At 42.1% G+C, this 57671-nt stretch carries 48 protein-coding genes (1 of these 48 running past the window's edge); 30 read left to right on the plus strand and 18 right to left on the minus strand.

Annotated elements, in window-relative coordinates; translation table 11 throughout:
* Positions 1-446: 446 nt before the first annotated feature.
* The 3 genes from mreD to RRG12_RS01125 form a co-directional block, all read right to left on the minus strand.
* Positions 447-1073: a rod shape-determining protein MreD gene (gene mreD, locus RRG12_RS01115; protein WP_069071392.1), complete on the minus strand. Its 627-nt coding sequence runs from the start codon at positions 1071-1073 to the stop codon at positions 447-449.
* A 26-nt stretch (positions 1074-1099) separates the two neighbouring features.
* Positions 1100-1894: a rod shape-determining protein MreC gene (gene mreC, locus RRG12_RS01120; RefSeq protein WP_069071393.1), complete on the minus strand. Its 795-nt coding sequence runs from the start codon at positions 1892-1894 to the stop codon at positions 1100-1102.
* 101 nt (positions 1895-1995) lie between these two features.
* Positions 1996-3003: a rod shape-determining protein gene (locus tag RRG12_RS01125; RefSeq protein ID WP_069071394.1), complete on the minus strand. Its 1008-nt coding sequence runs from the start codon at positions 3001-3003 to the stop codon at positions 1996-1998.
* A 373-nt stretch (positions 3004-3376) separates the two neighbouring features.
* Here RRG12_RS01125 and RRG12_RS01130 point away from each other — a divergent pair, with 373 nt between their 5' ends.
* Entirely contained in the window at positions 3377-3739 is a 363-nt protein-coding gene (locus tag RRG12_RS01130) for a single-stranded DNA-binding protein (protein WP_069071395.1), read from the plus strand.
* A gap of 122 nt (positions 3740-3861) precedes the next feature.
* Here the strand turns inward: RRG12_RS01130 and RRG12_RS01135 are convergent, their stop codons facing one another.
* Entirely contained in the window at positions 3862-4602 is a 741-nt protein-coding gene (locus tag RRG12_RS01135; protein WP_420758047.1) for an SIMPL domain-containing protein, read from the minus strand.
* A gap of 29 nt (positions 4603-4631) precedes the next feature.
* Between RRG12_RS01135 and RRG12_RS01140 the strand changes: the two genes are divergently transcribed.
* The 7 genes from RRG12_RS01140 (at position 4632) to RRG12_RS01170 (ending at position 17014) form a co-directional block, all read left to right on the plus strand.
* Positions 4632-4847 (plus strand): hypothetical protein, encoded by a 216-nt coding sequence (locus tag RRG12_RS01140; protein ID WP_420758048.1) that lies wholly within the window; start codon positions 4632-4634, stop codon positions 4845-4847.
* Positions 4848-4985: 138 nt separating this feature from the next.
* Positions 4986-6464: a cation:proton antiporter gene (locus RRG12_RS01145; protein ID WP_069071397.1), complete on the plus strand. Its 1479-nt coding sequence runs from the start codon at positions 4986-4988 to the stop codon at positions 6462-6464.
* A 595-nt stretch (positions 6465-7059) separates the two neighbouring features.
* Positions 7060-8973: an N-acetylmuramoyl-L-alanine amidase gene (locus RRG12_RS01150; RefSeq protein ID WP_069071398.1), complete on the plus strand. Its 1914-nt coding sequence runs from the start codon at positions 7060-7062 to the stop codon at positions 8971-8973.
* Positions 8974-9372: 399 nt separating this feature from the next.
* The gene (locus RRG12_RS01155) at positions 9373-11271 is read left to right on the plus strand and encodes an N-acetylmuramoyl-L-alanine amidase (RefSeq protein ID WP_420758049.1); all 1899 of its coding nucleotides are present in this window, start codon (positions 9373-9375) and stop codon (positions 11269-11271) included.
* 129 nt (positions 11272-11400) lie between these two features.
* Positions 11401-12267: a glutamate racemase gene (gene murI, locus RRG12_RS01160; protein WP_420758050.1), complete on the plus strand. Its 867-nt coding sequence runs from the start codon at positions 11401-11403 to the stop codon at positions 12265-12267.
* Between the two features lie 1200 nt (positions 12268-13467).
* A complete protein-coding gene (gene sds / locus RRG12_RS01165; RefSeq protein WP_069071401.1) occupies positions 13468-14439 on the plus strand; it encodes a solanesyl diphosphate synthase in 972 nt (323 codons plus the stop codon).
* Positions 14440-15223: 784 nt separating this feature from the next.
* Entirely contained in the window at positions 15224-17014 is a 1791-nt protein-coding gene (locus tag RRG12_RS01170; RefSeq protein WP_420758051.1) for a S8 family serine peptidase, read from the plus strand.
* 210 nt (positions 17015-17224) lie between these two features.
* Here RRG12_RS01170 and RRG12_RS01175 read toward each other — a convergent pair whose 3' ends face one another.
* From RRG12_RS01175 to RRG12_RS01195, 5 genes are all read right to left on the minus strand, one after another.
* Positions 17225-18706, minus strand: a complete 1482-nt coding sequence (locus RRG12_RS01175) for an HlyD family efflux transporter periplasmic adaptor subunit (RefSeq protein WP_420758052.1) — start codon at positions 18704-18706, stop codon at positions 17225-17227.
* Positions 18707-18845: 139 nt separating this feature from the next.
* Positions 18846-19721, minus strand: coding sequence for an SDR family oxidoreductase (locus tag RRG12_RS01180; RefSeq protein WP_069071404.1), 876 nt, complete (start codon positions 19719-19721; stop codon positions 18846-18848).
* Between the two features lie 540 nt (positions 19722-20261).
* Entirely contained in the window at positions 20262-21350 is a 1089-nt protein-coding gene (locus tag RRG12_RS01185) for a fatty acid desaturase family protein (RefSeq protein WP_420758053.1), read from the minus strand.
* Between the two features lie 751 nt (positions 21351-22101).
* Complete coding sequence (locus tag RRG12_RS01190; protein WP_420758054.1) at positions 22102-23004, minus strand: S1 RNA-binding domain-containing protein; 903 nt, start codon at positions 23002-23004, stop codon at positions 22102-22104.
* Positions 23005-23146: 142 nt separating this feature from the next.
* Positions 23147-23887 (minus strand): dienelactone hydrolase family protein, encoded by a 741-nt coding sequence (locus RRG12_RS01195; RefSeq protein WP_420758055.1) that lies wholly within the window; start codon positions 23885-23887, stop codon positions 23147-23149.
* 300 nt (positions 23888-24187) lie between these two features.
* Here RRG12_RS01195 and RRG12_RS01200 point away from each other — a divergent pair, with 300 nt between their 5' ends.
* Both RRG12_RS01200 and RRG12_RS01205 read left to right on the plus strand, forming a co-directional pair.
* Positions 24188-25171, plus strand: a complete 984-nt coding sequence (locus tag RRG12_RS01200; RefSeq protein WP_069071408.1) for a GntR family transcriptional regulator — start codon at positions 24188-24190, stop codon at positions 25169-25171.
* 130 nt (positions 25172-25301) lie between these two features.
* Positions 25302-26498 (plus strand): FAD-dependent monooxygenase, encoded by a 1197-nt coding sequence (locus tag RRG12_RS01205; protein WP_420758056.1) that lies wholly within the window; start codon positions 25302-25304, stop codon positions 26496-26498.
* Positions 26499-26512: 14 nt separating this feature from the next.
* On the opposite strand, the gene RRG12_RS01210 is transcribed toward RRG12_RS01205, so the two are convergent.
* The 4 genes from RRG12_RS01210 to tig all read right to left on the minus strand — a co-directional run bounded on the left by RRG12_RS01210 (position 26513) and on the right by tig (position 31358).
* Entirely contained in the window at positions 26513-27433 is a 921-nt protein-coding gene (locus RRG12_RS01210) for an alpha/beta fold hydrolase (protein WP_420758057.1), read from the minus strand.
* Between the two features lie 104 nt (positions 27434-27537).
* Entirely contained in the window at positions 27538-28878 is a 1341-nt protein-coding gene (gene clpX, locus RRG12_RS01215) for an ATP-dependent protease ATP-binding subunit ClpX (protein ID WP_069071411.1), read from the minus strand.
* Between the two features lie 9 nt (positions 28879-28887).
* A complete protein-coding gene (gene clpP, locus RRG12_RS01220) occupies positions 28888-29586 on the minus strand; it encodes an ATP-dependent Clp endopeptidase proteolytic subunit ClpP (protein ID WP_069071412.1) in 699 nt (232 codons plus the stop codon).
* A gap of 332 nt (positions 29587-29918) precedes the next feature.
* The gene (tig, locus tag RRG12_RS01225) at positions 29919-31358 is read right to left on the minus strand and encodes a trigger factor (protein WP_420758058.1); all 1440 of its coding nucleotides are present in this window, start codon (positions 31356-31358) and stop codon (positions 29919-29921) included.
* 889 nt (positions 31359-32247) lie between these two features.
* Here tig and RRG12_RS01230 point away from each other — a divergent pair.
* The 6 genes from RRG12_RS01230 (at position 32248) to RRG12_RS01255 (ending at position 39282) form a co-directional block, all read left to right on the plus strand.
* A complete protein-coding gene (locus tag RRG12_RS01230; RefSeq protein WP_420758059.1) occupies positions 32248-33285 on the plus strand; it encodes an aspartate-semialdehyde dehydrogenase in 1038 nt (345 codons plus the stop codon).
* A 149-nt stretch (positions 33286-33434) separates the two neighbouring features.
* Positions 33435-34319, plus strand: a complete 885-nt coding sequence (gene dapA, locus RRG12_RS01235; RefSeq protein ID WP_069071414.1) for a 4-hydroxy-tetrahydrodipicolinate synthase — start codon at positions 33435-33437, stop codon at positions 34317-34319.
* 260 nt (positions 34320-34579) lie between these two features.
* Positions 34580-36352 carry a ribonuclease J gene (locus RRG12_RS01240; protein ID WP_420758060.1) on the plus strand — a complete coding sequence of 591 codons (1773 nt, stop codon included), beginning with the start codon at positions 34580-34582 and terminating at the stop codon, positions 36350-36352.
* Between the two features lie 597 nt (positions 36353-36949).
* The gene (locus RRG12_RS01245) at positions 36950-37402 is read left to right on the plus strand and encodes a TonB-dependent receptor plug domain-containing protein (protein WP_420758061.1); all 453 of its coding nucleotides are present in this window, start codon (positions 36950-36952) and stop codon (positions 37400-37402) included.
* Between the two features lie 28 nt (positions 37403-37430).
* The gene (locus tag RRG12_RS01250) at positions 37431-38321 is read left to right on the plus strand and encodes a TonB-dependent receptor plug domain-containing protein (RefSeq protein ID WP_420758062.1); all 891 of its coding nucleotides are present in this window, start codon (positions 37431-37433) and stop codon (positions 38319-38321) included.
* Positions 38322-38388: 67 nt separating this feature from the next.
* Positions 38389-39282 carry a hypothetical protein gene (locus RRG12_RS01255; RefSeq protein ID WP_420758063.1) on the plus strand — a complete coding sequence of 298 codons (894 nt, stop codon included), beginning with the start codon at positions 38389-38391 and terminating at the stop codon, positions 39280-39282.
* A gap of 326 nt (positions 39283-39608) precedes the next feature.
* On the opposite strand, the gene RRG12_RS01260 is transcribed toward RRG12_RS01255, so the two are convergent.
* Positions 39609-39770: a hypothetical protein gene (locus RRG12_RS01260; protein ID WP_420758064.1), complete on the minus strand. Its 162-nt coding sequence runs from the start codon at positions 39768-39770 to the stop codon at positions 39609-39611.
* A 50-nt stretch (positions 39771-39820) separates the two neighbouring features.
* Here RRG12_RS01260 and rppA point away from each other — a divergent pair, with 50 nt between their 5' ends.
* From rppA to RRG12_RS01300, 8 genes are all read left to right on the plus strand, one after another.
* A complete protein-coding gene (rppA, locus tag RRG12_RS01265; RefSeq protein WP_069071419.1) occupies positions 39821-40501 on the plus strand; it encodes a two-component system response regulator RppA in 681 nt (226 codons plus the stop codon).
* Between the two features lie 86 nt (positions 40502-40587).
* Complete coding sequence (locus tag RRG12_RS01270) at positions 40588-41436, plus strand: Rpn family recombination-promoting nuclease/putative transposase (RefSeq protein WP_069071420.1); 849 nt, start codon at positions 40588-40590, stop codon at positions 41434-41436.
* A 99-nt stretch (positions 41437-41535) separates the two neighbouring features.
* A complete protein-coding gene (locus tag RRG12_RS01275; protein WP_069071421.1) occupies positions 41536-41892 on the plus strand; it encodes a hypothetical protein in 357 nt (118 codons plus the stop codon).
* Positions 41893-41898: 6 nt separating this feature from the next.
* Positions 41899-42822: an FTR1 family iron permease gene (locus tag RRG12_RS01280; RefSeq protein ID WP_069071422.1), complete on the plus strand. Its 924-nt coding sequence runs from the start codon at positions 41899-41901 to the stop codon at positions 42820-42822.
* Positions 42823-43176: 354 nt separating this feature from the next.
* Positions 43177-43509: a hypothetical protein gene (locus RRG12_RS01285; protein WP_069071423.1), complete on the plus strand. Its 333-nt coding sequence runs from the start codon at positions 43177-43179 to the stop codon at positions 43507-43509.
* Positions 43510-43579: 70 nt separating this feature from the next.
* Entirely contained in the window at positions 43580-43849 is a 270-nt protein-coding gene (locus RRG12_RS01290) for a hypothetical protein (protein WP_069071424.1), read from the plus strand.
* Between the two features lie 89 nt (positions 43850-43938).
* Positions 43939-44229, plus strand: a complete 291-nt coding sequence (locus tag RRG12_RS01295) for a PepSY domain-containing protein (RefSeq protein WP_420758065.1) — start codon at positions 43939-43941, stop codon at positions 44227-44229.
* A gap of 40 nt (positions 44230-44269) precedes the next feature.
* Positions 44270-46090 (plus strand): ABC transporter ATP-binding protein, encoded by a 1821-nt coding sequence (locus RRG12_RS01300; protein ID WP_420758066.1) that lies wholly within the window; start codon positions 44270-44272, stop codon positions 46088-46090.
* Positions 46091-46330: 240 nt separating this feature from the next.
* Here the strand turns inward: RRG12_RS01300 and RRG12_RS01305 are convergent, their stop codons facing one another.
* On the minus strand, positions 46331-47527 hold the full coding sequence (locus RRG12_RS01305; protein ID WP_069071427.1) for an anion transporter: 1197 nt from the start codon (positions 47525-47527) through the stop codon (positions 46331-46333).
* 761 nt (positions 47528-48288) lie between these two features.
* Between RRG12_RS01305 and RRG12_RS01310 the strand changes: the two genes are divergently transcribed.
* Complete coding sequence (locus RRG12_RS01310; protein WP_069071428.1) at positions 48289-48666, plus strand: Mo-dependent nitrogenase C-terminal domain-containing protein; 378 nt, start codon at positions 48289-48291, stop codon at positions 48664-48666.
* A gap of 105 nt (positions 48667-48771) precedes the next feature.
* Here RRG12_RS01310 and RRG12_RS01315 read toward each other — a convergent pair whose 3' ends face one another.
* Positions 48772-50643: a caspase family protein gene (locus RRG12_RS01315; protein WP_420758067.1), complete on the minus strand. Its 1872-nt coding sequence runs from the start codon at positions 50641-50643 to the stop codon at positions 48772-48774.
* Between the two features lie 200 nt (positions 50644-50843).
* Between RRG12_RS01315 and RRG12_RS01320 the strand changes: the two genes are divergently transcribed.
* The 3 genes from RRG12_RS01320 (at position 50844) to RRG12_RS01330 (ending at position 52745) form a co-directional block, all read left to right on the plus strand.
* Entirely contained in the window at positions 50844-51335 is a 492-nt protein-coding gene (locus RRG12_RS01320) for a hypothetical protein (protein WP_420758068.1), read from the plus strand.
* A 146-nt stretch (positions 51336-51481) separates the two neighbouring features.
* Positions 51482-51655: a 50S ribosomal protein L32 gene (gene rpmF / locus RRG12_RS01325; RefSeq protein ID WP_012407602.1), complete on the plus strand. Its 174-nt coding sequence runs from the start codon at positions 51482-51484 to the stop codon at positions 51653-51655.
* A 484-nt stretch (positions 51656-52139) separates the two neighbouring features.
* Positions 52140-52745: a sulfite oxidase-like oxidoreductase gene (locus RRG12_RS01330; protein ID WP_069071431.1), complete on the plus strand. Its 606-nt coding sequence runs from the start codon at positions 52140-52142 to the stop codon at positions 52743-52745.
* A gap of 81 nt (positions 52746-52826) precedes the next feature.
* Here RRG12_RS01330 and RRG12_RS01335 read toward each other — a convergent pair whose 3' ends face one another.
* Together RRG12_RS01335 and RRG12_RS01340 are read right to left on the minus strand one after the other, a co-directional pair.
* Entirely contained in the window at positions 52827-54209 is a 1383-nt protein-coding gene (locus RRG12_RS01335; protein WP_420758069.1) for an aldehyde dehydrogenase, read from the minus strand.
* Positions 54210-54386: 177 nt separating this feature from the next.
* Positions 54387-55526: a hybrid sensor histidine kinase/response regulator gene (locus tag RRG12_RS01340; RefSeq protein ID WP_069071433.1), complete on the minus strand. Its 1140-nt coding sequence runs from the start codon at positions 55524-55526 to the stop codon at positions 54387-54389.
* A gap of 369 nt (positions 55527-55895) precedes the next feature.
* On the opposite strand from RRG12_RS01340, the gene RRG12_RS01345 reads away from it, so the two are divergent.
* Both RRG12_RS01345 and RRG12_RS01350 read left to right on the plus strand, forming a co-directional pair.
* On the plus strand, positions 55896-57518 hold the full coding sequence (locus RRG12_RS01345) for an AAA-like domain-containing protein (RefSeq protein ID WP_420758070.1): 1623 nt from the start codon (positions 55896-55898) through the stop codon (positions 57516-57518).
* 5 nt (positions 57519-57523) lie between these two features.
* Positions 57524-57671, plus strand: partial view of an ABC transporter substrate-binding protein gene (locus RRG12_RS01350; protein ID WP_420758071.1) — the beginning only. Its footprint extends 2501 nt past the window's final position; 148 of the gene's 2649 nt are visible here — the first part of the coding sequence; the start codon lies at positions 57524-57526; its stop codon lies beyond the right edge, outside the window.

The following is a 57671-nucleotide window of genomic DNA, read 5'->3' on the forward strand; positions in this document are numbered from 1 at the left end:
GACTCAATGAATGCATTCCCAGTTGGAGACTGGGAACGAGGAAATGCTTATCAAGCTAGGTTTTTAGGACTTGTGTGTACACCGTAGCGATGCCTTGGGGAGCGTTTGCTTTACTCAAATGCGGGGTGGGGTTATTTATTTTTGATTTATGAAAGAGGTCTCTTGAAAGTGTCGCAGCTGGGGTTGCGTTTAATTCGTTTCGTCTCGCCAGCTAATCGTTTTTGCGATGTCTACGATGGGCTACACCTCAATATGCTTGGGTTAAAGACGAATGACCTTAAGTTTTGGGTTGCTTGGAAAAGCAAGACGAAGCTGACTTGACTCAAGCATTTCCAAGTACCGAGTTACAACATCAACTAACATATAGGAATCATACTGAATAAGACTTTCACTCTCATCAGTCGTTCAAAATTTAAGTCGGATTCCTATAGATTTTTTTCAAGAATTCAAGACTGCTCCAATAATTTTATCCGTTGCCACCAACGGTTTAGGGGATAATAAATTACCGGTGCCCATAAACTACTAAGAATGGCAGAGGCAAGAGCGACACGCTGGTAATACGTCCAAATATCTGTCACCTTACGCTCATTGCCTATCAAAGTTAATTGCAACCCAAAGATAGTTTCTGCCAAAACCGCCATAATAAAGACAATTACAGCAATCGAAATAAAATCTTCTTCGATAAAACGCTGTTTCTGGAGCAGACTAGTTAAAATTCCCACTATACCTAAACTGAGGGCATGAGTAGGGTTAGGTGATGTCATTGAATCTTGAAGTAATCCTAGAACTATACCTGCCAATGCTCCGGCAAAAACCGTGCGCTTCACACTCCAAGCTACCACCCAAATTAACAGCCAGTTAGGGCCAATTCCTAATAATTCCATACCTGGGAACCGGGTTGGTAATAATAGTAAACATAACAGTACAGATCCAATCGTCACTATCCAACCCAACAGCTGACGTATGCTGGGATGCCAACGAGAAAGCGGCTGGATTTGGAATTTTGATTTTCGCTTTCGTTCTGACGATTTTGGCTTTTTCTGCCTGCTACCACCAAATGCAGGAATCTTCATTTTTCTATGGATTTTCAAGGAAGAATTTACTTAGACTTTTGTGGCACTTGAGTTGCCGACTCTTGGTTTTCTGGCTTTGGATAAACAGCTACCCAATCGAGAGAGCGGATTGGCGGAAAAAGTTCTATTTTTGCCACTGATGCTGGGAGTTTCTTTAAATCTAGTGACTTGATTCGTCCTACTGCCAAGCCGGATGGAAATTTCTGACTATAAGTAGATGTGGAAACTAAATCTCCCACTTTCACATTTGGGACTTTTTCATAAAATTCCAGCACAGCTTCCGCAGAAGAATCTCCTCGCAAAACGCCTTTAGCTGCCGTGCGGCTAATGGATACACCCACTTGACTCTTGAGATCACTGATTAACAACACGCGACTAGTATTGGGTGTTACATTTTCTACTAAACCCACTAAACCGCCATCAGCCTTGACTATGAAGCCTTCCTGAATCCCTGCATTCGCACCGCGATTCAGGGTAACTTGTTGCCACCACTGGTCAGCACTACGGCCTATCACCCGTGCTGGAATTGGCCGTGATGCTAGAGGCTCTTTTTCTACATAGCCTAATAAATCTTGTAGCTTTGTCTTTTGACTTTCCAAATCTACTATACGGGTTTGCAATTCTGATATCCGGGCATCTCTGAGACGTTCTTCTGGAGTTGGCCCTGACTGCAACATCTCTAACGGACGGGTAATTGCCTGGTATGTCTCAAGCACCAATTCACCTTGAGTCTGTCGCAATATCCAAGCACTACCAACTACTAGAGCTAACAACCCGATTTGCAATCCTTTACGATCCCACCAACGCCGTATTGTCATCATATATACCTTTGTATACTTATATAAATTAAGTTCTACTTGGATTCTATTTATATAAAACCCAAATAGAACTCAAATAGAACTCAAGTCTGATATTTTTTTTGTTACATATTCCGAGAGCTTTCGGTGACAACTCGTTCCAACTGTTTAAAGTTTTCTAACACACGACCTGTTCCCAGCACAACACAGCTTAAAGGATCAGCCGCAATGTGGGTTACAATCCCTGTTTCATGGCTAATGAGGGTATCTATGCCTTTGAGCAAAGCACCACCACCAGCTAACATAATACCTCTGTCAATGATGTCTGCTGCTAGTTCTGGAGGTGTACGTTCCAGTGTCCGCTTTACAGCTTCTATAATTACTGATAGCGGTTCCAACATACTTTCACGGATTTCTGGGGCTTTGATTGTTACAGTTCGCGGTAGACCAGAAAGCAGGTGTAAACCTCGGACTTCCATCATGGCGTCATTATCATCATTAGTCGGATATGCAGAACCAAGCCGAATTTTGATATCTTCGGCAGTACGTTCACCAATAACTAAGTTATGAACTTTCTTAATATACTGAATGATCGCATCAGTCAGTTCATCTCCAGCAATGCGTACTGATTCGCTAATCACCGTACCTTGAAGACTCAGCACTGCAACTTCTGTTGTGCCACCACCGATATCAATGATCATGTTGCCTGTCGCTTCGGCAACAGGTAGTCCTGCACCGATGGCCGCAGCTACAGGTTCATCGATTAAATAGACTTTTCTGGCTCCTGCTTGGTGAGCTGCATCCATTACAGCTCGCCTTTCTACTCCTGTGACACCACTGGGAATACCAATGACAATCCGGGGTAAAACTAAAGACCTACCTTCATTTACACGCTGAATAAAGCTTTTCAGCATCAGCTCGGCTATATCAAAGTCAGCGATTACACCATCCCGCAAAGGCCGGAGGGCAATCACATTTCCAGGTGTGCGACCGAGCATTTTTTTGGCTTCTTCTCCGACTGCTAGTGCCACCTTTTCGTTGACATCGATAGCAACTACAGAAGGCTCTTGTAGTACAATACCTTTACCAGATACATAAACCAGGGTGTTAGCGGTACCGAGGTCGATACCCATATCCCATGATGTGCGAAAGTTCCTAAAAATGCCCACGCTTCTCTAAGCCCCCTATGTGCGATACTTTTTGACTACAACGGTCAGAGTTAATCGTGCCAGATTGGATTACGTTTGTATCCTGAGTTGAGTAAACTAGACTATATTTTTATATGATTCCCAGGAATATTTAGTATGTCTCAGGCATCTGTTTTTTGATATTCTCTGGTTAGCTTAGTATATCCGTATACTTTTATGTGTTTCTCCAAGTAGTGTGTATAATTTTTCAAGTCAACTATATTGTTAACTGTTTAACACATTATTTTCAAGTGTTTCACAATTCGCTATGATGAAAGTCTAAATTGCTAAGTACATTTGTACTGAAAAGGTAACGTAGATGAGTATCAATATTGTCACTCTTGTTGGTCGTGTAGGCGGCGACCCTGATATAAAGTATTTTGAGTCTGGTAGTGTGAAGTGCAGACTGACACTAGCGGTAAAAAGGCGATCGCGCAACAGCGATGAACCTGACTGGTTCACGTTGGAATTATGGGATAAAACGGCTGAGGTAGCAGGTAATTATGTCCGCAAGGGAAGTCTAATTGGCATCAAAGGTTCCTTGAAGTTTGACACATGGAGCGATCGCCAAACAGGAGCAAACCGTTCTACACCGATTATTAGAGTAGACCAACTAGATTTATTAGGCTCTAAGCGAGATGGAGAGGGTGGTACTGGAGATATGTCTTCAGAACATTTTTAATTGGGAATTGGGAATTGGGCATTGGGCATTGGGCATTGGTCATTGGGCATTGGGCATTGGTCATTGGGCATTGATTATTAGTCCTTTATCCTGACAAAGGACAAAGGACTAATGACAAATGACTAATAACTAATTTGTAATGTCACCGATGCTTCTACTTCCTGTTCACCACCAACAACAGGGGTGGAAGCATCATCTAACTTTGCAGCCTCAGCCCGTAAAAACATGGGTGGACGAGGTGGAGTAGCATTATTAACTTGAATGCTCACTATTTCTTTGGATTTAAAACCCAAGGCACTGAAAACAGCATCAGCTTGCTGCTGGGCGTCTTGAGTAGCTTCTTTTAATGCTTGTTTTTGAGCAGCCGCGATCGCTTCATCATTCGCAACAAAACTAATACCGTTAATTTGTGTCGCACCTGCTTTTACTGCATCATCCAATAATGTCCCAGCTTGCTCAACAGGAATGCTAAAACTCACAGTGTTATTGGCAGCATAGCCTGTAATTCGCTGTACATTATCGGTGTAGCTATAAACTGGGTTGAGCCGGATACCAGTAGTTTGTAATTTTTCAACATTTTTGCTCTTGAGGAACGCAACTACAGCCGATGACCTGCGGGCGGCTTCTTGCTGTACCTCCTGTGCTGTTTTCCCCTGAATCTCCACTCCTAAACTGACTTGCGCCAGGGTTGTAGGAATTGTTTCTACTCCGCGACCACTGACACTAAGGGTTCGCCACAATTTATCTTTTTCTTGCGCCAACGCGGGCAGCGTAAAAGTTACACATACCAGCAAGGCTAAAGGCAGTATTTTCCACAAGTTTCCAGATGGAAACTGAGAACCGGTTAAAGCGGCTCTAGTCATAAGATTTGCACTCCTCAAAGTATCCACAGATGTTTTTAATAAACGCATGTAGCAATCTTCTGGTGGCCGTTGAGAGTCAACAGCTACCACAAGTTTTTCACAACTCAAGTGCGATCGCTAGATACGATTTGTATGTTCTTACTTTGACACTGCGATCGTCAAAAGCTGAAACGGTTACATTTTTTGAAACTAAAAAAATTACACTAGCTTTTTTAGAGATTTTGTCGTGGCGTATTAGCTGCTGAAACCTGAACCAGAAAGGCAGCGCTTGATTAATTTGACAAATGGCACAAATTAATTTGATCAAGCTGCCCAAGCATCTCCATCGGTAGACGTTTTTGAGAAACGCGTCAAAATCAAAGAGAAGGATTTTCACGGAACCCATGTATTTGTTAAATCCAATCAACTTCTCTTTTCCTCTGCTGGCTACCGCAACAGAAACCGCGGACAGTTCAATGGTAATAGCAGCAGTGCTACTAAGCTTAGTAGTCATTTATCTCGCCAGCAAAGTTGGTGGAGAGTTATCAAACCAAGTGGGTTTGCCACCTGTATTAGGCGAACTAGTAGGTGGTGTAGTAGTAGGTATCTCTGTTTTCCACCTTTTAGTATTTCCAGAAGGCAGCACAGACAGTTCTAACTCTTTGATCATGTCCTTCCTTCAAATCACTGGTGGTTTAACGCCTGAAGCCACTCCAGCAGTGTTTGCCGCTCAGTCTGAAGTCGTTTCCGTTTTAGCAGAATTGGGTGTGATCATCCTGCTGTTTGAAATCGGCTTGGAGTCGAATTTAAAAGACTTAATCGCAGTTGGTATCCAAGCCACTGTTGTAGCAATAGTGGGGGTAGTAGTACCCTTTGCTGCTGGTACTGTGGGACTGATGACTTTGTTTGGTATTAGTGCTGTCCCGGCAATTTTTGCAGGGGCGGCTTTGACTGCCACTAGTATTGGGATTACTTCCAAAGTGCTGTCAGAGTTGGGACGACTCAATTCTAAAGAAGGGCAGATTATTTTGGGTGCTGCCGTAATTGACGATGTTCTAGGAATCATCGTTTTAGCGGTAGTTGCCAGTCTAGCTAAAGATGGCGTGGTGGATGTCAGCAAAGTAATTTATTTGATTATCAGCGCCACTGGTTTTATTTTGGGAGCAATCCTCCTAGGTAATGTTTTCAATAAGTCCTTCGTGGCGATCGCTGATAAACTCAAAACACGCGGTGAACTGGTGATACCAGCATTCATCTTCGCCTTTGCTATGGCATACCTTGCCGCCGCTATCCACTTAGAAGCAATTCTGGGAGCTTTTGCAGCGGGTTTAGTCCTAGAAGAGACAGACAAGCGCAAAGAATTGCAAAGACAAGTCTGCCCCATTGCCGATATGTTAGTGCCAATTTTCTTTGTGACTGTTGGGGCAAAAACCGATTTGGGAGTGCTAAACCCAGCAATTCCCGACAATCGAGAAGGTCTAATTATGGCAAGTTTCCTGATCATAGTAGCCATTCTCGGTAAAGTAATCACAGGTTTAAGCGTGTTTGGTCAACCAGGAATTAACCGTTTAGCGATCGGTGTGGGGATGATTCCCAGAGGGGAAGTTGGATTAGTGTTTGCTGGTGTCGGCGCAGCCAGTGGCGCTCTCTCAAAACCATTAGGGGCGGCAATTATCATGATGGTTATCTTGACAACCTTTTTAGCTCCTCCCTTGTTACGATTTGTATTTCCAGACCCAAAAGCTGTGGAAGCAGGCTCAGAGCAACTAGTTTTAGACAGTTCTTCTGGGACTTCGTTGGTAATTGAACCACCTCAGTTAAAAGTGCCAGCATCAAATGATAATGGCAATTCGGAAATAACCCCAGAATCTAGCGATCGTTAATCAAAGTCTTGGGTAAATTCTTACTGAGTTCTGAGTAATTTTCGCTCAGAACTCAGGACTCTGAATTCAGTACTATCACTGTGCTATGAAGATGTTGCGATCGTGCAGTGGAAACTTCTCTCTTCAAATTTCCGTCCCGTGTGATTGTAGAATAATCGTCTGTTTATAATTTCTACCAGCATTCGGAATGTTATTTATTTCTAATCTCCCTTGGCCTGTATGCCTTTATCTGAATATTTTCCAGGTAATTGGGGAGTAACACCCATAAATTTTGCTAGATCATCTGACAGTAATGGGAATTATTTACTTAGTGCATTGATGGCAAAAAACAAAAAACAGTTATCAGTGAACGGTTATCAGTTATTAGTTTTCTAGCTTCCTTGGAAGTAACAATTTCTACCTCTAAAGGTGGAAGATTTGACATGGGGATTTAGACCCAAGATGAAACCTGATAACTGATTTTAAATGGTATTACATAAGTCTTCAGGTATCAAAAAAAGCATCGAAAGTAAAGTTTAGGTGGTGACGGTGTGATGATTTACCAATGAGTTGAGATATTAACGCCTCCCATGAACGTGAATTAGGAGAAAGGACTGTGAAATTACACTGGTTACTACCCAGCACTATTGGAACTATCTTCATGTTATCGTCGCCGGCAATGGCTGCGAGACTTGAATCTTGGCGCTTTGATGCCAATCAAAACAGGCTGGAAATTAATACTGTGGGAGCAGTTCAACCCCAGGCACAACTAATTTTCAACCCGACTCGGCTGGTAATTGATTTGCCAGGAACTACATTTGGGCGTCCACAAATAACCCAACAGGTGGGTGGTGGAATTCGCTCAATTCGTGTTGGGCAGTTTGATACAGAAACAACACGTATAGTTGTTGAAATCAGTCCTGGTTATACTTTAGACCCTAAACGAGTGCAATTTGTGGGTACAACTGGCGATCGCTGGACGGTGCAATTACCTAAGCCAGAAATCGAGAGAGTAGCTTCATCTCCCACCTCATCTCCGACCTCATCTCCCAGAAGTGCTTACACTGTTGTTACCCCAAACTCTGAGCCGCAACCTGGCATTTCAAGAGTTGCCACTACTACACGAGGGGCGACTCAAATTGAGAGCTTACAAGTCACAGGTGATGGGTTGTTCATTCGCACCAGTGGTAGTAATCCTCCAATTCAGGTAATTCGCAGCCGCGATCGCGCTACCATCTTCATGGATATCTCTGGCGCATCTTTATCACCACGTCTGGCGCAGCAGAATAATATACCGGTTAACAAGCATGGTGTTAGCCGCGTCGAATTCACCCGACTACAAACCCAACCTCCTGGCGTTCGCCTGACTTTGCGGGTAGATAAAAATAGCCCAGACTGGCGAGCAAGTAATAGTAACGGTGGTGGTTTGGTAGTTCTGCCTAGTCGCGTTGTCACACTGCCTGGAAGTAGTAATTCAAATCTATCGGACAATCAGTCACAACCACCCTCTCTACCTAGCAGACTATCTGCTAACAACTCCCCAGCAACAATTGAGTCTGTACAACTGGCTGATAATGGCACACAACTGCTAATTAGAGCCGACCAAACTGTATCTGCTACGGGAGCTTGGGATAGAACTTCTGGTCTGTTCCGCGTCACAATTCCCAATGCCAAGTTAGCTCCCAGAGTTACAGGCCCTACTTTTGCTCCTAATAGCCCCATTCTCCGGGTACGCCTGCAACCACAAGAACCCAACACAGTCGTTGTCTTAGTTCAACCAGCAAGCGGAGTACAACTTGGACAACCCCAGCAAATCGGCGACCAGCTTTTAGCTCTACCAATACAAGGCTCTCGTCGAATTGTGACAATCCCCCCCAGAAGACCTCCTTTTGCTTTACCTCCGCTACCACCACCAAACCGGGGGCCATTCCCAGACCCAAACAATCCCAATCCCCAACCTCCAACCCAACCACAGCGCCGAGTTACCAATGGACGAGTGGTAGTCCTCATTGACCCAGGACATGGCGGTAAAGACCCTGGTGCAGTAGGTCTTGGAGGATTACGCGAAAAGGATGTTATTTTGCCTATTAGCAAAAGAATAGCTCAGGTCTTGCAGCAAAATGGCGTACAAGTAGTTATGACAAGGGATTCTGACTATTTTGTTACCCTTCCAGGACGGGTGCAATTAGCAGAACGAGCTAATGCTGATGTGTTTGTGAGTATTCATGCTAATGCAGTCGGGCCAGGTCGTTCGGATGTCAGCGGCTTGGAAACATATTATTACGACAGTGGTTTGGGTCTAGCTCGGACTGTCCATAACAGTATTCTCCAAGGTGTAAATGTCAGAGACAGGGGAGTGCGGCGAGCCAGATTTTTTGTCCTCAGAAAAAGTTCTATGCCTTCGATTCTGGTAGAAACAGGTTATTTGACCGGTCGAGATGATAACGCTAAACTCAGAAGCTTGGCTTACCAAAATCAAATGGCAGATGCGATCGCTCGTGGCATTCTTCAGTATCTAAAGAGAAGATAAGTAATTTAGTCGAAATTATTGAGTAAATACATCTAATCTTTACCATTTTTATCCAATTTAGTAGTAAAACAATTTAAGTATTCTTGCTGCGGGACAAGAGTAGCTTCTTTGTTATTGTCATCTGATGCTTTGCAAGTCAACAGATTTTGGATTGGTGTCACCCACAAGAGGTGAAAGCGCATAGCAGGACGTTAGTCCGGTATGAACCTAAAATAGGCAGTCAAATTTATATCGGCTAATGGCATGGCAAAATCAGAGGAGCGTGCTATATTTTACGCCATTAGCTAGCTGTGTCTTAATAACAGCGCAAAACTCAAGTGTGCGTGGTGACGGTGTGAGGATTTGCCAATATGTTGAGATGTTGACGGCTCCCATGAATGTGAATCAGGAGAAAAGACTGTGAAATTACGCTGGTTACTATCCAGTACTATTGGAACTATCTTCATGCTGTCGTCGCCGGCAATGGCCGCGAGACTTGAATCTTGGCGTTTTGATGCCAATCAAAACAAGCTGGAAATTAATACTTTAGGGGATGTTCAACCCCAAGCACAATTAATTTTTAACCCGACTCGCCTAGTAATTGATTTGCCAGGAACCACATTTGGGCGTCCGCAGCAAACCCAACAAGTGGGCGGTGGAATTCGCTCGATTCGTATTGGGCAGTTTGATACAGAGACAACGCGGATAGTCGTTGAACTCAGCCCTGGTTACACTTTAGACCCCAAAAAAGTACAATTTGTGGGTACAACTGGCGATCGCTGGACAGTGCAATTACCTACACCAGAAGCCGAAAATGTACCCTCACGAAATACTGAGGGGCAACAAGAAGAAGTTATTGCCACAGACCCTTCACCGAGAACATCTACACCAACCTTCTCCCCAAGAAATATTTACAATGTGGTGACAACCAACTCTGTCAATTCACCTAGAAACGGAATGGTTGCCGCCAGGGTTACTGAAATTGAGAACTTACAAGTCACAGGCGATGGCTTTTTCATCCGCACCAATGGTGGTAATCCTCAGATTCAGGTAAACCGTAGCAATGATCAGAAGGCAATCAACATTGACATTGCTGGCGCAACTTTATCACCAAATCTAGAGGAACGCGATTTGTCAATTAATCGCTATGGTGTCAGCCGCATTCAGTTCAGTCAACTACAAACAAGTCCATCTGTTGTCCGCCTGACTTTAGAGGTAGGCGAAAATAGTCCTAATTGGCGAGCAACTACTAGCAGTGTTGGTGGTTTTGTAGTTCTGCCCAGTCGTGGCGTTGCTCAAGTACCTGGAAGTAACAGTCCACGCCCCGTAGCACCTTCTAACAACTCACCTGCTACCATTCAGTCTGTGGAACTGGCTAATAATGGTACACAACTGTTGATTAGAGCCGACCAAGCTTTATCTGCCATAGCCGGCTGGGATAGAACTTCTGGTCTGTATCGCATTTCCATCAACAATGCTCGGTTGGCTCCCAAAGTTACAGGCCCGACTTTTAATGCTAATAGCCCTATCCTGCGAGTCCGCCTGCAACCACAAGAATCTAATACTGTCACTGTCTTAGTTCAACCAGCAGCCGGAGTACAAATTGGGGAACTCAACCAAGTTAGCGATCAGCTTTTAGCTCTACAATTACGACGCTCTAGTAGTAGTATCACACCGCCCATTACTTTACCTCCCCTACCATCGTCAAACCAAGGTCAATTCCCAGACCCCACAGATAATCCTCGTCCCACTTCTCAGCCACGCCCCTCGGTTCCCAGAGGAAAATTACTAGTAGTAATTGACCCAGGACACGGTGGCAAAGACTCAGGTGCTCCTGGTCTGGGTGGACTGTTAGAAAAGGATGTAGTCCTGCCTATTGGTAGAAGGGTAGCAGCAATTTTAGAGCAAAATGGTGTACAAGCGTTACTCACGCGGGATGCTGACTTTTTTGTAGAACTTCAGGGACGGGTAAATATCGCCGAGCGAGTTAACGCCACTTTGTTTGTGAGCATTCATGCTAATTCGGTTGATGGTCGTCCAAGTGTGAATGGCTTAGAAGTCTATTATTACGAAAGTGGTTATGCTCTGGCTGAAGCAGTTCGCAATTCTATTCTCCAGAACATCGGTACTATCAAAGACCGAGGAACCCGCAAAGCTAGATTCTACGTTCTCAGGAAAAGCTCCATGCCTTCGATTTTAGTGGAAACAGGCTACATGAGTGGTTATGAGGATAACCCCAGATTAGGAACACCAGAGTATCAAAATCGGATGGCAGAAGCGATCGCTAGTGGCATCCTAAAATACTTAAAGCAGAGGTAATATAGTACAAATTACTAATTAAAGAGGTGGTATTTAAACTTCTTTTATTTGCAGAATTTAGTGGTCAATTTGGAGATTGTCTGCTAAATTCTGTATTTTAAATCCCAAATCCTAAATTTATATCTGCCTGTGTATTCATCTTCCATTTTTGAAGGGAATCTTGACGATTTTTCTGATCAAGAACCCCAACGTGCCCCAATTGGCATCTTTGATAGTGGTGTGGGTGGGCTAACGGTATTGCGACAACTATATCGGCAACTCCCCAATGAATCAATTATTTATTTTGGGGATACAGCTAGACTTCCTTACGGAATTCGTTCACAAGCAGAAATTTTACGATTTACGCGTGAAATTATTACCTGGCTACAACAGCAGCAGGTAAAAATGGTGATTATGGCTTGCAACACCAGTTCTGCCCTAGCCTTAGAAATCGTGCGTCAAGAATTCAGCATACCCATTTTGGGAGTGATTTTACCGGGTGCAAGAGCGGCGGTGCAGCTAGGAAAGCGGATTGGTGTAATTGCCACTCCAGCCACGGCTAAGAGTAATGCTTATAAGCACGCCATACTCGAAATTGCTCCTGATGTCCAAGTCTGGCAAGTTGGATGTCCAGAGTTTGTGCCACTGATTGAGCAAAATCGCATTCACGACCCTTACACTGCCGAAGTAGCACGAGCCTACTTAGAGCCTTTATTAGAGCAGGAAATTGATACCTTAGTCCACGGCTGTACCCATTATCCCCACCTTACACCAGTACTGCGATCGCTCCTCCCCTCTCAAGTCCAGTTAGTTGATCCAGCTGTTCATGTTGTGGCAGCTTGTGCCCAAGAGCTAGACTTACTAGGCTTAAAAAATACTCACTTACCACTACCAACTCGCTTCGCCGTCAGCGGTTGTCCTCAACAGTTTTCCCAGTCAGGAGTGCAGTGGCTAGGCTATACCCCAATGGTTGAAGAGGTTTGCTTCACTGATACCGCTATTTCCAAACTCCAATAAAACTAATTAGTCTTTAGTCCTTAGTCCTTAGTCCTTAATCTTTTAATCAAAACAAATGACCAAGGACAAAGGACAAATGACTATTGACTATTAACTGATATCTCCTGCTTATGTTTTCCCTCAGTAGATGAAGGGAAACTTGTAGGAACAGTCTTTGTACCCGTTCGCTTCGCCAGTGCTAATAACAGGTAGACTGTGAACAAATATCCAGACGCTAAAATAAAAATCATCATAGGTATACTTCCGTAAATCATTGTTCTACTAGCACCCTTCTAAACGAATATAAAATTCCATAAATTAGTAGAACCTCAGCCAATCAAGTGCATTCTTGATGGCTGTAGTTTCCTATGGTAAAATTACCTATAGAGATAAAATTCTCTACGGACAAAGAATTTATTGTCTGATGCGACTTTTTGCAGACCATAGATCCCACAGCAGTTAGTTTGCCGTTTAGCAATCTAAAACTACGATTCTCAGCGGTCTACTTGATCTGCTTTATTGCTGCTCAAACTGCTGTGACAAGAGCAATGCTTGCGCTCAACGTGCGCTGAAGACGTGTAGCAGCCTCCCATAGGGATATCACATAGCTCCAAACCAGGAGTTTCGCTTACCGTAGGAAAAATTAAAGAATTTATTCCCTTAATCTTACCGACGAATATTTATTTTAGACTCACAATACCAACTCAGTAAAATCAACTAGTAGCTGACTTAACTTTTGGGGTGTGAATATCTGAAAAATTTAAAATTCCTACATTTTAGCGTAACACAACGACCCTGAATTTGAAGCCCAATCGACTGCTAAATTTCAAATTTTTTGAAGAGCTATGACTCAATCTGAAAAAACTTAGCCTTACCCATTGGCGAAAAATTTAAATTATATCTATTTTGTCAATAAGTAATGTTACTTAACTTTTGTTTTGAACTGTGGCGATAAAGGGGAGATGAGAAACTACTTAATACAATTTCATCTGATATTTATTCTCATGTACTGAAAATTTATGTTTTAAGTTAGTTTAAAATCTGAGTTCTCACAAATTAAGCACAATTACTTATTGACAAACCTATTCCTAACCTTAATTATCACCCATAGACTCATAAATATGGTATTACCTTATGAAAACTTTGCGCTGGCACAGGGTTATCTTAAAATGAGTATAGGATATGTAAACTTTCGTAACCTAAGTCAGAGTCCGCCCATCCATGACCCCAGCCACCTCCCTGTTTACCCCTGTGGAAGCAGACCTGCGACTACTAGCAGATAACCTAAAACAGCTAGTTGGAAACCGCCACCCCATTCTGTTTGCAGCAGCCGAACATTTATTCGGAGCTGGGGGAAAGCGTATCAGACCAGCAATTGTCCTGCTAATATCGCGGGCAACAATGTTAGAACAAGACATTACACCACGTCACCGCCGCCTAGCTGAGATTACAGAAATGATTCACACAGCAAGTTTGGTACATGACGACGTGGTAGATGAATCAGACGTGCGGCGAGGCGTTCCTACCGTTCATAGTTTGTTTGGGAACCGCATTGCCATCTTAGCAGGAGATTTTCTCTTTGCCCAATCATCCTGGTATTTAGCAAACTTGGATAATTTAGAGGTGGTGAAACTGCTCTCAGAAGTCATTATGGATCTGGCTACTGGGGAGATTCAGCAGGGACTAAATCGTTTTGATGCTGGTATCTCTACTGAAACTTACATTGAGAAGAGTTACTACAAAACAGCTTCGTTAATCGCCAACAGTTCTAAAGCAGCTGGATTGCTCAGTGAAGTCTCACGAGAAACTGTTGAGCATCTGTATAGCTACGGTCGTCATTTTGGTATAGCATTTCAAATTGTTGACGACATTCTAGATTTCACCAGTACAACAGATACCTTGGGTAAACCAGTGGGGTCGGATCTCAAAAGTGGTAATCTGACTGCACCAGTTTTATTTGCTTTAGCAGAAAAACCATCTTTGGAAGTGCTGATTGAACGAGAGTTTGCTCAAGAAGGTGATTTAGAGCAAGCACTAGCATTAATTCAAGACAGTCAAGGTATACAGCAGGCGCGAGACTTAGCTGCTCACCATGCTAAGTTAGCAATTGAACATCTTGCAGTTCTCCCACCCTCAGAATCCCACCAGGCATTGATTAACATAGCTGAGTACACACTGAGTCGCCTCTATTAAATCAGTTCTCACTTATCGGGTAGAAAGTGGGGATTTAGACCCAAGTGAAACTTTCCACCTGTTATTAAGGGAACTTCAAAAAGTTCTGCAATGCCTACGCTAAAACTCTAATAAGCTGTTCAAAATAAGTTTTGACATTGAAGTAAGGACGACGCCAGTGCGGTCTTGGGATGCATCCCAAGACCGCACTGGCTCATTTGTGTCTCGTGTCACTTTCCGCGACGCTCGATAGCGTAGCGTTAGCGACGCAGGAGCGTCTGACTCGCTCTAAGCGTACTCCTACAGAGAAGCAAGCTACGCCTCGTAGAGAAGCCATGCCGTTGGCGAAGCCTCTCGTAGAGAAGGCTTTACGCTGCGCTATCGATACAAATCTTTTTAGACCAGTGGGCAATAACCCACAACTAAAGTTTTTATTAATACTTTTTTCATAAAAGCCTTCTGCTCTCTGCCTTTCTTTGTAACACACTCTATTGGTATGACAGATATTAGCTAATGTTAAAAACCTTTAGAAATTAAAAGTTTATAAGCATAGCTAAATTAATTTTTTATCCACCAATTGATAGTTAAAATGATACAAATTTAATTTTTATTGTATCAATTAATATGCCAAGAAAAATTCTACTATTAATTATGTTTTTTAGTAGTAGAATTAGCATTTTGTTATGAGATTACATAGTAATTATTGACAATGAAGCTTATTCACACATTAAAATCTTTTTCTTGTAAAGATTTTAACGCTGGAATTTGTCAAAAAAACGATTGCTATCTTTGAGAAAAAATACTTATGCTCATTGATGATGTTAATAAGAATGTGCTGTCAGATAAACAGCTAAATGTCACTTCAATATCCTCATTAGATAGCTTTAAAGCGAAGGATGACTACAGCCTCAACTTCAGCGGACGTAGTAGCCATAACTCAACTTCCACAAACGTGCAGTTGCTAAATAACGGTGACTCCGAAAATAGCATTAATGCTACTGCTAATGCTTTTAGCACTGGAAATTATAACTCCACCAATGGCTATGGCTTGATTAATGGGGCAGCAGCAGTGGCTAGAGCTACTGGTCATAATACCTTTGCTGATGTTCCTAATCTTGGTGGCAATAATTGGGGAGCAGACCTTGTTAAAGCACCGGAAGTTTGGGCACATGGATACACAGGTCAAGGTGTTGTTGTTGCTGTTGTAGATACTGGGGTTGACTACAACCACGAGGATTTGAGGAATAATATCTGGACAAATGCCAACGAAATTGCAGGTAACGGTATAGATGATGATGGCAATGGTTATATTGATGATAATTACGGCTGGAACTTCTCTGGTAACAACAACAACACCCTAGACATAAACGGTCATGGCACTCATGTTTCCGGCACGATCGCAGGAGAAAATAATAACTACGGTGTCACTGGTATTGCTTATGATGCCAAGATTATGCCCGTCAAAGTTTTGAATGACTCTGGCTCTGGTTCCTATAGTTCTATCTCGAAGGGTATTCGCTACGCTGTGGATAATGGAGCTAATGTAATTAATCTCAGTTTAGGAGGCGCATCTGCCAATCGTACTCTAGAGTCAGCTATTAACTATGCCAGCAGCAAAGGAGTGATTGTTGTCATGGCAGCAGGTAATGATGGTGACTCATTACCAGATTATCCCGCCCGTTATGCATACAAGTCGGGAATTGCAGTTGGGGCAGTAGATAGAAATAATAATATGCCCGACTTCTCTAACCGTTCTGGAACGGATGAAATCGCCTACGTCACAGCCCCAGGAGTTAGGGTCTATTCTTCAGTTCCGAATAATCAATATGCCACTTATAATGGCACTTCTATGGCTACTCCCCACGTTGCTGGTGTAGTTGCTCTAATGCTTAGTGCTAACCCCAACCTGACTGATGCCCAAGTACGTCAGATTGTCACAGAGACCGCAGAAAATACTACATCAACTACAAGCTCTAGGTTTAATATTTCTAGTGTCAGTTCTCTAGCGAGTCAGGTGATTGCAGAGACAGCAAGAAATAATACACAAAGTACAATCTCTAGTTCTAATAGTTACAATTTTGCTTCTCTAGGGAGTCAGGCAATGTCTGGTGACAACCTGCTACGCGTCTATACACAAACCGCAAGTTATCTCACATCACAACAGACAATTTCTAGTTTTAATAATTCCGATGTCGGTTATCTGATTGGTCAGGCAATTACAGAAACGGCAAAATATTTGACACCAGAAACCATCGCTAGTTTTAATAATTCCGATGTCGGTTATCTGATTGGTCAGGCAATTACAGAAACGGCAAAATATCTGACACCAGAAACCATCGCTAGTTTTAATAATTCCGATGTCGGTTATCTGATTGGTCAGGCAATTACAGAAACTACAAAATATTTGACACCAACCGCAGGTAATAACGGATTAGCCAATCCAGAATTATGGTCGCAATTTCAAAACTATGAGAAGATTCTGGGCAGCACAAACATGGATAGCAATGAGGATGAAAATAATCTTGATTTTGGCAAACTACTAGAGGAAATGCAAAAACAAATAGATCAGTATAGAAAATTTTTGGGTATGGTTTGAAAATTGTAGCGATTTGCAGTTCAGTTCAATAATGGTTGGTTAAGAAAATCAACCAACCAACTCGTCTGTTGTGAATGAATGTAAGGGTTTAGCATTGCTAAACCCTTACGTTTTAAGTGTGGGTTGTGAGATGCGTAGGTGTAGCCAACCCAGGTATCGCTTTTTGTGAATCGCCTTTGAACTGGAATAAAAACAGGAGAGGCTACAAACCTACCTAACCGAAAATGCCTCGTTGAACCGTCGGGTCACAGGCTCAGTGATGAATGTCAAAATTGACTTTTTGCGAGTTACAATTTCACCTGTAGCGGCCATTCCTGGTGTAAATGCTACTTCCTGACCGCGCACGTTTACGGTGTGTTTACCTAACTTAATTCTTGTAGGAAAAACTAAGCCTAATTCTTTATCAACAATTGCATTTGGACTGACTTGCATGACTTCGCCCTCCACAATACCAAATTCCTGGAAGGGGAAAGTTGCCATTTTCACTTTTGCCTTCATTCCTTGACGAATAAACCCAATATCGCGGTTGAGAACTTTCACCTCTAGGAGCATTTCTTCCCCTTCCGGCAAAATTGACACCAATTCTTCACCCACTTGTACTGGCCCTTTGGTGGCTTTGACTCTGTAAATCGTACCCGCAACTGGAGCCTCAATGGTTTCTAATGCTTGCTGTTTTCTCGCCTGTTCTAATTGACCTTGAACAGTTGTCAGTTCTTCTTTACGCTTGTTGAACTGGGTCAAAATTTCACTTTGGCGTTCTGATGCTACACGCTGGGCCTGACTGCGTGCAGCGTTGTAAGCTTGTTCTGCTTGGCGAATTTCTTGGGCTTGGGCAGCAATATCTTTTTCTAATGATGTGACTTTATCTTGAGCCTCTGTGATTCTATTTTGGGCGTTAATCACTTCATCTTGTGATCTAGTGATTTCTGTCTTTGCACGAGTTAATCTTTCTTGGGCATCCAAATAATCGACACGAGGTACAGCGCCAGGAGTAATTAGGGTGCGTAAGCTTTTTTCCCTTTCTTGGGCGAGAGCCAAATTACTTTCAATTTTAATGCGGATGCTATCTGCATTGGCAAGGTTGGTTTTAGCATTTGCAACGCTAGTTTTGGCATTAACTAAGTTGTCTTGCAATCGAGTCAACCGGACTTTGGCTTGATCAATAAGTGCTATTTGGCGATTTGCTTCTGCTTCCGCCCCTGCTTGACGCGCTTGGTAGTCTTGCAAACGGGAGTTTAAAAGTTCATCTTGTACTTTCGTCCCAGTAGTTGTACCTCCAGTACGTTCTGCATCCAAACGTTGCAAATCGTCCTGAATTAATCTCGTAGATTTGGCTAGGCGGGAAACATCGGTTTTCTGCAAGTCTGGATCTTTTTGAATCAGAATTTGACCTTTAGTAACGCGATCGCCTTCTTGCACTTTGACGGCGACAATTGAGCCTCCACCCAAGGATGTCACCGGTCTTACCTGTGTGGAAGCAATTAATTCCCCTGGTGCTGTTGCTACTTCATCTATTTGTGAGAAGTATGCCCAAGCGATCGCTCCAAATACGATGGCGCTCATCGTTCCCGCTAATAATCTAGTGTACAGGGGTGGTAATTCCTGCACCGCTTTACCTAATTCATAAGTGAGTTGTTCCTCTGGTTGCGCGAATCGCTCTTTTGTCTGACGTGCTTGAGCAGCATTTACCATATATTTTTGTCCTTTGTTATTTCTTATTTGTTATTTGTCCTTCGTCCTTTGTCCTTTGTCGTTTGTTATTCACTAATGACCAATGACTAATGACCAATGACTAATGACCAATGACCAATGACCAATGACTAATGACTATTCAAACTGCTAGATAGCGCCGCAAAAAATTTTCTAATGTCTCCAATTTAAAGTTATAAATCGCCTCTAAATTGGCAATTTCATCTTTTGTACAGAAAAATTCATTTGCTAGCAATGTGCGATAAGTTCCTAAAGCTTTTTGGATTTGGGGATTAAATAAACCCAATGCACTCTGTAACCCATCAATGACAAATAGTGGTGAGTTAATTATTACTGGCTCTTTAGTAAAGATCCGACCAAAAATTCGGGGAATATCTTCTCGCAATAAAATCTCTGGGCCTCCGACGGGTAAAATCTGGTTACGAGCGCCTTCAAATGTCACAGAATCCACGACTATCCTTGCCAAATCATCGGTACTGACAATTGAGGTACGGTTTTTGCGATCGCCAATTAGCAGATACAATCCTGTTTCGCGAAACCGTTCTACTAATGGCAGCAAGTTAGATGCTAATCCAGCTGGGCGTAAAATTGTGTAATTCAAGCCACTAGCTGCCAAATATTGCTCTACTGCCCGTTTGGCTTTGAACACAGGAGCGTCTTCATAACCGCGATCGGCTCCCAGTACGGAAATGAAAACAAAATGCTCGACGCCATTGGCTTTTGCTTGGTCAATAAGTTCAATATTGGCGCGGTAATCTAAAGATAGGGCATCGCTATCAGAACCGTGGGCGCTGATAATATACTGGACACCTCGGCTAGCTTTCTGGATATCTTTTTCGTGTAGCAAGTCACCAATAAAGATTTCTGCACCCCGGTGTTCTAACTCGCTGTAGCGCGAGTTAAGGCGGACAAATGCCCGTACAGACTGTTCTCGTTGCCGTAGGAGTCGCACAACTCTGCGACCAATTCCTCCCGTTGCTCCAGTTACCAGAAACATATAAATACCTAAATTGAATAGTTACAGCGTTTATAGTTTTTGAAATGCTCGGTATATGCTCAAAATCTGATAAGCATTCAACAAAGGTACGAGCATATTTTTATACTTTGTTACCATGCTCAAGATATTCTCACCAAAACAGGGAGTCGGGAGTCGGGAGAATACTGAAAATACCCTACTCCCTTATAGTTTGAAGCCTCCCCTTTTTAGGGGGAATGTTGAGAAAAAATTGTGAAAAGAAGCACGCAGTGCCGACACACAAGGTGTCGATATCAAATCCCTTGTTTTCAAGCAGGGGTTTCCTTACTTCCTCTTCCCTACTCCCTACTCCCTCGTTAAGCCAACTAAACCAATAAGTCACACCTTATCTATCTTAATACTGTAAAAATTATCCCCCATATCTTTGTAGATGTGGGGGATAGGGTAATGGGATTAGTTTTACTCGCTCAACAAATCAATAGCTTGTTCAACTGACATCTTAGCCTTCTAGGAGAGAGAAATAGAAGAGAGGTTTTCCATATACCGTGAAAAGTCAGCTTTTTAATTGTCGCTTGTAGGGCAGGGAACAGACTTTTCTCCTGACCAATCTGTAAGAGTATCTTCATCTTTATAATGTCGGGGAGTTTGCAGCAGCAAGTACCATGCCTCCCCAGCATCCAATAAATTAAAGCGTTCAGGATAGTGAGTTTCTAACAAATCCCTAACCAGACAATAGTAATCAGAGTTCATTCCTGGAAAAATATGATGTTCAGTGTGGTGAGAAAAATTTAAATGCAACAGGTCAAATATTTTATAAACCCGCAGAGACATACTATTAATCAGTGGATCGTTAACGCTGGTCATCCTACAAAGTAAATGATTTGTATAAATATAAAACATTACTCCAGCATAACCAAGTGCAATTGGTAAAAAGTAACCAAGTATGAGCTTTATGGGTTCAAATTGGAGATAGATGAGGATACTCAGATGAATCATTATCATGATTACTAATTCCCCTGCGATCGCCCGACGATCTTTAGGACTGACTGTAAATGCAGCCGGAACATAATCGACGGATTCGTGATTGAAAAATAGCACAGATGTCAGATTGCGAAAAGTATGTACTCCCCAAGCAGAAGTCATGCCCACTGTGAACCATATCGGATTGACTTCAGTAGAAGGCACAAACAAGTCCTGAATCCATTTTCCCCAGGTTGCAGGCTGTTCATATAAGTAATTGCGATCAGGGTCGCCCAAATCATTAGTGTGATTATGATGTACTCGATTATGAACTGCCTTCCACAACGTTGGTGGCATCCACAACATTGTTAGCCCTAAAAAGCTAATAATATAGGATAATCTGGCGTTTTTAATCACGCTACCATGCATCAAATCGTGGGTGCTAAATAGCAAGACAACCACGCTGTTGCCCATAACGATGCTTAGAGGTAGATAAAGCCATAAAAGATATGGCGACCAACAATCTAGCCGAGCCGCTATCATCCAACCTAGAATCAAAATTGCCAGATTAATGAACAAGATAACTAATTTACTTGGATCGGGGATAAATGCTTCCGGTGGCATTAGGGAACGTAATTCTTTGGCATATATTTTCTGATGAATTAGTTTCTGCTCGGTACTAATAGTCATAAATCATTGTCACGTAAAGAATTTAAGCAAGCACAGTTTTGCGGAGAATCGTAGTCTTTTAAACTCGGACGATTCAATTCGCAGTAGGTCAGCTTATCACCATATCACAAAATATTTTTACAAGAGATATATTGCAGAATTTTGCCTCATAATAAATTCTGCGGCTCATAGCGAAAGTCATCTTAAACTGGCTGAAATTACTGTTTTACAAGGATTTTATGCTGGTAAATACACAAGTTGAAAAAGCCCGATTTTCCTTTTTTCTCTTGTTACCATGCAGAGTAGGGGAACAAGGAAAGTCTCATCAAGCTAGGCTTTTACAATTTTTGTGTACACTGTATGCGAGAGGCTAGATAAAAGTCTGTAAAAAGTTTTCCTAATTTGCAATCCCCCTACATCTACAAAGATGCAGGGGTAGTCATGAAATATTGATTATTAATCAATTTGTGGGCGCTATTCACCAAAAATTTGGGTCTGTTCGCGAAGCGTCTCGTAGAGAAGCCCCGTCTTTTGAAGACGGCTTTTTATCATCGGTGACAGGACTTTAAATGAGTAATGAGTAACGAGTAATGAGTAATGAGTGGATGAGAAATGGGTATTTACTCATTACTTATTACTTATTACTCCAGAATCACCGACCCTTCTTTCTCGGTGAGTATGTCACCGATTAATCCCACTTACCGCAGGTGTGATGTCTACGATGGGCTGCTTACGCACTATCTATGCTTTGTATAAGCAGCCCATCTTAAAACTATTCAGATGCTTTGTTATTAGCTCTATTGGCACGTGCCTCAGCTGAAGCCATCACTTCATCCATATTTTCTAAGACTTCGCCAGGGAAGTTTTCCAAAACTCTGGTAGAAAGAGCAACCCGCCCTTTCCCCTCATCTAAGTCAATAATTACAGCTTTAATTGGCTGACCAACTTGAAATACTTTTTCAAGAGATTCAATGAATTTTTGGCTTACCTGCTTAATATGAAGCAAGGCACTCATGCCACTTAAATCGACAAATACACCAAAAGGTTTGATGCCGGTAACTTTGCCTTCTACCAGTTGACCTAGTTCTAATAAACTGAAGTTGCTAGAACGAGTTGCTAAACGCTGAGAAAGAATGAGTTTATTGGTGTTTTTATTAATTTCCAAAAAACTCACAGTCAGATTTTGACCTTTGAGTGCTTCTAAATTATCACGTTCGGCGAGGTGCGATCGCGGAATAAATCCCCGCAAGGAGAGAATATCGACGGTGACACCACCTTTATTCACACCCATAACCCGTACTTGCACAGTTTGAGCATTTTCCTGCATTTCGGCCAATCGTTCCCAGATGTGCTGAATTTCCAACTGCTTTCGAGAAAGGGTGACTTGACCTTCTGCATCCTGATCTCGGATAATCAAAAACTGCATTTCTTCTTGCAATGGCAGCACCTCCGATAAATCGGTAACTGCTCTCAAAGAAGCCTCATCGCGCGGCAGAAAAGCTGACGACTTGCCACCAATATCCACATAGGCCCCATCATGGTCAAGTTGGAACACTTTACCATGTACAATCTGTCCCTTTTGAAATTGGTAGTCGTGCTTTTCTAGTGCTTTGGCAAAATCGTCCATTGTAAATGACGAATTGGCTGTTTGAGAAAGTTTCGATTCGGAATTCATGACTTTTGAAGATTAATTGTTATTTGATATGGTGCCACTGGAGTTTAGATTGTCATTTGTCACTTGTCGTTTGTCATTCGTAAGTTGTCCTTTGTTATTCACTAATGACTAATGACTAATGACAAACTTGCCTGCGTATGCTTCAGTTTATTTGACTAAAGAGTTGTTTTACTTGCTCCCAAGCATCGGCCGCAGCTTTAGGATTATAACTGGCGCGATGGTCACAGAAAAATCCGTGATCAGCTCCATCGTAGCGAAACACGCGATGAGGAATTTTATATTTTTCTAACTCTGCCTCAATCTCGTCTACTTGTTCCGTTGGGATGCTAGCATCTTCTTTACCAAAGAAGCCATATAGAGTACCTGGAATTTCTCTGGTACGGGTGACAGTGGGAGCGCCACCTCCTGGTGTACGGGTGGTAATTCCAGCACCGTAGAAGGAGGCTGTAGCTTTAATATCTGGCAAAGTGGCTGCAAGATATGCGACATGACCACCAAAGCAGAAGCCAATACAGCCAAAGCCATCTTTTTTCACTTGGGGCAGATTTTTGAGGTAGTCAATTGCTAATTGAATATCGCTCAATAACTCTGATGCTTGAGTCTGCATGGCGTAGCTTCTGCCAGTTTCAATGTCTTCGGGTGTGTATCCGGTTTCAAAGCCGGGAGCAATCCGTTGAAAAAGCGCAGGTGCGATCGCTACATACCCAAGTTTGGCAATCCGTTCTGTAACTTCCCGAATGTGAACGTTGACACCAAAAATCTCTTGTAATACCACCACTCCTGGGTAAGAACCAGGTTCTTTTGGCTCTGCAAGATAAGCAGACACTTGAATATTATCTTGCAAAAGATTAACCGTTGTGGTAATTGTTGCTTGCTCTGTCATAATAATTTTTACCAGTGCTGTGTAATTAGCTGTGTGTTTATTTGATATAACTATGCCAGTATGCCCAGGTTATTCCCAATTAAATTATCAATTACCAATAGTGAGCGCATTAGAAATTTCTACCAGAAAAACTTTATATGTAAATAAAATATTCAATATGTAGCAAATGCATCTAGACACCAAAATAGTGCTGAGTTAAAAGTGCTGAGTAGGCAAGCAACACTTAATACTCAAACCTCAGCACGGGCAAACGCCCCGTTAACAGCACTCATCAGCACTTAGTATTCAGGAGGTTTGGTGATGATTCAATTCCGTATTCAGCCAGACAGCGAAATTCCGGCATCAACCCAGCTGTTTAATCAAATCAGGTTTGCGATCGCTTCCCGGCAATATCCCCCTGCTTACAAGTTACCAAGCACACGGGCGCTAGCAATGCAAACTGGGTTACACCGTAATACCATTAGCAAAGTTTACCGTCAACTAGAAGAAGACGGATTTGTTGAAAGTATGGCTGGTTCGGGAATTTATGTTCGTCCCCAAGGTCATGAGGGCGGTAGTAGACTGCAATCACCAATACTCAAACAAAATCCTGATGCATATCAAGTTGTCCAGAAAGCACTCGATGATTTGCTCACCCAAGGATGTTCACTCAATCAAGCCAGGGAGCTATTTTTAGCGGAAATTGACTGGCGCTTGCGTTGTAGTGCGCGGGTACTGGTTGCAGTTCCATCTTATGATATGGGTGCTGGTGAGTTGATGGTCTATGAATTAGAGCGATCGCTAAAAATCCCAGTCCAGTTGGTAGCAATGGAAGAATTAACAGCTGTGTTAGATAAAACTACCTCTGCGACAGTCGTCACAAGTCGGTATTTTATCAGTAATGTGGAAGCGATCGCAGCTCCAAAAGCTGCACGGGTAATTCCTTTGGATATCTACGACTACAGCAAGGAACTCAGCCTATTGAAAACCCTACCAAAAGAAAACTGTGTAGGCATAGTCAGCCTCAGTTCCGGGATTGCACGAGCAGCAGAAGTAATTCTCCACGGTTTGCGGGGGGATGAACTACTAGTGATGACTTCGCAACCAAAAGATGCCTATAAACTTCAGGCTATGGTTAAACGGGCTGAGGTAATCATAAGCGATCAAGCCAGTTTTGCGGCAGTGCAAGCAGCCGTGCAAGCATCTGATGAAGATATTATTCGTCCACCAAAGCTGATTAAGGTTGAAAATTATATCGGCGCTAACTCAATTAACTTACTAAAACGAGAATTGGGTTTGAGTTAATTACGACTTACACAAAATATCCCTCAAACTCTCATTTCTCTGTGGCCTCTGCGCCTCTGTGGTTTCCTATTCCGTAATAATTAATTCCACCAACATCTTTGAGAACAACTAATATAGGAGGGATAGAGTAGTGCAGATTGTGATTGTAGGCGCAGGCCCAACAGGTGCAACTCTTGCCCTGCTCCTTGCAAAACATGGTATTCCTGTAACGTTAATTGAAGCAGCAAAAGACTTTCATCGTGTTTTTCGCGGTGAAGGATTAATGCCCAGTGGGTTGGATGCATTAGAACAAATGGGTCTATCGGCATTGTTAGAGCATATTCCCCATCGACAACTCGACGCATGGGAATTCATTGTGGGGGACAAGCAATTGTTTCGAGCCGAAGAACCAATGGGGGCAAGCCGACCCTGTACACTAGTTTCACAACCACCACTACTCAAAGCACTGATTTCTGAAGCTCAAACCAAGGATGGGTTTGAATTTATCCAGGGTGTTCCTGTCAAAGATTTACGGTGGAGTAATCAACGAGTCGCAGGTGTAGTATTGAGCAATGGCAGAGAACTTACTGCTGACCTAGTGATTGGGGCAGATGGTAGAAATTCTCTTGTGCGACAACGTATAGGATTGGAATTGGTACGCCAGCCTAAAAATATTGATATTCTCTGGTTTAAGCTTGCCGCCAGCCCTGAGTTTGCAGCCGATAATGTGTTTCGTACTATTGTAAATGGCGATCGCGTATTTACCATCTTTCACGGAGCAGAATCAGGAAAACTACATCTGGCTTGGGTGATGTCAGCAACCGAAAATACTGACTCCAAACAAGCCAACTGGGCAGAGATTTTTGCCTCACTATCACCCTCATGGCTAGCAGAGCATTTCCGTAATCATGCAGACACTATCGAATCCCCCATTCGGCTCTCTGTTGTGGTGGGTTATTGTCCCCAATGGCACGCACCAGGGGTACTGCTTTTAGGTGATGCTGCACACCCAATGTCTCCCGTCCGTGCCCAAGGAATTAATCTCGCATTCCGTGATGTGATTGTCGCTGCTAATCATCTTGTGCCACTGTTGCAAAAAAAAGCTGGACACCAGGATATTGACATGGCACTATTGCACATCCAAGCAGAACGTGAGCCAGAAATTATCCGCGCCCAGCAACTCCAGTTAGCGGAAGCTGAACAAGGCGAACTACTGCGAAAAAATGCACTGCTGCGATCGCTGTTGATTCAACTTGCCCCCTTACTCCGTAAAATAATTAAAAAGTCTTGGTTAAGGCGACAATATAAGATGCGTCAAGGTATCACACAGGTACACTTAAGTGTCTAAAAAACCGCCAGTAGTTATCCCACTTGTGGTTTTGGCGTGTTAATTTGCAAAAACTCTTGTACCCGTTGCAGATAAGTTGGGGCATCTTCCAACATTGGGAAATGGGCTGTCTTAGGAATCATCACAAATTCCACTTTGTCATTTAATGCAGCTGCTTTCCGCCCCATCTCGGCTGGAATAATTTTGTCATACTCCCCTGCCACGAGTAGAGTCGGCACTGTTAGCTTGGCAAACTCTTGCGGCATCACTTCAGATTGAGCCTTACTAACGGAAGTAAAAATTGTTCCTAAAGCCGCATCGTAATCTGCTTCGAGAAAATCTTCTAAAAAAGCTTGCCGCTCAGAATATGGTATTGAACTATACAGAAATCTGGCCATAAACATCCGGTCAACAAATGGAATTTTGCCTAACCACTTGGGACGGAATTTAACTACATAGCCACCAAATTTATGAAAGGCACTAAAGGATTTTTCGTCGTATTCAAAAATGCCGCTACAAGTTAAAATTCCTCGCTCTACTCGTTGGGGGTAGCGGTTAAAAAATAAAGTGGCAACAGAAGCGCCCATCGAATGAGCATTGATATAAACACGCTGAATATGCAACTCATCTAACAAAGCTGCCAAATCATCAGCGTATTCCTCTAACTCATAGGTTAGCTCTTTAATTGCCTCTGATTCTTCCTGTGGGGAATCAGATTCAGCAACAGCTTCACTTGCTTGGGCGATAGTTGGCTTTCCACCAGAACGACCAAATCCCCGCATATCGTAGAGTAAACAATCAAATTGCTCTGATAAAGCGTTAGCGGTATTTTGCCAATATCTAGCCGAACCAGCCCAACCATGCATAAAAACCATCACTGGTTTTACCAGAGAACCGGATGGTTTTTTCACCCATTCGTAGTAATGCTCAACGCCACGAACATTAATATAAGGCATTTATCATTTGTCCTTTGTCAGTTGTCATTTGTCCTTGGTATATGGTTATTAGTCCTTAGTTTTTGACAAATAACCAATGACCAATGACTAATGACCAATGACTATTAAGCAGATTCTGGCTTCGGTAGTGAAGATGGATGTATTATTAGTTCGGCAGTCGATCGCTTCTCGACCATTTCCCTGGTAACTGTACAGCGTGTCACATCCTTACGGGATGGTAACTCGTACATTACATCCAGCATTAGTTCTTCGACAATACCACGTAATGCTCTCGCACCAGTTTTACGGCGGTAAGCTTCTTGAGCGATCGCTCGTAAAGCATCTGCTTTAAAATCTAACTGGACATTATCCATCTTCAGCAGCTTTTGGTACTGCTTCACTAGGGCGCTGCGTGGTTGAGTGAGAATCGCCATCAGCGCTTCTTCATCTAGCGGATCTACTACTGCTACCATTGGCATCCGCCCAATAAATTCTGGAATCAGGCCAAATTTTACTAAATCATCCGGTTCTAGATGACGGAGAGTGTCTGCTGCTCGTTTCTCCTTTGACTGACCTTCTCCCGGTTGCACAAAGCCGATTGCTTTTTTGCCAACTCTCTGATCTACAATCTTGTCTAAGCCCACGAAAGCACCACCACAGACGAACAAAATATTACTTGTATCAATCTGGATGCAGTCTTGATAGGGATGCTTGCGCCCTCCTTGGGGTGGTACATTAGCGATCGTTCCCTCCAACATTTTCAGCAAAGCTTGCTGCACGCCTTCGCCAGAAACATCGCGGGTAATTGACGTGTTTTCGCTCTTACGAGCAATTTTGTCAATTTCGTCAATGTAAATAATTCCCCGTTGCGCTTCCTCTATATCCAAATCTGCCACCTGCAACAGTCGCAGCAAGATATTTTCCACATCTTCTCCCACATACCCGGCTTCCGTCAGCGTTGTCGCATCGGCGACGGCAAAGGGTACATCCAAGATTTTCGCTAGGGTTTGGGCTAAGAGAGTTTTGCCGCAACCGGTCGGGCCAATTAACAAGATGTTGGACTTTTGCAGTTCTATGGCATCATCTGCCCCAGCTTTGCCACTGGCTTTAGACTGAATGACCGCCAGTCGCTTGTAGTGATTGTAAACGGCTACTGACAGCACTTTCTTCGCTTCGTCTTGACCAATAACGTGCTCGTCTAGATACTTTTTAATCTCTCTTGGTTTGGGTATTTGATTAAACGAAATACTAGCAGAGTGGGTACGCCGTTTTTGAGGTGGCTCTGCTCTTGGTGCTGGTTGTGCGGCCGCACCATTGGTATCGAGTAATTCCTCGTCTAGTATTTCATTACACAAGTCAACGCATTCATCGCAGATGTAGACTCCCGGCCCTGCGATTAATTTACGCACCTGCTCTTGAGACTTGCCACAAAATGAACATTTCAAATGGGAGTCGTACTTAGACATACCAGCCTCTTATTTCAGAATGGTGACGTTTTCCCCTGCTACGGGAAGATTTTGCCTGGAAATGACCTGATCAATCAAACCGTAGTTTTTTGCCTCTTCTGCCGACATAAAAAAGTCGCGCTCAGTATCTGCTTCAAGTCTTTCTAAGGGTTGACCAGTATGGTGAGCCATTAACTGATTCAACTTAGCCTTAACGTAAAGAATTTCTCTGGCTTGAATTTCAATGTCAATGGCTTGACCTTGAGCGCCACCAAGTGGTTGGTGAATCATAATCCGGGAGTCGGGCAGAGACATTCGCTTACCGGCAGCTCCTGCTGTCAACAAAAATGCCCCCATGCTCGCGGCTAATCCAAAGCAGATGGTAACAACATCAGGGCGAATTTGCTGTATTGTATCATAGATTGCCATCCCTGCGTACACTGAGCCGCCAGGAGAATTAACATACAGTTGGATGTCTTTTTCTGAGTCTTCGGCGTCTAGGAATAACAACTGAGCCACAATTGAGTTAGCTACGGCATCGTCTATTGGCGTTCCTAAAAAGATAATCCGCTCTCGCAGCAGGCGGGAGTAGATGTCGAAAGCCCTTTCTCCCATGCCAGATTGCTCTATTACCATCGGCACGATGTTGCTAGGGCTGCTTAACTGGGAGTTAATGTTTATTCGACTTAAGTTGCTGATTGGGGAATTTCCCGACTGCGATTCAAGCATACAAGCTTTCTTTGACGATAATTTAGGACAAATGTTTCAGCAGCGGATGCTGCCTTTTCGACGAATCGGATTTTTATAAGCTACGTGTTAACCATTATGCCTCATATAATTTCCTCTCGTTTAACACAGTATCAAGCTCAGGCAATAACAGGTGTCACTATTTGCCGAAAATTCATTAATTCTTTAATTATTCTGACTTTATCCCTGAATTATGGAGGATAGGGCATAGGGCATTGGTTATTTGTTGCCCTACTTCCTCATGTCCCTCACCTGAAGCATTTCACCAGCACTTTAACTCAGAACTGGTGAACTCATGGCTGTGGGATTTTTTATTATCCTTCTGTAACTTCTGGGGAAGCTTCGCTGTTTTCTTCCTCAGTTTGAGGTGCATCAGCATCAGCATCCAATTCTGCGTCTTCTGTTTCCTCTGCGGGACTCAAGGAACCTTCGGGTACAAGTTCAACTGAGGAGTGTTCTAAGAGCCAATCGATGATTTTTTCGGTTAGCAGTTCATTTTCCACGATTGACCGCAGTTTATCTTCATCAACGTCTTGTTCCTCTGGGTACTGTTCCAAAAGTTCTGTGACTCTGGCTGCGATTTCTTCTGGTGTTACCTCGATAGATTCGCGTTTACCGATTTCCCGCAAAGACAAGGAGCGTTTGATGCGTTCAATGGCCTCAGTGCGCGATCGCTCCCGCAATTGTGGAATAATATCTTGAGTAAACAGCTTTCTCACATCCAATCCTTGCTGAGACAGCCGGATTGCTGTTTGCGTTAGCATTGCATCCACTTCTTGCTCAATCAAGGTTGCTGGTAAGTCAACTTCTACGTGCTTGAGCAGTTCCGTTAACAAGGCTTCCTGCTTATTTGTTTTTGTTTTGTCGTCCGCCTCTTTTTGATATCGCTCTACCAAAGAAGCGCGTAATTCCTCTAAGGTTTCAAAATCGCTGATTTCCTGGGCGAAATCGTCATTTATTTCTGGTAGTTCCTTTTCCTTCAGTTCTTTGAGCGTCACTGTGAAAGTTGCCGCTTTTCCAGCTAAATCTTCATTAGCATAGGGGTCTGGGAATTGTGCTGCAATTTCTCTGGTTTCTTCAGGATTCATCCCTACTATCCCAGAAATAAAGCCTGGAATAAATTTATCTTCTTGCAACTCAACTTGAAAATCAGTTGCTTCGGCTCCGGGAATTGGTTCTAGTTCAGCTGTTTCGTCCTCACCCTCGGCTTTGGCGAATGAACCTTTAAAATCGACTACAGCAATATCACCGATTTGGGCTGCACGTCCTTCCACAGGAATCAATGTCCCTAATTCTTGACGTTCCTTATCCAGTGTGTTCTCCACTTGTTCTGGATCGAACTTGACTTCTTCAGCCTTAGCTTGCAAATCAGTGTACTGCACGAGATTCACTTCTGGTTCTACATCGACCGCGGCCAAAATTGTCAGGGGTTTTCCAGGTTCATAATTATTAATCAAATCCTCAAAAGAGGAGCGCAATTGCGGCTGACCAATTGCCGGGATAGCTTCTTGTTTAACTGCTTTCTCAATGCCGTCTTGAATTAGTTCTTCCAGCGCTGCTGCCTTGATACGATTTGTACCCAGCCGTTGTAGCAATATCGGCCGGGGTACCTTGCCTTTACGAAACCCAGGAATATTGGCAGTACTCGCTAAGTTTTTGATGACCTGTTCGTAAGTTTGCTTGGTAATTTCCGGCGTAATCTCTATTTCCAGGCCAATTTGGCTGGCGGGAAGTTTTTCCTGGGTGACTTTCATGCTTCGTCTCTAGTTTTCTGGTATTTTATACTCCGAGTACACACAAGACGCAATAAAATAATTGTTTGCGTTTATAGCTTGTTGATGTCTCTTAGGGGCAATGGGAGTTTGCCAAAAGGTCTGATCACATCCAAGGATGGATGTTTATCCTGGGGCAAAGATCCAGTTTACTGCCAATGACCAAGGACTTGACATTTTACCTTCATAACAATTTGGTTAATGGGGCTTTGGGATTAGGGAGAAGGTGGCAGGTGATAGGGGAGAGGTGATAGGGAATAAATCTGTAACCTGTACCCCTGAACCTGTAACCTATTGCCTTCTCTACTCCCTACTACCCCTAAAACTTAGGAATTAATTATTCAGTGGGCTAATCCCGTGATATCCTGGTTCTCAACGAGTGGTTAGTACCCCCAAGTTAAGGTTATAGTATCGAGTCTAGCTATTATTAAGTTGTGGTACGAGAGTGCATCTGTTACCGAACCGCATAGTTCACTTTTATGCTGCGGTAGTTTTATGCAATTCGATCATAGTATATTCATCATGTTGGTAAGCAGATTTGCAGCTAAAACGTTTATTAACTTAAAACTGGGATGCCTATTAAACGTCTAAGTGCAGATATCTCCATTTTTCTGCTAAATGGCGGTTTGTTGTATAATAGTATTATAGTTAAAAGTTGATGGAAAAATTGGAAGTCTGTTGTTGTAGAATGCAACATCACTTAACTTATAAAAAACCAATAAAACAAATGTATTAGATATATAAAGATCGACTAAATTAGAGAAAAATCTATTCAAAATGTATTTCAAGACTGCGATCGCTATTTATATATAAGAAAATTGTCAATTGTTCCAAGAAATTTCACATAAATCTCTTAAAGGAGGAAGCAAGTTTGTCGAAATCCTATAGTTTAGCTATTTTGGGAGCGACTGGTGCAGTTGGCACAGAGTTGCTGGAATTGTTAGAAAGTCGTAATTTTCCTCTTGCCAACCTGAAGTTATTGGCATCAGAGCGTAGTGTCGGGCGATCGCTGCAATTTAAAGGTGAAAATATACCAATAGAGGCAGTGAGCGATCGCGCTTTTGAAAATGTCGATATAGTACTGGCTAGTGCAGGTGGTTCCACATCCAAAACTTGGGCCGCAATTGCCGTCGAAAAGGGCGCAGTCGTAATTGACAACTCCAGCGCCTTTCGGATGAACCCGGAAGTCCCCTTAGTAGTACCAGAGGTAAATCCCCAAGCCGCTGCTAATCACCAAGGCATTATTGCTAACCCCAACTGCACAACGATTTTAATGGCAGTGGCAGTCTGGCCATTGCACAAAGTTAAACCAGTGCAACGCATCGTCGCTGCAACCTACCAATCTGCTAGTGGTGCTGGTGCTCGAGCAATGGCAGAAGTCAAAACCCAAACAAGCGCTATACTACAAGGACAGCCGCCGATTGCCGAAATATTGCCTTACCCATTGGCATTTAATTTATTCCCACACAACTCACCATTAAACGATTTGGGTTATTGTGAGGAAGAAATGAAAATGGTTAACGAAACCCGAAAAATATTTGGCACGCAGCAAATCAGAATCACTGCGACCTGTATACGGGTTCCCGTACTCCGCGCCCATTCAGAAGCCATTAATTTAGAATTTGAGACTCCCTTTAGTGCAGAGGAAGCCAGAGAAATTTTAAATTCCTCCCCTGGAGTGAAACTGGTCGAAGATTGGGAAACTAATCACTTTCCGATGCCAATTGAAGCAACAGGTCGGGATGAAGTTTTAGTGGGAAGAATTCGTCAGGATATTTCTCATCCCTGTGGCTTGGAATTATGGTTGTGCGGTGACCAAATCCGCAAAGGCGCAGCGTTAAATGCAATACAAATCGCTGAGTTGTTAGTAGAGAAAAATCTACTCAAACCATTAGCTATTAGTCATTAGTCATTGGTCATTGGTCATTGGTAAAGTGACAAATGACAATAGGACAAAGGACAAATGACAAATGACACTTGAAAGCAATTTGCAGATAGGTTATTACAATAGAGAACCACCAAGATATAAAAATATGGGTAATCAGGAGTGAAAAAAGGGTGGGAGATTTTGGCAATGTTTTAACTGCTATGATTACGCCATTTAAAGCAGATGGTAGTGTCAACTATGATGTAGCGGCAGAACTGGCGGCGCATCTAGCTAACAACGGTACAGATACATTGGTAATGTGCGGCACAACAGGAGAATCCCCAACACTAAGTTGGGATGAAGAATACCAGTTGTTTGTCGAGGTATTGCAGTCCGTGGCAGGAAAAGCCAAGGTAATCGCAGGTTGTGGATCAAATTCCACCAAAGAAGCGATCGCAGCCACCCAAAAAGCGTCTAAGATAGGAGTACATGGTTCCTTACAAGTTGTTCCCTATTACAACAAACCGCCACAGGCGGGATTGGAAGCGCACTTTAAGGCGATAGCACAAGCCTGTCCCGACCTACCATTGTTGTTATATAATGTCCCCGGTCGTACCGGACAAAACCTTCAGCCAGAAACAGTTGCCCGGTTAGCTGAGGTTAGCAATATTGTCGGGATAAAAGAATCCACTGGTAATATAGATCAGGCAAGCGTTATTCGTCGCTTGACACCAAAAGAATTCCACATCTATTCTGGTGATGATTACATGACTTTGCCCTTGTTAGCGATCGGGGCAAAGGGTGTGGTAAGTGTGGCTTCTCATCTGGTAGGAAACCAACTACAGCAGATGATCCAAGCTTTTAGTGCCGGGAAAATTGAAGTAGCCAGTGAGATTCATCTCCAACTCTTCCCGTTGTTTAAAGCTTTGTTTCTAACTTCAAATCCCATTCCAGTGAAAAAAGCACTGAAACTTCAAGGTTGGGAAGTTGGTTCAACTCGTCCGCCGCTATGTGAAGCTGATTTAGAAGTCAGTCAAAAGTTAGAAGCGGTTTTGAAAGAACTTAGTTTAATCTAGCCACCAGCTAGTTAAGCGCAAGATACATATAAACAATGATCATAATTGTTCATAAGTTGCAATTTAAAAATCTGTGCTAGGACTGATAGATATACTATGAATCCTTGAGTGTATTGTCGATTTTATTGAATAAAAAATTGAAAATTTCAATTTAAAACTTGATTGCTTTCAGACTGACTTAAGAGGCAGATTATGTTGTCTTAAATACAAGTTCGTTAACTGTCAACTTAATTAACCACAAGTAACAATCTAAGGAGAAAATGGCTAAAAACGAAGCTAATAATTCCGCCTTGAAAATTATTCCTTTGGGCGGTTTGCATGAAATTGGGAAAAATACCTGTCTTTTTGAGTATGACGATGAAATCATCCTGCTAGATGCAGGATTGGCTTTTCCCACAGAGGCGATGCATGGGGTAAATATTGTTCTACCAGATACGACCTATCTGCGGGAAAATCGCCACAAAATTAAAGGGATGATCGTTACTCATGGTCATGAAGACCATATCGGCGGGATTGCTTTTCATCTCAAGCAATTTGATATCCCGGTGATTTATGGCCCCAGACTAGCGATGGCAATGCTAGAGGGTAAATTAGAAGAAGCAGGAGTGCGCGATCGCACAGAATTAAGAAAAGTTATGCCCCGTGATGTCGTGCGGATTGGCAAAAACTTTTTAGTTGAATATATCCGTAATACTCACTCCATCGCTGATAGTTTCACTGTTGCCATTCATACTCCCCTGGGTGTAGTTATTCACACAGGCGATTTTAAAATTGACCACACCCCAGTCGATGGTGAAAAGTTCGACCTGCAACGTCTAGCAGAACATGGTGAAAAAGGCGTTCTTTGTTTACTGAGTGATTCCACTAACGCCGAGACACCAGGATTTACACCTTCGGAACGTTCAGTTTATCCCAATCTGGAGAGAGTATTTAGTCAAGCCACTGGGCGATTATTCGTCACCACCTTTGCTTCTAGCGTCCATCGCATCAACATGATTTTGGATATCGCCAAGAAGCAAAATCGTGTGGTGACGATTGTAGGGCGTTCTATGCTGAACTTGATCGCTCATGCTCGGAATCTAGGTTACATCAAATGTGAAGATAATCTACTGCAACCATTGCACGCAGTCCGCAACCTCCCTGACGAAAAAGTTTTAATTCTCACTACAGGTTCTCAGGGTGAATCGATGGCAGCAATGACCCGCATTGCCAACAAAGAACATCCTCATATTAAAATCCGCCAAGGAGATACGGTAGTATTCTCTGCTAACCCAATTCCCGGAAATACGATCGCAGTAGTCAACACCATTGATAAATTGATGATTCAAGGTGCGAAAGTGGTCTATGGACGGGATAAAGGAATTCACGTCTCCGGTCACGGCTGTCAGGAAGAACAAAAGCTGATGATTGCCTTAACTCGACCCAAATTCTTTGTGCCATTTCACGGCGAACACCGGATGCTAGTGAAGCACGCAGAAACGGCTCAGAGTATGGGCATTCCCGCAGAAAACATGATCATTATTCAGAATGGTGATATTGTCGAACTGACTGAAGATGCGATTCGCGTTGGTGGTAAAGTGCCATCTGGTATTGAATTAGTGGATACTACTAGTTCGGGTATGGTAAGCGCCAAAGTGCTGCAAGAACGGCAACGCATGGCTTCAGAAGGGATTATTACGATCGCAGCTGCCATTGATTGGAATGGTAAACTGTTGGCAAAACCAGAAATTCACCTCCGGGGTGTAGTAACTAGTGTAGAGCGATCGCTGCTACAAACCTGGGTAAAACAACGCATTGAAGAAATCCTCACTGTGCGCTGGACAGAATTTGCTCCTGAGCAAGGTGAAACAGCAGATATAGACTGGGGCGGATTGCAAGGAACTTTAGAACGAGAATTGCAACGTTCCATCCGTCGAGAATTGCAATGTCAGCCATCTGTGACTTTGTTGATGCAAATTCCTGATGAGCCACCTGTGAAAGTTGCCGATGGCAGAAGACGGCGGACTCGGACTGCTGCTCAGGTAGCATCGTAGGGAATTTAAAGTAGAATTTCACGCAAAGGCGCAAAGACGTAGAGTTTTTCTAACGTCTTTGCGCTTTGTTGTGAGATTGAGATAGGACTTATGCACACTCTATAAATTCTCGGCGATGTTCTCTAACGCGAATAATGCAGTTAATATCAATCATCATTGCTCATTCAAACATTAAGTATTTATAAGTTCTATGATTGGTTGCATTTTAGCAGCTAGTCATGATAAATTTAACGCTAATAAATCTCAATTAAATATCTTAATATCTCTCAACTAATGCCACCGAAACGTTGCTAAATTGACTGCTAGCAGTTTTATAAGAATTTGAGCCATCTCCAGTCCTCTGCTATTTGTTGAGGTTTCCACGCTTTAATTTGCTAGCCATAGCCTAAATCAAGTCTAATAATCTCCATTTTCAATACTTCGATAGATGCTTAACTGCACTTTTAATTATGCAGTTAGGCACATTTTAGAGCAGGGTAATGTTAAGCTACATCTCAATTTATTGAGAAAAATTATTAACTTTTACTGACATTACCCCACAAAAAAGCAAGCGCTAACTTGTCTAGATTCAAACATTAATTAATCTCATCTTCTAGTATGCAAACCGATCTGATTTTATTCAACAGTGTTCTGTTGAGCAGTATTTTCGTGTCCACTGCTGCTGCTGCGCCTGCACAACCTACACCGGAAAGTGAAATTCCCTACATTAGTGAAATACAATTACCGCAAACTAGCGCTCAGTTTTTATTCCAAAATACAAACGCCTCTTCAACATCGGTAGCACAAACGCCGACATCTCCAGCAGAAGAAAGTGAAGAACCTGATATTGAACTGGATGTGATCGGTACTCCACTGGTGAACTTTATCGAAGAACGTCAAAATTCACCGACAGGCGTAATTATCCTTGACCAAAAAGAAATTCAACGGTTTAATTACAGAACGATTGGCGAAGTGTTGCGTCGTCAGCCAGGTGTGGTCTTAGGAGGGCCGCCGGGAGAAGATAAAGACGTGCGACTTTTGGGTTTACCGAAAGAATATTCGCTTGGGTGAGAAACATACCCTCACGGCGGGAGTGCGAATGGAAGCATTTGACAATAAAGCTACCGCCGCTGATAACAGCGCCATTGGCCAGTCAGGTACTATATTTAACCCTTCGTTAAACTACAAATACCAAGTTTTTCCGACAACTGTTTTTCGCTTAAGTACAGCGCGGACTATTCGCCGTCCCAAATTCGATGACCTCATCCCCTTCCGCGAATCAAAAAATGGCACATTACTCCAACCTGATGTGATTGGAAATCCGAATTTAAAACCGGAAACTTCTCTTGGTGTAGAGGCGGGAATTGAACAATCCTGGGGAAATAATACCGGGGCGTTTGGCTTAAATACTTTCTATCGTTGGGTAGATGAAAAAATCGAGAATGATACAAACTTCAATTCGACGAACAATCGCTATGAACAATCATTCCGAAATGTGGGAGATGGAAAAATTTATGGGTTGCGGATAGATTTACAAACGCGCACACCTTTTTTGGGTTTACCAAACTTGACCTTATTTGGTAATGTTTCTTTACTTGGTTCAGAAGTGGAAGACCAAATAAGTAGAGAAATTCGCCGCTTTAAAGAACAACCAGCATACGTAGCCAATCTGGGTTTTGACTATGTTATTCCAGAGTGGGGGATGAATTTTGGTTTAAGCTACAACATTCTACCTGGCTTTGAAAACCGTGAACTCAAGGATGGCAAAAACGAAGTTACTAACCAAGCCGGAGAAAATGCTCTAGATGCTTACGTAGCTTTCCGGTTAACAAATAATGTCCAGTTGAGTTTATTTGGTAAGAACCTACTGGCGGCTGAAAGAAGTAAATCCCGTAGTATTTTTGATACTTCTGGTGTGTTTGAAAGTTCTCGTATCGAGCAGGAAACAGCAGAAAGACTGTATGGTATTAGTATGTCATGGCAATTTTAATTTTAAGTTTTGATTTTTGTTCGAGTAATTTACAATCTCAGTAAAGCCTCAGTTCAAAAATGATGCTATGAATAACCCAAATCATCGAATTAGTAGAGAACTAGCCCCAGAAATTTTTCAGCTTGCGTCTGAATTATACGCTCAAAAACAGCAGGAATATTCTCTCCAAGAATTAATAATCATCGGAGAAGAAGCAAAGATTCCGGCTGAATTTATTCAGCAAGCGACGGAGTTAATTCTACTGAAGCAGAAAAATCAAGAAATTCAAGGTCACAAAAAACAAAACCGATTTAAACTAGCCTTACTCGGAGTGCTAGCAACAGGAGGAACTTTAATAATAGGTGGATTGACATATAAGCAACTATCTACTGTTAATAGCATTCCTCAATCTCCAGTAGGAATTTTACCTGGCAAAAATGAAAAAAATCACGCTGGAAATGTTGAGCGTTATCTGCTAAATAAAGATGGTTTAGTTGATGGACTTTTACTTAGTGATGGTAAACAGGTAAAGTTTCCACCCCATCTCAGTGAACAGATAGTAGCTGCTATAAAACCAAAAGATTCTGTAGAAGTTATTGGTAAATTGGGGACTCTTAGTGTTTATGGACAAGAAATAGAAGCTCGTACTGTTACCAACACTCAAACTAAAGCAATTGTTGCCAAACAACCGAAACCTAAAGGTCGGAAAAAACCAGAACCGACTGATTTAGTTACTCGCAACATTGAAGATTCCGTTCAACATTGGCTAGTGAATGATAAAGGAGAAATTAAAGGCGCAATTTTAACATCTGGAACTCAAGTCCAATTTGCTAAACCTTTGGGTAAAAGCTTAAATAAAGTGGCAAAAATAGGTAGACAAATCAAAGCTGATGGAGTCGGTAAGCAAACTCCTCATGGTGATATTGTAGAAGTAATATCACTGCAAATTGATGGTAATGTCTTGCCGAATGCCAATTATTGAAGAAGAATTCAGAATTCAGGAGTCAGAATTCTGTTCGATAAAGGAATTACTCGGAAAATTGGTAACGGGTAATCCGTTTGACTGTTGTTAAATCTAATCCCAATTCCTGAGTAATTCCTGCTTCAATAGCAGCAATATCTGTGGTAGGTAATTCGAGTTCTAAAGTTTTGATGGCTGAGTCTGCTGTCCTAATAGTTACTTTCGTAAATCCTACCTACTCCTTAATCTCTGCTTTAATAGCTAATACGGTGACAGATAACTGAACCTTTATTTGATTATTTGCTTCTAAATAGGATTGAGTATTGTATTTATAACTTAACATTTGGTTAGCGACGCTCTTTCCCCCAAACCAAATGCTCATTCCAATTAGGGGTAATGGTAGCCAAAATTCTAACCCCAAAGTAAAAATTGAGCGCCAGATGGTTAAAAGGGGGTTGCGATCGCGCATAAGAATCAAGAACGACAATTTTAATGAGAATAACTAGCATTATTGTAAGATAATATTCTCATCTTTCTGTGTAAATTGTTGACGATCTCTATGAAAATATTGGTAGTCGAAGACGATCCAGAACTTTTAGAACCTTTAAATACAGCCCTGTCGAGAGCTGGACATATTGTAGATGGGGTTGGTAACTGTGAACTAGCCACCTGCTTAATAGGTGAACAAGATTATGATTTGCTGATACTCGATTGGATGCTACCTACAGGAAGTGGTATTTATCTATGTCAACAATACCGACATACAGGGAAAACATCGCCTGTATTGATGCTCACCGCCAAAGACAGTATCTCCGATAAGGTTAAGGGACTAGATGCCGGAGCAGATGACTATATTGTTAAACCTGTAGATATGCTGGAGTTACTAGCACGAGTGAGAGCTTTGGGAAGGCGATCGCCTGTTTGGCAAGACCAAATCTTAAAATTTACCGACTTACAACTGAATTTAGATACCCACACCGCACAACGACAACAGCAACAAGTCCAACTCTCTGTTCGTGAATGTCAATTACTAGAATACTTCTTGCGCCATCCCTCTCAAATTTTAAGCCGTGACCAATTAGAGCAAGCATTATGGACATGGGATGCAGAACCAGGAACTAATGCAATTACAGTCCAGATTCAACGATTACGACAGCGTTTACAACAGATAGGTGCTGACCAGTGGATTGAAACAGTATATGGTTTGGGATATCGTTTAAGCGTACCTAACTCACATTAAATAATTCGTAATTCGTAATGACGCTCCTGCGTCGCTAACGCTGCGCTAACGTAATTCGTAATTATGTTTATGACTAATACTACCTCATGCGTCGAGATTCAATCTTTTACAAACTTTTTCAACAATATCCTACTCTGTTATTTCAAGTACTAGCAACACCCCCAAGCAATGCAGATGCTTATCGGTTTGATTCGGTAGCTGTCAAAGAACCTAAATTTGAAATTGATGGGGTGTTTCTTCCGCCAGAAAACGCAGGGAAAGGAGTTGTATATTTCTGCGAGGTACAGTTCCAAAAAGATGAACAGCTTTACGAAAGAGCATTTGCGGAATCTTCACTATATTTCTACCGTAACCGTGGTAGGTTTAGCGACTGGCAAACAGTAATAATTTATCCATCCCGTAGTATAGAACAAATTGATATTCATCCTCATCGCTCATTACTTAATGGTGAACAAGTCCATCGAGTATATTTGGATGAATTGGGGGATGTTCGTCAATTACCTATATGGGTAGCATTGATGGTACTTACTACTGTAGAGGAAAGCCAAGCACCAGAAGAAGCTAGGTATTTATTAACCAGAACTCGTGAAGAAGTAACTGAACAATCGAGTCGCGCCATAATAGAAATGATTACCACAATTATGGTGTACAGGTTTGAACAATTAAGCAGAACAGAGGTTGAGTCTATGTTGGGAATAACACTCAAGGAAACGAGAGTTTATCGAGAAATCAAGGAAGAAGGACGTGAGGAAGGGCGTGAAGAAGCAACAGTTAATCTAGTTATCCGACTGCTAACTAAGCGCTTTGGAGAAATATCTGGGGAAATACGCTCCTCTATTGCTAGTTTACCTTTGCCTGTTCTGGAAGATTTGAGCGAAGCATTGTTAGATTTTACCAGTTTGGCTGATTTACAGGCTTGGTTAGAAGGGCGTTGAGGTGAAGTAGGCGGACAAAAATCCCAATTCTCTTGTTATTTTTCTGTTATGTTTTTCTGTCAAACTCTTCGTATTCACGATACTGAGCCAAAAGACCTTATGTTACGGAGAGTTTTTCTAGCTAATACTGTAACTGCGATCGCCTCTACACTCCTTTTACCAGCAGCAGCTTTGGCGAAACCGTCAGAGGATAAAGCTAAAAAGGAAAAAGACCGCAAGCATAAGTCCCAAAAGTCCAAGGATCATCCAAGTGAAAAAGGTGCGACCGAAAGCGAGACTAAACCAGTAGCAGATTCCGAAACTACTGAAGAAGAAAAGATTGCTGCTAAGGCTGAAGAAGTAAAAAAACATAAGTCAAAAAAATCAAAGCATCGTCCAGATCAGGAAAAATCTGTTAAAGGTAAAGAATCTACGACTATTGAAACCGTAGAACCATCACTTACCGGAACTATTTAACTTCCTATGAATTGGAGTGCTGCATTACCAACTTTTTTTATCACCCTCAGAGAAGGTGTAGAGGCTGCTTTAGTTGTCGGGATTGTCTTCGCTTGTTTACAACAAGCTGAACAACAAAAACTGCATCGTTGGGTATATTTAGGAATTTTTAGTGCCACTATAGCTAGTTTTGTAGTTGGTTTATTACTAAATTTAAGTATCCAAGGATTGCAGACATCTGATCTACTTTATGCGCCTGTCTTCAAGCAATTATTTGAGGTGGGACTGGGTGTAATTGCGATCGCAATGCTGAGTTGGATGCTGATTTGGATGACTAAACAAGCACGATTTCTCAAAGCTGAGATTGAGGGTTCTGTCAAAAGTGCGTTAGGACAAGATAAGCAATCAGCTTGGGCGATTTTCAGCCTAATTTTTATCGCCGTATTTCGAGAAGGCTTAGAGACGGCTTTGTTTATCGTCGCTAAGTTTCAAGAAGGTTGGACACCAGTACTTGGCGCGATCGCCGGATTAAGTGTCGCAGTTGTGATTGGTATGCTGCTATTCAAATGGAGCATCCGCATTAATTTGAGTCAATTTTTCCAAATAATGGGCGTATTTCTGCTGCTAATTGTCTCTGGATTGGTGATTTCTGCTTTGCGACACTTAGATGCAGCTGCGATCGCCTGGAGTCAAATCAACTCCTCAGTTGCAGATATTTGTGGGCTAAGTAATACCTCTTGTATTTTGGGGCCCCAGGTTTGGGATCTCTCAGCGATTTTACCTGATCGGCAGTTTCCCGGCATTTTGCTAAAAACTATATTTGGCTACACCCAAAAGCTGTATCTACTTCAGGCTTTTGGATATTTGCTCTTTTGGGCGATCGTCGGTAGCCTCTACTTCCGCAGTCTTAGCCAACCTCAGCAATTAAAACCAGTAACCAAACTCAATTAACCTCAGTTTTTCAAAATTATCAATTTAGTAGTCTGTCTCATTAGTTATGAGGGGTAAATAAGTTCGTAGTAAGGACTTTAGTCCTGGATTTTTAAGCACTAAAGTCCTGACTACAAACCCTCAAAACTATCTTAAACATTGTACTAGAGAGATTTAGAGGTTTTATCGAAACAGACAGAATAAAGGCATTCTCAGCCAAAAAGAAGGGGCAAGCGCTAACTTGCCCTGTCATTAATTAATCTCATCTTATAGTATGCAAATCAATCTGATTTTATTCAACAGTGTTCTGTTGACTTGCTTGATTGCCCCTGTAGCAAATGTTTCACCGCAAAAGCAGATGAGATTGCAGCGATCATGAAAAAACTGCTGAAAAATAATCCAGTTCCTTCTCTGTTATTGGATATGATGCGGATTTTGCTTACCTATCCCCAATGGTTAGCAGCTGCAATTCTCTCTACCATAGTTGTTTCAGCTTTAGAACCAAGTATTGCTTGGATGGGGAAGAAAGTAGTAGACGATCTCAAAAAAGGTAGCGTTGATCTGAATGCATCTCTACCAAACTATATTTTAGTTTTTGGCGGTTTATTGCTTGGTTTAGGCTTGATTAAATTCGGTGATAAACTCATCGATACAGCGCTTCCGGCTATTATGCAATACAATTTTCTTCTTACCTCTCTCCTATCATAGCTTTCAGCTTTGAGGCTGTACCTCATAGCCGCCGGAAGTGCTGTAAAATATACGAAGCGCGGTTGATTATTTGTCTACAGAGAACCTTTCCCATATTCTCTATCACTGTAATCGCGCTAAACCTGGATTAGATATTATCCACAAAGACTCATGGAAAATTGTTTCTCAAACAATTTCTGTAATTATTTGGCAACTTACCTTAGCACCAGCATGGCTACCAGCTTTGTTAATTGCTGTCATTCCACCCATTTTAATTGGCTTTATTTTTGGTCGATTTATTCAAAAATATAGTCTATTGAAAAACCTATCTCTACTCTCCAAAGCAATAAAAATTCATTAACTATAGACCAATTTCTACAAACAGCCATAGAAACTGTACCAGAGGGACAACCAACAATTTTATATCTACCTAAAGATGAAAATTCTCCAGTGCGGGTACGTTTTAAGTTGCCACATGAAATTACTTCAGAAGGTAAAAGCTTTGTATTTTTTGATCAATACAGTGGTGAAGTATTGCAGGTAGAAAACTTCTTCCAGACACCAGCTATAGAACAACTAAAAACTTGGGCAGATGTTTTACATACTGGCAGTTATGGAGGATTAGGAATGATGGGATTTTACATAGCGATGGGCATTGTTTCGGCGACGCTATCGTTGACGGGGTTTGTGATTTGGTGGGGGCGTAACTATGCGAATAAACCAAAACGCAAAGCAGTTTAAATATTAGATTATATAAATTATGCTAGGAGTGTAACTAACTGTGCAAGCGAACTTTATTCGCCAGATTGCCCAAAATAATCCCTCAGATTTTCAATTGAAACTTTCTGCTTTCACTCTATATAAGCGTTTTTATGGATATATCTGGCAGCACAAATTACCACTTTTAGCAGGTTCTAGCACTATATTTTTTCTCTCTTTATTGCAGGTAATTATTCCGCAAATTACCCGCTATGTTATTGATGTCATAATTCCAGAGAAAAAATTTGACTTGATCCCTTGGATAGGGTTGAGTATTGCCATTATTGCCCTGCTAATTGGGGTGTTAAATTTTGCTCGCAGTTATATGATGTCTTTAGTAGGTCAAAAAACGATTTTTGACATCAGAAATGAACTATATCAACATCTGCAAAAACTTTCCTTGAGCTTTTTTGAAAATCAGCGAACAGGAACGTTGATGACACGAGTAATGCGAGATGTCGATGCTTTAGAAAAGTTAGTTACCACAGAAGTTGCAGAAATTGTTGCTGAGATATTCACATTTGTTGTGATTGTCACTTATCTAATTTATGCAGATTGGCAACTCACGCTGTTAATTCTAATAACTTTACCCGTGATGATCTTCCTTACCCAGTTTTTTGGTTCAAGGATGCGGGGAGCTTACCGAGAGGTACAGCAGCAAAGTGCAGAAACTAATAATCACCTCCAGGACACTTTATCTAATATTAAATTAATCAAAGCTTGCGCGAATGAAGGTTATGAAATAGATCGCTTCTCTGAACACAATCGTCAGAATATGGAGGCAAATATTCGCGCTGTCCAACTTTGGTCTGGCTTTTCACCAATAGTTGATTTTATGAATCATCTCGGTTACATCACTGTTCTCGCCTATGGTTCTTGGGAAGTGATGGAGAGTCGAATGACTGTAGGTGATTTGACAGCTTTTTTGGCTTATTTGAACCACGTTAATCAACCGGCAAAACGCTTTAGTAAGGTGATGCACGTCATCCAAAAGGGCGCAACTTCATTGGAACGCATCTTTGAAATACTAGATACCCAACCGGAAGTTAAAGAAAAATCAGATGCGATCGCACTTCCCCCAATTGAAGGTAACATTCGCTGGGAAGGAGTTGAGTTTGCTTATACTTCTAGTCAACCTGTCATTCATAACTTCACCTTAAATATGCAACCAGGAATGACAGTTGCACTTGTCGGTTCTTCAGGCGCAGGGAAAAGTACACTGGCGAATTTAGCTGCACGTTTCTATGATCCCCAAAAAGGACAGATTTTGGTTGATGGACACGATATCCGCGATGTCACTCTACAGTCATTACGCAGTCAAATGGGTATTGTTTCTCAAGAAACCCTGTTACTACATGGGACTGTGCGAGAAAATATTGCTTACAGTAAGCCTGGTGTAAATCATGCAGAAATTGAAACTGCGGCTAAAGTTGCTCACGCCCATGAATTTATCATGAGCCTTCCCCAAAGTTATGATACCGTGATCGGAGAACGCGGCATGAAGCTATCGGGAGGACAAAGACAAAGACTTGCGATCGCTAGAGCTTTGATGAAAAATCCCCCAATCCTCATCCTTGATGAAGCAACTTCCGCTCTAGATACGGAGTCAGAACACCTCATTCAACAAGCACTCCAGCAATTACTAAAAAATCGTACCTGTCTAGTTATTGCCCATCGGCTCTCAACTATCCAGAATGCTGATTTAATCGTAGTGTTAGAAAACGGTTACATCATAGAAACAGGGACTCACAGCGAATTACTTACTAAAGGTGGCAGATATGCTTATCTACACGCCATGCAATTTCCCCAAAAGTTACAACTTTTAAATGGAACTCCTGCCTGAACATATAGGGGTTCTCGAATGAAAGCAATATACTTTGGCCTCTCTCCTAAAAGGGTGTATACACAAGTCTAATTACCCCCCTTAATCCCCCCTTGCAAAGGGGGGAAACCGGAAAGTCTTGTTCCCTCCGCGGCATTGCTAGGGATATCAGACAAGAAGCTGCTTGCAAAGGAGGGAAACCGGAAAGTCTTGTTCCCTCCCCTTTACAAGGGGAGGGTTAGGGTGGGGTAAAACCTTGGTTCAATGAACCCAGAAATATACTAGAAGTACAGTACATACCGTCAACGGAACTCCAAAGCGGAGATGCTCCCAAAAAGTTAGCTTGTAACCTAAATCCGCAGCAGCTTCTACAGTAATCAGGTTGGCGACTGCACCAAACAAAGTTAAATTCCCTGCCAATGTTGATCCTGCTGCTAGCAACAACCAAGACTTAGTATCACCTTGAGAAATCAGCGGTTGTAATAAGAGTACAGCCGGAACATTAGAAATCAAGTTAGATAAAACGACAGTTACACCCAGTAAACTCGCAGCAGAGTTTACTGTATGAGTCAATGGCTGGAGCAAATTCAACTTTTGCGTGACTCGCGTCAGGATAAACAATCCAGAAAACATTACCAACAGGTTCCAATCCACCTTTTGCAAAATGCGCTGGGGTTTAACCCGCCGAGTAATTAGCAACAAGCTAGCAGCAACTAAAGCAGACTGCGCTAAGGGTAAGCCGACAGTAAATGCAATTAGCAGCCCAGTTGTGATGACTAATGTTTTATTAAATAAGGGTTTATAAATCCGTTGGTTGGTGGTGGGTAATATTTGGCAAGGTTTGACTGAGCGGACATCTGGGTAAAGTAGCCACAGTAATATCACTTGAATTACCAAGCCAGCTAGGGCAACTGGGGCTAATACACGCAGAAATTCTAGATAGGAGATGCCTGAAAACGAGCCAATCAGGATATTTTGAGGATTACCGCTCAAAGTTGCTACCGATCCGATATTAGTTGCACCTGCGATCGCTAGTAAATAAGGTATCGGATTTAAACCCAAAGCTTGAGTCAAACTCAAGGTTAATGGTGTAAAAACTAGCGCCAGAGTGTCATTGAGAAAAAAGGCAGAGAGAATACCACTGCCAAAAGTTAAAGCAATCAACAAACCTAAAGGAGTGCGAGTGATACTCAATATCACTGATAGCGATCGCCGAAAAAACCCTGCATAAGATAGATTGGCGTTCACTACCATCATGCTCAACAGAAACACGATGGTATTGGCATCAATGGCCTGCCATGCCTCCTGTAAATTTAGAACACCTAAAGCAATTAAAAAGGCAGAACCGACTAAAGCAATGGTGGCGCGGTTCATCCGTAAACCAGGAATGTAGCCCAATGCTAACCCCAGGTAAGTTAGCCCTAAGACGCTGTATATTGCAAATTGGAGAAAAATCACTTTCTTTACCGAGACTTTGCGACGAACGATGGTTTCTTGAAGAAGAATTCAGAAGTCAAAATGGGCTAAACGCCCCGCTATCGCTAACAGGAGTCAGAATGAATCAGTGGGGGATTCAGGCCCACCACTGTCTTGTTGACCACTAAATCTTTGATCTAGTGGGGGTTTTAAACCCCTGGATTCAGACGCGACGCTATCGCGGACTCGCTAACGCTGCGCTATCCACCAGTCGCACAAAATTCATTCTGAATTCTGGCTCCTGACTCCTGAATTCTGTTTCATAAATATCCGCTCTGCATCTACTGAGAAAACCAACCCACCTGGCTTTCAGCCGCAGTCGTATCTACAGACTTCTCTCTATTCAGCCAGCAATAAACAGTATGTACTTACGTGAGAAAGTGGGAACACGGAGGGGAAAAATGCCTTCTAGGATATTACTGATGTTTATACTTATAAAAAATTATTTTATCAATAGCTTATATTAAGGATTGTAAATGTTACACTAAAACCTATCCAATGATGGATGTCTTTATTAAAATTTAAACTGTGTCAAGTTATGAACAAGATCGTAATATTACACTACCGATCCCCAGAAAATTGCGATTAACTTGACGTAGTAATAAATTAGGTTCTGACTTAAGTGGCTAATCAGGTATTACATTATATCGCAGTCAGAACGCGATTTTTCCGGGAAAGTTCGTTGCCACGTTGTATATATTCATCAAAAAGGTGAATAGCCTCAATAATACAGAGGGTTAATCATGAAGGTATTCGACAATACCACAAAAAGAATTTTTCTGGCTAGCTGGGTATCAATCAATCAAGCAGAGACTAGTGATCATAAAGGAACCCAGCTAAACCGTTCTATTTCCAAGCCTCACTGGGATATTCTCCAACCCTTACGGCAGCGTGTAGAAAATATTCAAGTCCGCGATCGCCAATTAGCTCACCGCTTGTGCAAACTGATTCCATCTCAGTGCCCCTTTGAGCGTGATGTCAAAGTATTTGGGAAAACCCTGTTTCACATTCCGCCCATGTGCAAGCTCAATCCCTTATATGACGAAGTGGTTGGTTTACGTTTCCGAGCGCTGTGCTATCTAGCCGATGAATGCGGCGAAGATGTATCGCAGTACTGTTGAGTGTTGAATGCTGAGTCAAGAGTGAGTAGTTAGGAGTAATAGGTCGGGGATCAATAATATAACTCCTAATTCCTAGCTCCTAACCATTTTTTTACTATTTTTTTACTATTTCTTTTGCCATTTTTGGATGGCATCCTGAGCATCTTCATAAGCAGCTGTCTCTTCTGGCACTAAGGTAGCAGTCTCAATTGCAGCCTTAAGTTCTCCTTGGGCAGCGCGACGCTTGGCCATGTCTAAAATTTTCTCACTCCAGCTATTGATCGATTTTTGGGCGGCATCAAAGCCCGGTTGACCTGCTGGTACTTTCTTCGCAACTTCGATCGCACGATTGTAAGTAGATGCCTGTCCAGATTTAATCAAGGCATTAGCTGCATCTAAAAGAGTTTTGTTACTGACATACTGCTTGCCCTCTAACCGCCACAGGTTTATTGCTGCTTGTGCTTTGGCGTAGGGGGCTTCGTCTTTGGTGATTAATCGAGCGGCTGCAATAGCACTGGCATACTGTCTTTGTTTAGCACGGCCCTCTGCTAAATCTAAAATCATCTGGCTCCAAATCTTAATATTCTCCTGAGCTTGTTCGTACAGTGGTTCACCGGGTTTTATTTTCCGGGCTGTAGCGATCGCCATGCTCAAATCGCTAGCCTGAGTTTGTCTGAGCGACATTTTCGCCAAGTCTAATACTGCTTGATTCCGCTTTTTCGACTGGGAACTAGAGGCTATTTGGGCGCTAGATTGGTTGTTGAGTCTAACTGGTGGAGTGCTATCACTTGGTAAATTCTCGATAACCTGAGAGTTACTAGCAGTAGCATTGGGTGATGTGCTTGATATTTGCTTAATTCTAAAAGTTTCTTGATTACGCAAAAAAACTACGGCAATTAAACCTGCTACCAGCAAGCTGCCTCCGCCCCACAGGATAAACTGTTTCCAAAAAGGGATGCTTGGCTGATTCGATGGCAATCGAGAGACGTAACCTTTGGAGGAATTGGGAATAAATCTTCCTCTCGGATTCGCTCCTAAAGAAGTTTCCGGCATTGGCTGCGAAACTAAGCCGCTAGCTGACCCTTGGACTTGTTTACCCTTGGACTTCTCAACCTTCACCTGTTGGGATGAACTCACAGTAGCTTCTCCCCATCTGCCACGTTCTGCTGAAGTTTTAGGGTAATCGTCAAGGGGAGGAGCCGCACGAGCGATCGCAAAAGATTCTTCAGGATAAATCACCGCTTCTGGTTGAAAGTGACTTTCCATTGCCAATTGTGGCAAAATTACTTGCTGCCTTGATGGGATGATCGTGGCAGGATTTTGGACAGGACGCCAATGGTGATGACATAGTTTTGGCATGAGCAAGCTTAGGTAGCTTTCTAAATCTGCCAAGTTGCTGCCATTGCCAGAACGCAAAGCTTCTAACAAAGCTGCTGTAAAGAATCCGTGACCTAATTCGCTACTCTCATGGGAAAATTGCTCTGGTTGGCAAGAAAGAATTGTCGCCAGTTGTAATTCTTGAGCTAATTCTATGGTTTCTTCACCAACGGGAGCATCCGCTTGAGTGCCAAAAGCGCGGTTGATATCGAGTAGTAGCAATACATTTAGATCAGTAAGTTGCAGACTTTGCATTAGCGATCGCAATTCTATGCCAGTCTCTTCCACGAGTTCCGGGTTACCTTCCACTGGCATTAAGTAATCTTTACCCTTGTAGTTGACTCCATAACCGCTAAAGAATAACCACAGATAGTCTTCCGGTTGCCAACTTGTCGCTGCAAAATCCTCAAGCAGCAGCAGAATGTTCTCCTTGGTTGGATAAGTTGATCTATCGCCAATTGGCGGCGAGGTATCTGTCATGACTAGACAGTGTTCAGGGAGAAAACCTGCTTCTGTCACCAAAAAATCATCTAGTGCCTCAGCATCAGCTTGGGCACAACTTAAAGGTTGAAATAACTGATATTGATTGATGCCAATTGCGATCGCCCAGTAATTTGCCATCCCGCTCTTTGTCAGTTATCGTTTGCTGGTCTTAAAATTGCGGTTGGCTTTGCCAAAATAACAAAGCTAACCTGTGTCTTATAGTCTAGGTGATTCTGATCGAATCTTAAGTTAGAATGTAATTTTTATTACGTTATTCAACCGGAAAATACCTTTTACCTAATTTCAATAAAAGATCATTACTAAGGAGATAGAAGGTCATGAGCAGAAATCTTGCTCACCTACCATCATCGATCACTCCCTTTTCAGTTATTAGCCAAATTGCCAGAAGAATCCGGATAGTTCCTTTAGTAGTTTTGCTCATATCTACTGTTCCTGCGTGGTTTTTGACGGAAGCGATCGCCCCCCAGGTTGTGCGAGCTTACACAGCTAGAGTTGATTTAGCTATTGACCGTTTGCCGGAAGAAAACTATGAAACCATTCTGCGGAGGGCGGAAGCGGCTGCGAGGGCAGCGGCTCAAAGGAGCTTCGACCAAGATATCTTGGTGACAGATGTTTCCATAATTGTGTCCGTACAAAATTATGGAGCGATCGCACCAGTCTTGACATTAGAAGTTAGTCGTCCCCAATGGCGATCGCGTCCTGATGCTCAAAATTGGGCAACTTACTTTAAAACTGCGCGATCGCTACTTTTCTTTGAAAATACCTCTAATCCAGTTCCAGCAGCTAGTAGTGTGTCAACCCCAAAATGACGGATTGGGCTAGATACAGAGAGAAGTTCCAAGCCAAGGTTCCTTGATTTGGAACTTCTTAACTTATTCCTGACTCAACTGTTGTCTTTGGCGTCAGTGGATGGCCTAGAATAAGAAGGTTGTCAAGAATCGCGATATCTGCTGACATGGCTGTTCCTAAGAAGAAAACTTCAAAATCAAAACGAGATAAACGTCGAGCTACCTGGAGACACAAAGCTGTCGTTGAAGCTCAGAAAGCCCTCTCTCTGGGCAAGTCGATTTTGACTGGACGTTCGACATTTGTATATCCAACTGCTGAAGAAGAGGAAGAAGAATCATAATTTCCCAGTCAGGAAAAGCATGAACAGCACCGATAGATTTGATTGGTGACTTTGCCAATGAAACTTCTCACTACTGGATAAACGCTTTTTCTTAGCTTTCCTGATTGAATTATGAATCATAAACACTCTACATAAGCTCATTAGAACAAAAAAATTGGTAGTGAGTAATTGGGAACATCCATTACCCATTACCTATCATTCACAAGTAATGATCAAGTCATCCTATAAAATAGGAGTCAGAATTCAGAATTCAGAATACTCTACCCATAAAAAGATAGAGTTTTAAGGCGAGAATATTTTAATTTTTTTCGCCCACTAAACACTCACTTTTCAGCAATATTCGTCACCCACTCGTACAGAACTCATACTGAATTCTGACTCCTGAGTTCTGAATTCTTCTTATAAAAAGTAAAACATCTGGTGCTGTTGGCAACTCCACAAAAAAACTTGTAAATACCTTGAGAAAAATAAGTTTTCTCCAACTATGCTAGGAAAATTTTTTCAGAAACCAGGCAAGGAAGAAAGCGAACGCGTTCCTCCTGGTCAACACTTAGCTAAAGGTTTCCCCGTATTAACTTACGGTGCAACTCCCCAAGTCAGCACTGAGGAATGGGAGTTTAAAGTTTGGGGTTTAGCAAAACCTGCTACCTTTAGTTGGTCAGACTTTATGGCGCTACCTCAACACGAATTCACAGCAGACTTCCACTGTGTAACGCGCTGGTCTAAACTCGATGTCAAATGGACTGGCATTAAAGTTACAGATTTTATGGGTCTGGTTGAGTTAGACCCCAAGGCAGCCTATATTATGGAACACTGCTATGGCGGCTACACTACCAATATTTCTGTAGAAGATTTCATCCGCGAAGAAAACTTCTTTGCCTTTAAAGTTTTTGGTGAAGACCTTTCAACTGAACACGGTGGCCCGATGCGGCTAGTTGTTCCCCACCTCTACGCTTGGAAAAGTGCTAAGTGGATTAATGGTTTAGAATTTTTACCTGGTGAAGAACTTGGTTTTTGGGAGCGCAATGGCTACCATCGCCGTGGTGAACCCTGGGCGGAGGAGCGTTACAGCAACGCTTTTGGGTTTTAGGAGTTCAGAAGGGAATAGGTTACAGGTTATAGGTTACAGTCAAGAAAAACTGTACCCTATCACCTGTACCCTTTAACCTTTTTATCCTAGAAGTTTCTTGATTATTGGCAATTTACCCTGATAAGGAGCGTATCGCCATTTTAAATCTAGCCAGAAGGAGTTTTTCAATACACTTTTCTTATGAGAAAAGGTGTCAAAACTAGCTTTGCCGTGATAGTTGCCAATACCGCTATCTCCCACCCCACCAAATGGTAAAGACGGGACACCAACCTGCATCACTGTGTCGTTAATGCAGACTCCACCGGAAGAAGTTTCCTGCAAAACTCGCTTTTGCAGGTTTTTGTCTTGAGAAAATAAGTATAACGCCAAGGGCTTGGGTCTAGAGTTAATCAAGGCGATCGCTTCTGCAATATCAGTATATTCAATGATGGGTAGAATAGGTCCAAAAATTTCTTCCTGCATTACAGGATCTTCCAAAGAGACATTATCAATCACTGTGGGGGCAATATAACGCTCTGAAGGTTGATTTTCTCCACCAATGATAACTTCACCGTCTTTGAGAAAATTAACCAATCTATCAAAGTGTTTTTCACTGATAATCCTGGCATAATCAGGACTGTTTACAGGATTATCGCCATAAAATTCTTTTAAAGATTTTGCCAGACCATCTATTAAATCTTTTTTGATATTTTTATTAACTAAAAGATAGTCAGGGGCAATACAAGTTTGTCCAGCATTAATAAATTTACCCCAAGTAATTCGTCTGACGGTGTGTTCAAAATTAATGTCAGTATCTACGATACAAGGACTTTTGCCACCCAATTCTAAAGTCACTGGTGTGAGATGTTTTGCCGCTGCTGCCATAATGATTTTGCCGACGGCTGTGCCACCAGTAAAAAAGATATGGTCAAACTTTTCTGCAAGTAGTTTTTGACTTGCTTCCACGCCTCCTTCAACCACTGCAATATAAGCAGGGTCAAAATGTTTGGCAATAATCTTAGCAACAATATCAGACGTATGAGAAGCAATTTCTGAAGGTTTGAGAATTGCACAATTCCCGGCTGCGATCGCACCTATTAACGGTGAGATAATTAACTGAAATGGATAGTTCCAAGGGCCAATAATTAAGACAACTCCTAACGGTTCTGGATAAATTCTCGCTGAGTAGGAAAAAAAGTCCCAAGAAACAGATGCTTTTTTTGGCTTACTCCAGTTTTGAAGATGTTTTATAGCGTAATCAATTTCTTTAATTACACTTATTTCTGTAATATAAGTTTCCACTTGTGGTTTATGTAAATCCGCTTGTAATGCCTCAACTATTGCTTGTTCATGCTCAATTATTGCTTGCTTGAGAGTTTTAAGTTGTTCAATCCGAAAAGTGACATCTTTTGTTTTGCCAGTTTGAAAAAACTCTCGCTGATTCTGGATAATTTCGCCAACGTTAGATAATTCAGTGGTAATCATTTGCTTGTCCGATAAAAAACTGTTTGTTTAATTTGATTGCTGCTAAATAAGCATATTTTTTATTGTTCTATTTTCTAATTGGAATATTTAGCTAAAAGTAAATACTAGTAAGGTTATAAATTATAAATTATCAGGATAAATAACTCTAAAATTCATAATTTATAATTACTAATTTTTTCATGTTTTGCTGGGTAGAAGCACAATAAACACACTACCTTTACCCAACTCAGAATTAAGGAGAATTATGCCTTGATGTGCCTCGACAATTCGACGAGCAAGGTACAATCCTAAGCCACTACCAGAAGTTTTGTGACTGCCTTGGCGAAATCGTTCAAATATGGTGGCTTGTTCTTCAGTGGGAATACCTGGGCCAGTATCCGCTATCTCAATTCTAATGTAGTCACCAGAATTGGATTTTCCAGATAACTGAGATTGACTACTGTTGTCGAACTGGCGTTGAGAAGTAAAACGAATAGTAATAGAGCCAGAGTTGGTAAATTTGATCGCATTGCCTATGAGATTGGTGAATAGACGATGCAGTTCTAAGCGATCGCCCATAACTGTGTTTGACTCTTCAGTAAAATCTAAACTTAGGGACAGTGCTTTGTCTTGGGCTAGAGGTGATAATTCTCCCATTACTTCTTCTAGCAGTTGTCTCAGATTGACTGGTTGAAATGCCAAACTTTTGCGACCTGCTTCAAAGCGATAAACTTCCAGTAAGGTATTGACCATAGAAAGCAGGTTGATATTGCTACGGGCCATGATGGCAATTACTTCCTGCATTTGCGTTGATAATGTTCCCAACGCGCCTTGCTGAAATAGCATCAACATGCGATCGGCGGCTACTAAGGGAGTGCGTAAGTCGTGGGTGAGGCGGGAGACAAAATCTTCTCGCTGACGGGCAATTTCATCACGTTCATCCATACTATGCTTCAAACGCAGGAGCGATCGCACTCGTGCCAGCAATTCGTCTACTGTTACAGGTTTGCGGATAAAATCATCAGCCCCCAAGTCTAATCCGTGGGCGACGTTGGGCGCATCGTGGGCAGTTATCAGCAATATGGGGATGTATTGCGGCAATTTCATCTCACCGCGAATGTGCTTAGTTACTTCGTATCCATCCATACCTGGCATCATCAGATCCAGCAGAACCAAATCACAAGGAGAAGCTTTCAATTCTGCCAAGGCTGAAATACCATTTTCTGCGGTGCTAACTGTGTAACCTTCTTCCTCCAAAATAGTTTTGATCAAAAACACGTTATCAGGAGAGTCATCAACAACCAGAATTTTGTCAGAGCGAGAAGATTGTGAAGTCATAGAGATGCAAAGTACGGGGTAAAAGTAAATTTTTAGGGAAACTGGTTTATTGGTATAGTTTTTTAGATAGTACTTTTAGGTAAACTCCCTCCGAAGAAAAATTGTTTACCAAGAAATTCATATAAATATGTTTTAAAAACTACTTTACTTACCTTTTTAGCAGATAGCCACAAGCTCATTGAATTATGGCTTGTAAATTTCTAGAACTGAATACAGAAGATGGCGGCAAGATTTTAGTTACCAAATGTATCAGTAAGTCGGGTATCGGCTACTAGTAAGCTGTTTAGAAAAAAGTAAAAACTAGCTTCGATTCCGTAAATTGCAATAATATAGCCAAATTCGTCAAAATTTCTGGATATTTATCCGACTATGCCAACTTTGCCAGCAGCTAGCCAAAGCGCTAGATTTTTCATCAGCTACCGCAGCCAAGATCCAGACTTGAGCCTTGCCAAGGATTTTTATAAAGCTATTAAAGCTGCTGGACACGAAGCATTCATGGCAGGCGAGAGTATTCGCTTGGGGGAAAAATGGCCTCAGCGCATTGATGAAGAATTAAAACTGTGTGATTACTTCTTGTTGCTGTTGTCTGAGCGATCGGCAACTAGCGAGATGGTGACAGAAGAGGTGAGACAGGCTAGAGAGTTACGGGATGGCAGCGATCGGCATAAGCCACTGATTTTGCCTATTCGCGTCAACCTTCCTTTGAGTACACCACTGAAGTATGATTTGCAGGGCTATTTACAACGGATTCAGCAGCGAGAGTGGAAGTCGGCTGCTGACACTCACAGAATTTTACAGGAAATTTTTAGTCTAGTGCCAAATGGGAATGTAGAAAGATTGGCAGAGTGCGAGAGTGGGGAATTGGGAGACGAACAATTATTTTCCCCCATTGCCTCATCTGCTCATCCTCCTTTACCAGTGACAGAACCAGTATTCCCTGATGGACAGGTGAATTTAGCTGAAAATTCGTCTGATTTGAACGGTTTGTTAGATCCAGAACTATCCCCAGAACTGGAATTTCCGTTTTTCGATCAAGCTTTTTATTCTAATTGTTACAAAGAAGTGAAGAAGCCAGGGGCATTAATTCGGGTGAAAGCTCCTTTGCAATGGGGCAAAACCTACTTAATAAACCAGATTTTGGATTATGGGATTCAGCAAGGCTATCAAGTAGTGCGAATAGACTTTCAAGAGCCAGAAAAAGAAATATTCAATACTCTAGAACGTTTCTTGCACTGGTTTTGTGGCAGCATAGCTGAAGAATTGAATCTACCGCATAATCTAGCTGAAAACTGGCGAGGTGCGCTGAGTGCTAACAGTAATTGTACCAACTACTTTGAAAGATATCTCTTACTAGCAATCAGCAGTTCCCTGATTTTGGGATTGGATAACGTTGATATACTTTTTTCTCATCAAGCGATTGCTTGTGACTTTCTTCCTTTGTTGCGAACTTGGCATGAGAAAGCCCATACTAGACCTATTTGGAAAAAACTACAGTTAGTAATTGCCTATTCTAAAGAAGATTACATTTCTACAGATAGGAATAAATCACCGTTCAACGTGGGCAAATCTATTGACATACCTCAGTTAAATCAAGCACAAGTACAAAAATTGGCACAACATCTTAAACTTCATTGGAATGAAGAACAAACGACTCAATTGATGGACATGGTGGGTGGGCATCCTTGGTTGGTAAAGAAAGCACTGCATGAAATGACAAGATGCGGATTGACGTTAATCGAGCTATTGCAAATTGCGCCTACAGAAGCAGGCTTATACGGCGATCATTTGCGCCTTCATTGGTTAATTTTGCAGGAACATCAACTATTAGAAACCATGAAGCAAGTAGTAGCCACAAATACTGCTGTCCTGATAGATCGAGTCAAAGCATCTAAGTTACAGCATATGGGACTAGTAAAATATACTCATAATAATTCTGTTCAGCCGTTATGTGATTTGTATCGCCTGTATTTTCGTGATCGCTTGGGGATGTAGTATTAATGTCAAATTCGCTAAATCCCCTGCCAAACTACGAATACCAAGTTGGGGGTACTTTACCTTCAGATTCCCCTACCTACGTTAAGCGGCAGGCAGATGACAACTTATACAAAAAGTTGAGGGCGGGTGAATTTTGTTATGTCCTGAACT

The sequence above is a fragment of the Nostoc sp. CALU 546 genome (assembly GCF_048836525.1).

Bases quoted from the DNA above. Each gene is read 5' to 3' on its own strand.
- mreD (WP_069071392.1), bottom strand. From the start codon at position 1,073: ATGAAGATTCCTGCATTTGGTGGTAGCAGGCAGAAAAAGCCAAAATCG.
- mreC (WP_069071393.1), bottom strand. From the start codon at position 1,894: ATGATGACAATACGGCGTTGGTGGGATCGTAAAGGATTGCAAATCGGG.
- RRG12_RS01125 (WP_069071394.1), bottom strand. From the start codon at position 3,003: ATGGGTATCGACCTCGGTACCGCTAACACCCTGGTTTATGTATCTGGT.
- RRG12_RS01130 (WP_069071395.1), top strand. From the start codon at position 3,377: ATGAGTATCAATATTGTCACTCTTGTTGGTCGTGTAGGCGGCGACCCT.
- RRG12_RS01135 (WP_420758047.1), bottom strand. From the start codon at position 4,602: ATGACTAGAGCCGCTTTAACCGGTTCTCAGTTTCCATCTGGAAACTTG.
- RRG12_RS01140 (WP_420758048.1), top strand. From the start codon at position 4,632: ATGTTTTTAATAAACGCATGTAGCAATCTTCTGGTGGCCGTTGAGAGT.
- RRG12_RS01145 (WP_069071397.1), top strand. From the start codon at position 4,986: ATGTATTTGTTAAATCCAATCAACTTCTCTTTTCCTCTGCTGGCTACC.
- sds (WP_069071401.1), top strand. From the start codon at position 13,468: ATGACCCCAGCCACCTCCCTGTTTACCCCTGTGGAAGCAGACCTGCGA.
- RRG12_RS01170 (WP_420758051.1), top strand. From the start codon at position 15,224: ATGCTCATTGATGATGTTAATAAGAATGTGCTGTCAGATAAACAGCTA.
- RRG12_RS01175 (WP_420758052.1), bottom strand. From the start codon at position 18,706: ATGGTAAATGCTGCTCAAGCACGTCAGACAAAAGAGCGATTCGCGCAA.
- RRG12_RS01180 (WP_069071404.1), bottom strand. From the start codon at position 19,721: ATGTTTCTGGTAACTGGAGCAACGGGAGGAATTGGTCGCAGAGTTGTG.
- RRG12_RS01185 (WP_420758053.1), bottom strand. From the start codon at position 21,350: ATGACTATTAGTACCGAGCAGAAACTAATTCATCAGAAAATATATGCC.
- RRG12_RS01190 (WP_420758054.1), bottom strand. From the start codon at position 23,004: ATGAATTCCGAATCGAAACTTTCTCAAACAGCCAATTCGTCATTTACA.
- RRG12_RS01195 (WP_420758055.1), bottom strand. From the start codon at position 23,887: ATGACAGAGCAAGCAACAATTACCACAACGGTTAATCTTTTGCAAGAT.
- RRG12_RS01200 (WP_069071408.1), top strand. From the start codon at position 24,188: ATGATTCAATTCCGTATTCAGCCAGACAGCGAAATTCCGGCATCAACC.
- RRG12_RS01210 (WP_420758057.1), bottom strand. From the start codon at position 27,433: ATGCCTTATATTAATGTTCGTGGCGTTGAGCATTACTACGAATGGGTG.
- clpX (WP_069071411.1), bottom strand. From the start codon at position 28,878: ATGTCTAAGTACGACTCCCATTTGAAATGTTCATTTTGTGGCAAGTCT.
- clpP (WP_069071412.1), bottom strand. From the start codon at position 29,586: ATGCTTGAATCGCAGTCGGGAAATTCCCCAATCAGCAACTTAAGTCGA.
- tig (WP_420758058.1), bottom strand. From the start codon at position 31,358: ATGAAAGTCACCCAGGAAAAACTTCCCGCCAGCCAAATTGGCCTGGAA.
- RRG12_RS01240 (WP_420758060.1), top strand. From the start codon at position 34,580: ATGGCTAAAAACGAAGCTAATAATTCCGCCTTGAAAATTATTCCTTTG.
- RRG12_RS01245 (WP_420758061.1), top strand. From the start codon at position 36,950: ATGCAAACCGATCTGATTTTATTCAACAGTGTTCTGTTGAGCAGTATT.
- RRG12_RS01250 (WP_420758062.1), top strand. From the start codon at position 37,431: ATGGAAGCATTTGACAATAAAGCTACCGCCGCTGATAACAGCGCCATT.
- RRG12_RS01255 (WP_420758063.1), top strand. From the start codon at position 38,389: ATGAATAACCCAAATCATCGAATTAGTAGAGAACTAGCCCCAGAAATT.
- RRG12_RS01260 (WP_420758064.1), bottom strand. From the start codon at position 39,770: ATGCTAGTTATTCTCATTAAAATTGTCGTTCTTGATTCTTATGCGCGA.
- rppA (WP_069071419.1), top strand. From the start codon at position 39,821: ATGAAAATATTGGTAGTCGAAGACGATCCAGAACTTTTAGAACCTTTA.
- RRG12_RS01270 (WP_069071420.1), top strand. From the start codon at position 40,588: ATGCGTCGAGATTCAATCTTTTACAAACTTTTTCAACAATATCCTACT.
- RRG12_RS01275 (WP_069071421.1), top strand. From the start codon at position 41,536: ATGTTACGGAGAGTTTTTCTAGCTAATACTGTAACTGCGATCGCCTCT.
- RRG12_RS01280 (WP_069071422.1), top strand. From the start codon at position 41,899: ATGAATTGGAGTGCTGCATTACCAACTTTTTTTATCACCCTCAGAGAA.
- RRG12_RS01285 (WP_069071423.1), top strand. From the start codon at position 43,177: ATGAAAAAACTGCTGAAAAATAATCCAGTTCCTTCTCTGTTATTGGAT.
- RRG12_RS01310 (WP_069071428.1), top strand. From the start codon at position 48,289: ATGAAGGTATTCGACAATACCACAAAAAGAATTTTTCTGGCTAGCTGG.
- RRG12_RS01315 (WP_420758067.1), bottom strand. From the start codon at position 50,643: ATGGCAAATTACTGGGCGATCGCAATTGGCATCAATCAATATCAGTTA.
- RRG12_RS01320 (WP_420758068.1), top strand. From the start codon at position 50,844: ATGAGCAGAAATCTTGCTCACCTACCATCATCGATCACTCCCTTTTCA.
- rpmF (WP_012407602.1), top strand. From the start codon at position 51,482: ATGGCTGTTCCTAAGAAGAAAACTTCAAAATCAAAACGAGATAAACGT.
- RRG12_RS01330 (WP_069071431.1), top strand. From the start codon at position 52,140: ATGCTAGGAAAATTTTTTCAGAAACCAGGCAAGGAAGAAAGCGAACGC.
- RRG12_RS01335 (WP_420758069.1), bottom strand. From the start codon at position 54,209: ATGATTACCACTGAATTATCTAACGTTGGCGAAATTATCCAGAATCAG.
- RRG12_RS01340 (WP_069071433.1), bottom strand. From the start codon at position 55,526: ATGACTTCACAATCTTCTCGCTCTGACAAAATTCTGGTTGTTGATGAC.
- RRG12_RS01345 (WP_420758070.1), top strand. From the start codon at position 55,896: ATGCCAACTTTGCCAGCAGCTAGCCAAAGCGCTAGATTTTTCATCAGC.